This is a genomic window from Streptomyces sp. CBMA29, from assembly GCF_014596445.1.
In the GTDB taxonomy this organism is placed as follows: domain Bacteria; phylum Actinomycetota; class Actinomycetes; order Streptomycetales; family Streptomycetaceae; genus Actinacidiphila.
On record NZ_MECL01000198.1, the window covers coordinates 1 to 56,286 of the forward strand.

Annotated in this window: 50 protein-coding genes (1 of these 50 only partly in view); 19 read left to right on the top strand and 31 right to left on the bottom strand. The window is 72.8% G+C overall.

The features are described from left to right. Window positions 1–1,422: AMP-binding protein (locus tag BGM09_RS26470; RefSeq protein ID WP_188284214.1), on the top strand; the 1,422-nt coding region annotated here is incomplete at its 5' end. Between the two features lie 134 nt (window positions 1,423–1,556). Here BGM09_RS26470 and BGM09_RS26475 read toward each other — a convergent pair. From BGM09_RS26475 to BGM09_RS26505, 7 genes are all read right to left on the bottom strand, one after another. Continuing rightward, the gene (locus BGM09_RS26475) at window positions 1,557–5,381 is read right to left on the bottom strand and encodes an SDR family NAD(P)-dependent oxidoreductase (RefSeq protein WP_188284215.1); all 3,825 of its coding nucleotides are present in this window, start codon (window positions 5,379–5,381) and stop codon (window positions 1,557–1,559) included. Window positions 5,382–5,390: 9 nt separating this feature from the next. After that, on the bottom strand, window positions 5,391–6,146 hold the full coding sequence (locus BGM09_RS26480) for an ABC transporter permease (RefSeq protein WP_188284216.1): 756 nt from the start codon (window positions 6,144–6,146) through the stop codon (window positions 5,391–5,393). Then, complete coding sequence (locus BGM09_RS26485; protein ID WP_223187641.1) at window positions 6,136–7,074, bottom strand: ABC transporter ATP-binding protein; 939 nt, start codon at window positions 7,072–7,074, stop codon at window positions 6,136–6,138. Before BGM09_RS26485 ends, BGM09_RS26480 begins: the two co-directional genes overlap by 11 nt. 103 nt (window positions 7,075–7,177) lie before the next feature. Then, window positions 7,178–9,898, bottom strand: coding sequence for an AfsR/SARP family transcriptional regulator (locus tag BGM09_RS26490; protein ID WP_188284217.1), 2,721 nt, complete (start codon window positions 9,896–9,898; stop codon window positions 7,178–7,180). A gap of 62 nt (window positions 9,899–9,960) precedes the next feature. Next, window positions 9,961–11,232, bottom strand: a complete 1,272-nt coding sequence (locus BGM09_RS26495; protein WP_188284218.1) for a pyridoxal-dependent decarboxylase, exosortase A system-associated — start codon at window positions 11,230–11,232, stop codon at window positions 9,961–9,963. After that, window positions 11,229–12,971: an acyl-CoA ligase (AMP-forming), exosortase A system-associated gene (locus tag BGM09_RS26500; protein WP_188284219.1), complete on the bottom strand. Its 1,743-nt coding sequence runs from the start codon at window positions 12,969–12,971 to the stop codon at window positions 11,229–11,231. Before BGM09_RS26500 ends, BGM09_RS26495 begins: the two co-directional genes overlap by 4 nt. After that, complete coding sequence (locus tag BGM09_RS26505) at window positions 12,964–13,242, bottom strand: phosphopantetheine-binding protein (RefSeq protein ID WP_188284220.1); 279 nt, start codon at window positions 13,240–13,242, stop codon at window positions 12,964–12,966. The genes BGM09_RS26500 and BGM09_RS26505 overlap by 8 nt, the downstream gene beginning before the upstream one ends. Window positions 13,243–13,592: 350 nt before the next feature. On the opposite strand from BGM09_RS26505, the gene BGM09_RS26510 reads away from it, so the two are divergent. Next, entirely contained in the window at window positions 13,593–14,672 is a 1,080-nt protein-coding gene (locus BGM09_RS26510; protein ID WP_188284221.1) for a helix-turn-helix transcriptional regulator, read from the top strand. A gap of 208 nt (window positions 14,673–14,880) precedes the next feature. Here BGM09_RS26510 and BGM09_RS26515 read toward each other — a convergent pair whose 3' ends face one another. Continuing rightward, complete coding sequence (locus tag BGM09_RS26515; protein WP_188284222.1) at window positions 14,881–16,740, bottom strand: condensation domain-containing protein; 1,860 nt, start codon at window positions 16,738–16,740, stop codon at window positions 14,881–14,883. A 280-nt stretch (window positions 16,741–17,020) separates the two neighbouring features. On the opposite strand from BGM09_RS26515, the gene BGM09_RS26520 reads away from it, so the two are divergent. From BGM09_RS26520 to BGM09_RS26575, 12 genes are all read left to right on the top strand, one after another. After that, window positions 17,021–17,206, top strand: a complete 186-nt coding sequence (locus tag BGM09_RS26520; protein ID WP_188284223.1) for a hypothetical protein — start codon at window positions 17,021–17,023, stop codon at window positions 17,204–17,206. Window positions 17,207–17,371: 165 nt separating this feature from the next. Further along, window positions 17,372–17,638, top strand: coding sequence for an acyl carrier protein (locus BGM09_RS38595; protein ID WP_188284224.1), 267 nt, complete (start codon window positions 17,372–17,374; stop codon window positions 17,636–17,638). Window positions 17,639–17,669: 31 nt separating this feature from the next. Next, window positions 17,670–18,302, top strand: coding sequence for an acyl-CoA dehydrogenase family protein (locus tag BGM09_RS26530; protein WP_188284225.1), 633 nt, complete (start codon window positions 17,670–17,672; stop codon window positions 18,300–18,302). Beyond that, complete coding sequence (locus BGM09_RS26535; protein WP_188284226.1) at window positions 18,299–19,435, top strand: acyl-CoA dehydrogenase family protein; 1,137 nt, start codon at window positions 18,299–18,301, stop codon at window positions 19,433–19,435. Before BGM09_RS26530 ends, BGM09_RS26535 begins: the two co-directional genes overlap by 4 nt. Continuing rightward, window positions 19,432–20,031 (top strand): hypothetical protein, encoded by a 600-nt coding sequence (locus tag BGM09_RS26540; RefSeq protein WP_188284227.1) that lies wholly within the window; start codon window positions 19,432–19,434, stop codon window positions 20,029–20,031. Before BGM09_RS26535 ends, BGM09_RS26540 begins: the two co-directional genes overlap by 4 nt. Beyond that, window positions 20,028–20,528, top strand: a complete 501-nt coding sequence (locus tag BGM09_RS26545) for a GNAT family N-acetyltransferase (protein ID WP_188284228.1) — start codon at window positions 20,028–20,030, stop codon at window positions 20,526–20,528. The genes BGM09_RS26540 and BGM09_RS26545 overlap by 4 nt, the downstream gene beginning before the upstream one ends. Then, entirely contained in the window at window positions 20,521–20,958 is a 438-nt protein-coding gene (locus tag BGM09_RS26550) for a GNAT family N-acetyltransferase (RefSeq protein WP_188284229.1), read from the top strand. The genes BGM09_RS26545 and BGM09_RS26550 overlap by 8 nt, the downstream gene beginning before the upstream one ends. A 3-nt stretch (window positions 20,959–20,961) precedes the next feature. Then, on the top strand, window positions 20,962–21,546 hold the full coding sequence (locus BGM09_RS26555; protein ID WP_188284230.1) for a GNAT family N-acetyltransferase: 585 nt from the start codon (window positions 20,962–20,964) through the stop codon (window positions 21,544–21,546). Beyond that, window positions 21,543–24,830: a S41 family peptidase gene (locus tag BGM09_RS26560; protein ID WP_188284231.1), complete on the top strand. Its 3,288-nt coding sequence runs from the start codon at window positions 21,543–21,545 to the stop codon at window positions 24,828–24,830. Before BGM09_RS26555 ends, BGM09_RS26560 begins: the two co-directional genes overlap by 4 nt. Beyond that, window positions 24,827–25,564: a 4'-phosphopantetheinyl transferase family protein gene (locus BGM09_RS26565; RefSeq protein ID WP_188284232.1), complete on the top strand. Its 738-nt coding sequence runs from the start codon at window positions 24,827–24,829 to the stop codon at window positions 25,562–25,564. The genes BGM09_RS26560 and BGM09_RS26565 overlap by 4 nt, the downstream gene beginning before the upstream one ends. Before the next feature lie 414 nt (window positions 25,565–25,978). Then, window positions 25,979–27,211, top strand: coding sequence for a cytochrome P450 (locus tag BGM09_RS26570; RefSeq protein ID WP_188284233.1), 1,233 nt, complete (start codon window positions 25,979–25,981; stop codon window positions 27,209–27,211). Window positions 27,212–27,243: 32 nt separating this feature from the next. After that, on the top strand, window positions 27,244–27,441 hold the full coding sequence (locus BGM09_RS26575; RefSeq protein ID WP_188284234.1) for a ferredoxin: 198 nt from the start codon (window positions 27,244–27,246) through the stop codon (window positions 27,439–27,441). A 94-nt stretch (window positions 27,442–27,535) separates the two neighbouring features. Here BGM09_RS26575 and BGM09_RS26580 read toward each other — a convergent pair whose 3' ends face one another. From BGM09_RS26580 to BGM09_RS26610, 7 genes are all read right to left on the bottom strand, one after another. Then, window positions 27,536–29,032 (bottom strand): CoA transferase, encoded by a 1,497-nt coding sequence (locus BGM09_RS26580; protein WP_188284235.1) that lies wholly within the window; start codon window positions 29,030–29,032, stop codon window positions 27,536–27,538. A 10-nt stretch (window positions 29,033–29,042) separates the two neighbouring features. Continuing rightward, window positions 29,043–29,495 (bottom strand): MaoC family dehydratase, encoded by a 453-nt coding sequence (locus BGM09_RS26585; protein WP_188284236.1) that lies wholly within the window; start codon window positions 29,493–29,495, stop codon window positions 29,043–29,045. Next, a complete protein-coding gene (locus BGM09_RS26590; RefSeq protein ID WP_188284237.1) occupies window positions 29,474–29,998 on the bottom strand; it encodes a nuclear transport factor 2 family protein in 525 nt (174 codons plus the stop codon). The genes BGM09_RS26585 and BGM09_RS26590 overlap by 22 nt, the downstream gene beginning before the upstream one ends. Further along, a complete protein-coding gene (locus tag BGM09_RS26595; protein WP_188284238.1) occupies window positions 29,995–31,197 on the bottom strand; it encodes an ABC transporter substrate-binding protein in 1,203 nt (400 codons plus the stop codon). Before BGM09_RS26595 ends, BGM09_RS26590 begins: the two co-directional genes overlap by 4 nt. A gap of 175 nt (window positions 31,198–31,372) precedes the next feature. Then, entirely contained in the window at window positions 31,373–31,852 is a 480-nt protein-coding gene (locus BGM09_RS26600; RefSeq protein WP_188284239.1) for a Zn-ribbon domain-containing OB-fold protein, read from the bottom strand. Then, the gene (locus BGM09_RS26605) at window positions 31,849–33,018 is read right to left on the bottom strand and encodes an acetyl-CoA acetyltransferase (RefSeq protein ID WP_188284240.1); all 1,170 of its coding nucleotides are present in this window, start codon (window positions 33,016–33,018) and stop codon (window positions 31,849–31,851) included. The genes BGM09_RS26600 and BGM09_RS26605 overlap by 4 nt, the downstream gene beginning before the upstream one ends. A 3-nt stretch (window positions 33,019–33,021) precedes the next feature. Continuing rightward, window positions 33,022–34,656 carry a class I adenylate-forming enzyme family protein gene (locus BGM09_RS26610; protein WP_188284241.1) on the bottom strand — a complete coding sequence of 545 codons (1,635 nt, stop codon included), beginning with the start codon at window positions 34,654–34,656 and terminating at the stop codon, window positions 33,022–33,024. A gap of 229 nt (window positions 34,657–34,885) precedes the next feature. On the opposite strand from BGM09_RS26610, the gene BGM09_RS26615 reads away from it, so the two are divergent. Beyond that, on the top strand, window positions 34,886–35,809 hold the full coding sequence (locus BGM09_RS26615; RefSeq protein ID WP_188284242.1) for an SDR family NAD(P)-dependent oxidoreductase: 924 nt from the start codon (window positions 34,886–34,888) through the stop codon (window positions 35,807–35,809). Window positions 35,810–35,878: 69 nt separating this feature from the next. Here the strand turns inward: BGM09_RS26615 and BGM09_RS26620 are convergent, their stop codons facing one another. The 7 genes from BGM09_RS26620 to BGM09_RS26650 all read right to left on the bottom strand — a co-directional run bounded on the left by BGM09_RS26620 (window position 35,879) and on the right by BGM09_RS26650 (window position 42,382). Then, window positions 35,879–37,300, bottom strand: coding sequence for a cytochrome P450 (locus tag BGM09_RS26620; RefSeq protein ID WP_188284243.1), 1,422 nt, complete (start codon window positions 37,298–37,300; stop codon window positions 35,879–35,881). A 29-nt stretch (window positions 37,301–37,329) separates the two neighbouring features. After that, window positions 37,330–37,680: a ferredoxin gene (gene fdxA, locus BGM09_RS26625; RefSeq protein WP_188284244.1), complete on the bottom strand. Its 351-nt coding sequence runs from the start codon at window positions 37,678–37,680 to the stop codon at window positions 37,330–37,332. 138 nt (window positions 37,681–37,818) lie between these two features. Beyond that, a complete protein-coding gene (locus tag BGM09_RS26630) occupies window positions 37,819–39,174 on the bottom strand; it encodes an FAD-dependent oxidoreductase (protein WP_188284245.1) in 1,356 nt (451 codons plus the stop codon). 85 nt (window positions 39,175–39,259) lie between these two features. Further along, window positions 39,260–40,177 carry a sugar phosphate isomerase/epimerase family protein gene (locus BGM09_RS26635; RefSeq protein WP_188284246.1) on the bottom strand — a complete coding sequence of 306 codons (918 nt, stop codon included), beginning with the start codon at window positions 40,175–40,177 and terminating at the stop codon, window positions 39,260–39,262. Beyond that, window positions 40,174–41,283: an NAD-dependent epimerase/dehydratase family protein gene (locus BGM09_RS26640; RefSeq protein ID WP_188284247.1), complete on the bottom strand. Its 1,110-nt coding sequence runs from the start codon at window positions 41,281–41,283 to the stop codon at window positions 40,174–40,176. Before BGM09_RS26640 ends, BGM09_RS26635 begins: the two co-directional genes overlap by 4 nt. 42 nt (window positions 41,284–41,325) lie before the next feature. Further along, window positions 41,326–41,799, bottom strand: a complete 474-nt coding sequence (locus tag BGM09_RS26645; RefSeq protein WP_188284248.1) for a nuclear transport factor 2 family protein — start codon at window positions 41,797–41,799, stop codon at window positions 41,326–41,328. Between the two features lie 4 nt (window positions 41,800–41,803). Further along, a complete protein-coding gene (locus BGM09_RS26650; protein ID WP_188284249.1) occupies window positions 41,804–42,382 on the bottom strand; it encodes a hypothetical protein in 579 nt (192 codons plus the stop codon). Between the two features lie 257 nt (window positions 42,383–42,639). Here BGM09_RS26650 and BGM09_RS26655 point away from each other — a divergent pair, with 257 nt between their 5' ends. Then, window positions 42,640–43,122, top strand: coding sequence for a MarR family winged helix-turn-helix transcriptional regulator (locus tag BGM09_RS26655; RefSeq protein ID WP_188284250.1), 483 nt, complete (start codon window positions 42,640–42,642; stop codon window positions 43,120–43,122). 47 nt (window positions 43,123–43,169) lie between these two features. Here the strand turns inward: BGM09_RS26655 and BGM09_RS26660 are convergent, their stop codons facing one another. From BGM09_RS26660 to BGM09_RS26695, 8 genes are all read right to left on the bottom strand, one after another. Continuing rightward, complete coding sequence (locus tag BGM09_RS26660) at window positions 43,170–44,030, bottom strand: enoyl-CoA hydratase/isomerase family protein (protein WP_188284251.1); 861 nt, start codon at window positions 44,028–44,030, stop codon at window positions 43,170–43,172. Further along, window positions 44,027–44,758 carry an enoyl-CoA hydratase/isomerase family protein gene (locus BGM09_RS26665; protein WP_188284252.1) on the bottom strand — a complete coding sequence of 244 codons (732 nt, stop codon included), beginning with the start codon at window positions 44,756–44,758 and terminating at the stop codon, window positions 44,027–44,029. Before BGM09_RS26665 ends, BGM09_RS26660 begins: the two co-directional genes overlap by 4 nt. Further along, on the bottom strand, window positions 44,755–45,660 hold the full coding sequence (locus BGM09_RS26670; protein WP_188284253.1) for an enoyl-CoA hydratase/isomerase family protein: 906 nt from the start codon (window positions 45,658–45,660) through the stop codon (window positions 44,755–44,757). The genes BGM09_RS26665 and BGM09_RS26670 overlap by 4 nt, the downstream gene beginning before the upstream one ends. Continuing rightward, window positions 45,657–46,997 (bottom strand): CaiB/BaiF CoA transferase family protein, encoded by a 1,341-nt coding sequence (locus BGM09_RS26675; RefSeq protein ID WP_188284254.1) that lies wholly within the window; start codon window positions 46,995–46,997, stop codon window positions 45,657–45,659. The genes BGM09_RS26670 and BGM09_RS26675 overlap by 4 nt, the downstream gene beginning before the upstream one ends. Further along, entirely contained in the window at window positions 46,994–49,180 is a 2,187-nt protein-coding gene (locus tag BGM09_RS26680; RefSeq protein WP_188284255.1) for an acetate--CoA ligase family protein, read from the bottom strand. Before BGM09_RS26680 ends, BGM09_RS26675 begins: the two co-directional genes overlap by 4 nt. Before the next feature lie 161 nt (window positions 49,181–49,341). After that, on the bottom strand, window positions 49,342–50,064 hold the full coding sequence (locus tag BGM09_RS26685) for an ABC transporter ATP-binding protein (RefSeq protein ID WP_188284256.1): 723 nt from the start codon (window positions 50,062–50,064) through the stop codon (window positions 49,342–49,344). Next, window positions 50,061–51,968 (bottom strand): ABC transporter permease subunit, encoded by a 1,908-nt coding sequence (locus BGM09_RS26690; RefSeq protein ID WP_188284257.1) that lies wholly within the window; start codon window positions 51,966–51,968, stop codon window positions 50,061–50,063. The genes BGM09_RS26685 and BGM09_RS26690 overlap by 4 nt, the downstream gene beginning before the upstream one ends. Then, window positions 51,965–52,828, bottom strand: a complete 864-nt coding sequence (locus BGM09_RS26695; RefSeq protein WP_188284258.1) for a branched-chain amino acid ABC transporter permease — start codon at window positions 52,826–52,828, stop codon at window positions 51,965–51,967. Before BGM09_RS26695 ends, BGM09_RS26690 begins: the two co-directional genes overlap by 4 nt. A 191-nt stretch (window positions 52,829–53,019) precedes the next feature. On the opposite strand from BGM09_RS26695, the gene BGM09_RS26700 reads away from it, so the two are divergent. From BGM09_RS26700 to BGM09_RS26710, 3 genes are read left to right on the top strand one after another with little or no spacing between them, the layout of a single operon-like run. Continuing rightward, a complete protein-coding gene (locus BGM09_RS26700) occupies window positions 53,020–53,529 on the top strand; it encodes a VOC family protein (protein WP_188284259.1) in 510 nt (169 codons plus the stop codon). After that, window positions 53,526–54,764, top strand: a complete 1,239-nt coding sequence (locus BGM09_RS26705) for a CoA transferase (protein WP_188284260.1) — start codon at window positions 53,526–53,528, stop codon at window positions 54,762–54,764. Before BGM09_RS26700 ends, BGM09_RS26705 begins: the two co-directional genes overlap by 4 nt. Continuing rightward, complete coding sequence (locus BGM09_RS26710) at window positions 54,761–55,549, top strand: hypothetical protein (RefSeq protein ID WP_188284261.1); 789 nt, start codon at window positions 54,761–54,763, stop codon at window positions 55,547–55,549. The genes BGM09_RS26705 and BGM09_RS26710 overlap by 4 nt, the downstream gene beginning before the upstream one ends. Here BGM09_RS26710 and BGM09_RS26715 read toward each other — a convergent pair. Further along, window positions 55,496–56,286 carry the 3' portion of an MFS transporter gene (locus BGM09_RS26715; RefSeq protein WP_188284262.1) on the bottom strand. Its footprint extends 601 nt past the window's final position, so 791 of the gene's 1,392 nt are visible here — the last part of the coding sequence; the start codon falls outside the window, past its right edge; its stop codon occupies window positions 55,496–55,498. The genes BGM09_RS26710 and BGM09_RS26715 overlap by 54 nt on opposite strands.

The window sequence follows — 56,286 nt, forward strand, 5'->3', positions numbered from 1 at the left end:
GTCGGCTCCACCGCCGTCGACTACACGCGTCTTGACGCCGCCGCGCGGGCGCTCGCCGGGACCGTCGTCGCGGCGGTCCCCGGCGGGCGGCCCCGGCGGGTCGGCCTGCTGGCGTCCCGTACCGTGACCGCCTACGCCGGTCTGCTGGCCGCGCAGTTCGCGGGCGCGGCCGTCGTGCCGCTGCACCCGGGCTTCCCCGCCGACCGCACCGCCCGGATGATCACCGCGGCCGGTCTGGACGCGCTGATCGTGGACGAGCGCGGCGCCGCCGTGCTACCGGAGCTGGCCGGGGTCCTCGACGGCGTCCCCGTCGTCGGGGAGCCGGTCGGGGAGCCGGTCGGGGAGCCGCTGGAGCAGCCGCTGCCGACGACGCCCGACGACATCGCGTACATCCTGTTCACCTCGGGCTCCACGGGCACGCCCAAGGGGGTGCCCGTGCTGCACCGCAATGTCGACGCCTACTTGCGCTTCGTGCACGGCCGCTACGGCTTCCACAGCGGGGACGTGTTCTCGCAGACCTTCGACCTCACCTTCGACCTGGCGATGTTCGACCTGTTCACCGGCTGGGGCAGCGGCGGCACCGTGGTGAGCGTGCCGCCGACCGCGTACGCCTCGCTGGAGCGGTTCGTGGCCGAGCAGGGCATCACGGTGTGGTTCTCCGCGCCGAGCCTGGTGTCGCTGCTGCGGCGGCGGCCCCGGGGGCTGCCCGCGGGCAGCATGCCGAGCCTGCGCTGGAGCCTGTTCTGCGGGGAGCCGCTGCTGGCCCACGACGCGCGGGAGTGGGGCGCGGCGGCGCCCGGCTCGGTGGTCGAGAATCTGTACGGCCCGACCGAGCTGACCATCTCGTGCAGTGTGCACCGCTGGGACCCGGTCACCTCGCCCCAGTCGTGTGTCAACGACGTGGTGTCGATCGGCCGTCTGCACCCCGGTATGCGCGCGCTGCTGCACGAGCCCACCGAGGACGGTGACGGTGAACTGTGCGTCACCGGCGACCAGATGTTCCCCGGCTATCTCGACCCGGCCGACGACGAGGGCCGGTTCCTGGAGCACGGCGGCGAACGCTGGTACCGCACGGGCGACTTGGTACGGCCGCTGCCCGGCGACGCGTTCGCGTATCTGGGCCGCCGCGACCACCAGGTGAAGATCCACGGGGTACGCGTCGAACTGGCCGAGGTGGAGTGGGCGTTGCGCCGGGTCGAGGGTGTGAAGGAGGCCGTCGCGGTCGCCGTGGACGGCGAGTTGACCGCCTTCCTGCTCGGTGAGCGGCGGCCTCCCGCGGCCGTCGCCGAGGATCTGGCGGCCTTTCTGCCGCGCGCCCTGGTCCCGCGCCGCTTCGTCCAGGTCGAGGAGTTCCCGCTCAACGCCAACCGCAAGATCGACCGCAAGGCCCTCACGGCGCGCGCCGCGGCGGCCGACCGGTGACGGCACCCCGCCACCGGGTGGCGGAGCCGGGCGTGCCGCACGGGACCACCGCGCGGACAGCACGCGGAGGGCGGCCGACGCGGAAGGTCCGCGACGGCCGCCCCTGGCGGTACGGGTGCCGGTACCGGCCGGTGTCAGCCCTCCACGAAGGAGGCGAGACGGCGGACGGTGAAGTGCTCCAGCAGGTCGGTCGGGGCGAGGTCGCACGAGAGGGCCGCGCGGATGCGCGCCGAGAGCTCGACGGCGACGAGCGAGTGACCGCCCAGTTCGAAGAAACCGTCATCCGCGCCGATTCCCTCCACCGCGAGGACCTGGCCCCAGATCTCCGCCAGCGCCGCCTCCGTGCCCTCGGCGGGCTCGGCGTACGGGGTGCGCAGCTTCGGCCGCGAGTGGCGCTGCCCGTCGTCGGCCGCCCGCTGCGCCGCCGACGTGCCGTCGCCGGTGACCCACTGGGCGAGCCGCGGTGCGAGCGGCCCGGAGGAGATCACCACGTGGGCGAGCCGGTCGGCCGAGGCCAGCGCCCGCTCCAGCAGGGTCAGGCCCTCCCGCGGCGTCATCTCGTAGACCGGCACGGTCGGTTCGCGGTCCGCCTCACGGCGCTCCGTGTCGATCGCCCAGGTGTCCCAGTCGACGGTGATCCAGCGGCCCTCGCCGCGCAGCCGGGCCCTGCGGGCGTACGCGTCCAGCGCCGCGCCCGCCGCCGCGTGCGGGCCGAACGTGACGCCGCCGAGCACCGCGGACAGCGAGGACACGGTGATCCTGCGGTCCTTGGCGCGGTCGCCGAGGACCGCCTGGAGGGTGTGGAAGCCCGCCACCTTGGGGTGCAGGTGCGTGGCGCGGCTGTCCCGGTCGGACAGGTGGGCGATCTCGAACCGGCTCGGGTCCTGCGTACCGGCCGCGTGCACCACCGCGTCGATGCCGCCGAACCGCTCGTCGGCCGCTCGGACGACGGCCCGCATCGCCTCCTCGTCACCGACGTCCGCGCCCATGGCGATCACCTCGGCGCCGCGCGCTTCCAGATCCAGCACGTTCCTGAGGTGCCGGGCGACCCGGTCGTCGCCGGCCGACAGTTGCGACCAGCGCTCACGCGGCGGGAGTTCACCGCGCGAGGTCAGCACCAGACGGCAGCCGTAGCTCTCCGCGAGGTGCCGGGCCAGGGCCAGGCCGACATCGCCGAGACCGCCGGTGATCAGCACCGTCTCGCCGTCCCCGAACACCGGACGCGCGGGGTCGGTCTCCTCCAGCGGGTGCGGCTGATAGGTCCGCGCCCACAGGTCGCCGGCCCGGACGGCCGACGGTCCCTGGTGCGGGTGGACGATCGCGGCGAGCGCCTGGTCGACCGCCGACGGTGTGACGGCGCCCTGCGCCGGGTCCAGGTCGAGGTGACGGCACGACAGATGCGCGTTCTCCTGGCCGATGGTGGGGGCCAGCGCGGCGAGCGCCGCGTGCTCCGGATGCCGCAGATCGGCGCCCGTCACGGAGACGGCCCCGCCGGTCAGCAGGGTCAACTCGGCCTGTGCGGGCTCGGAGTCGGCGGCCAGCACGCCGACCAGGCCGAGCGCGGAGTGCGTTCCCCACTCCTGCTGCGCGGTGAAGTGCCCGGCGCCGTCGCCCTCGGGTGAGGCGAGCGAGAAGCCGTGCACGAGCGTGCGGGGCGCGACGAACTGCCGGGCCAGCAACTCCCCCAGATCCTCCGGGTGTTCGACGCGTACGGTGAAGTCCCCCGCCGCGTCCTGCCCGAACTCCCCGCCGGGCCGTGCCGTGACGACCTCGGCGCCGGCCACCGCCAGTCGGCGTACCAGCGCCTCGGCGCGCTCCTCTGCGGCCAGCACCAGCCAGGGCCCGGCCGCGCGCAGCCGCTCGTCCAGATCGCCGGTGGGCAGCGGGCGTTGCTGCCACGCGGGCAGATACGACCACTGCGCCAGGTCGTCGACCCGGCCCTCGACCGGCGGCTTCTCACCGCGGGCCCCGGGCCGTGCCTCCACCCAGTGGCGGGTGCGGCGGAAGGGGTAGGTGGGCAGCTCGGCCCGCCGTCCCTCGCCCTTGTGCAGTGCGGCCCAGTCGATCGCGGCGCCCGCCAGCCACAGTCGGCCGACGGTGGTCACGAGCCAGCGCGCCGCCGACCCGGAGGGAGCGTCGGCGTCGGGGGCGACGGTGACCGTCTCGAAGTGCCCGGTCCCGGTGTCGCCGGCGGCCCTGATCCGGACGCCGATCGCCCGCAGCCCCTGTTCCAGGACGGCGGAGACGGCCGGGCAGGCGCCGCCCTCGGTGGTTCCCGGCAGCAACGAGGCTGCCGCGGACGCCAGTTGGGACCGCCAGTCGGCCGGTCCCTCCTCCTGGGCCAGCACCACGGCCGGGTCGTGCCGGGTCGTCTCGCCGTCCACCCAGCGGCCGGGGTCGCCGAGCGCGGCGACCGCGTCCTGGAGGTCGTCGCAGACCACGAAGCGGCGCAGTGCGAAGTGCCCGCGCGAGACCTGGAGGGTGTAGGCGACGTCGGCCGGGTCCAGTTCGGAATGCGCGGCCAGGTGGGTGCGCAGCCGCTCGGTGACCTCGTCGAGCGCGGCCTGGTCGCCCGCGGAGAACGCCAGCAGGTGCGGTCCGGGGACGGCGGCGCGGGCGGCGCGCGGCGGGGCCTGCTCGATGACGACGTGCGCGTTGGTGCCGCCCATGCCGAAGGAGCTGACTCCGGCCCGGCGCGGCTCGGGTCCGGCCGGCCACGGCTGGTTCCGCGGCAGTACGGTGAAGCGGTCGGAGGCGGCGGCCAGCGCGGGGTTGGGCTTCTCGAAGCCGGGGATGGCCAGCCGTACGCCGTCGCGGACGCCGAGCGCGGCCCGGATCAGGCCGGTGACACCGGAGGCCCGGTCCAGGTGGCCGACGGCCGGTTTGGCCGAGCCCAGCACGATCGGGGTCTGCGGTGTGGTCTGGAACACCCGTGACAGCGCGGTCAGTTCGATGCCGTCGCCGAGCGCGGTGCCGGTGGCGTGGCACTCCACGTACCCGACGGACTCGGGCTTGACGTCGGCGACGTTCAGCGCGGTACGGATCACCGCGGCCTGTCCCTCGACGCCCGGCGCGGAGTAACCGACGCGCTCCTGACCGTCGTTGTTGACCGCGGAGCCCAGGATGACCGCGTGGATCACGTCGCCGTCGGCGAGCGCGTCGGTCATCCTGCGCAGCGCGACCACGCCGACGGCCGCGCCCATCACCGTTCCGTCGGCCGCCGCGTCGAAGCTGCGGACCGTGCCCCGCGGCGAGGTGATGCCGCCCGGGTAGTACATGTAGCCGGCCGGCTGCGGAAGCGGCAGGAAGGCGCCGCCGGCCAGTGCCAGATCGCTCTCGAAGGTCAGCAGGCTCTGGCAGGCCAGGTGCACCGCGACCAGCGACGTCGAGCAGAAGGTCTGCACGCTCAGGCTCGGACCGCGCAGGCCGAGTTTGTACGCCACCAGGCTGGTGAGCGAGTCCCGTTCGTTGCCGACCGCGACCAACTGACCGCCGCCGGGCTCGTCCATGACGTGCGCGACGTTGTCGAGCAGGTAGTCGGGGAAGGCGGAGCCGCCGAAGACACCGACCTGTCCCGGCGGGGCCACCGGCGGGTAACCGGCGTTCTCCAGCGCTTCCCAGGAGCACTCCAGGAAGAGCCGGTGCTGCGGGCCCATCGTCTCCGCCTCGCGCGGCGAGAAGCCGAACGCGGCGGCGTCGAAGTCGGCGATGCCGTCGACCGGCCCGCCCACCCGTACGTAGTGCGGGTTGGCGGCGGTCCGCGCGGAGACGCCCGCCGCGGCCAGCTCCTCGTCGGTGATCTCGCGCAGGCCGCTGACACCGGCCAGCGCGTTGCGCCACAGCGTGGCCACGTCCGGGGCGCCGGGGAAGCGGCCGGCCATGCCGACCAGGGCCACCGCGGAGTCGTAGGCGTCGTACGCCTCGTCGGTCTCGTCCGTCTCGTCGGGTATGTCAGACACGATGTCTCCTCACAGCAGGTGGCTGCGGCCCCAGCCGCGCGAGAGCCGGTAGGTGGCGAAGGCGCCGCAGGCCACGCCGATCGCCAGGCAGACCAGCGCCGGGCGCAGCATCCGCGAGGCGTCGCCGTCGATGGCGGCGTGCAGCAGGGACATCGCCCAGTAGCCGGGCGAGGCCGGGGCGATGTGCTGGGCCCAGGCGGGCATCAGGCTGACCGGCACCAGGGCGCCGCCGAGCGCGCTGACCAGCATCGCGCCCAGGTCGGAGACCATGCCGAGGTCGCCGCGGCTGCGCACGACCGTGGCGAGCGCCGTACCGAGGGCGAGCAGGGTGAAGCCCCACACCGCGACGGCCAGCATGATCCAGCCCAGGGTCGGCGGGACCGGCAGCCCGATCACCAGGCAGCCGAAGATCAGCAGCACACTCTGCTGGAGCAGCAGGATCACGAAGGCCGGTACGGCCTTGCCCAGCAGGAGCTGGGCCCGTGAGGCGCGGGTGACGCGCAGCCGGTCCCAGGTGCGCCACTCGCGCTCGACCATGATCGAGTTGCCGACGATGGAGAGCGCGAAGACGGAGAACATCACCAGCGGCCCGGTGACCGCCTGGAGTGTGCCGGTCTTGAGCGCGGTCACGTACAGCGGTTTGAAGACCAGCATCAGCAGCATCGGCATCGCGATGTAGCTGATGAGCTGTCCGGGGTCGCGCAACCGCAGCAGGGTGTTGTACTTGGCCATCAGGCCGGACCGGTAGAGGGATTCAGTCGACATCGAGCACCGCCAGGGATCGGTAGAGGTCGTCGAGGTCGGGCTTGCGGACGTCGACGGAGGTGACCGGCTGCCGCGCCTCGTGGAGCAGCCGCACCAGGGCGGCGGTCGGGTCGGTGGTGGACTCGTGGAGTTCGCTGCCGTCGGCCAGGACCACGCGGACCTCGCCGGGCAGGCCCTCCAGGAGCTGCGCGCTGGTGCCGCGGGCGACCACCCGGCCGCGCTTGGCGACGGCGATGGTCGCGGCCAGTTCGGTCAGTTCGGTCAGGTAGTGGGTGGTGTAGACGACGGCCGCGCCGTCGGCGGCGCGCAGCTTGACGGTGTCGAGCAGCGCCTGCCGGGTCTCCGGGTCGGCGCCCGCGGTGGGCTCGTCGAGCAGCAGCAGGTCGGGGCGGTGGATCATGGCGACGGCCGCCTGCGTACGGCGCTGCTGGCCGCCGGAGAGCACACCGGCCGGGCGGTCGAGGAATTCGGTCAGCCGCAGCGCGGCGGACAGTTCGTCGACGGCGGACGTGAGGGCGCCGCGGCGCAGGCCGGAAAGGCCGCCGAAGAACTTCATGTGCTCGCGGACGGACAGCGGCGGGTAGAGGGCGATGTTCTGCGGGGAGACCCCGATGCGGCCGCGCGCCTTGGTGGGCTCCTCGCCGCCGATGAGTACGCCGCCGGAGTCGGCCCTGATGAGCCCGGAGACGATCTCGACGAAGGTCGACTTGCCCGCGCCGTTGTGGCCGACCAGGCCGACGATCTCGCCGCGGTGCGCGGTCAGGTCGAAGCCGTCGAGCGCCTGGACCTCGCCGTAGCGCTTGCTGAGGCCGGTCACTTCGAGCATGGCCCGGTCGCTGTCCTTACCGCTCCTGGCGGCCCGCCGGTCCGGCTTCCGCGACGGTTCGTCCCGCACTCCCGCCGGCGGCGAGGGGGTCCTCAAGCTCATTGCTCCTCCTGGGAATCGGTGTGCTGCCAGTGCAGAACGCGGTGGTCAGGGCCGGTGGACGCGGTGGCCGGGCACCCGTACCGCACGGGGTACGGCGCCCGCGTCACTGCTCCTCCACCGATTCGGTACGCCGGCGGGTGGGGAAGGAGGCCGCCGGGCGGTGCCGGGGGGCCGAGGAGCGGGGGGCCGGGGTGGTACGGGCCGCGGGAGTGCCGGAGCCGCCGGTGCTGGCGGCCAGGCCGTAGCGGCGCTGGGTGGCCGGAACACCCCAGGCGGAGGTCTCGACCGGTGTCGCGGGCGCCGGTCCGGCGCCGCCGCGGCCGGGACGCGGGGTCCTGCCGTCGGCCGCTGCCCCGGTCTCGCGGGCCAGCCGCTCCAGGGCCTTGCCCGCCGCCGCGCGCCAGGAGTCGGCGCCGAGCCGTTCGAAGGCGCCGAGCGCGCCCCGCAGCCGGGCGGTGGCCTGCTCGTACCGGCGCTCGCGCAGGTCGAGCGTGCCGAGCGAGAAGAGGATGGCGGCCTCGCCGAGGGAGTCCCCGGCCCGCTGCGTGGCGCGCAGCGCGTCGGTGCCCGCGGCCCGCCAGTCGTCGTGGGCCCGCTGGACCGCGGCCAGCGCTCCGACCGCGACCGCCAGGTGCCAGCACGCCTCGGTCTCGTGGACGTCGGCGGCCTGCCGTACGGCGGCCAGCAGCGACTCGCGCTCGGTGCCGTACCACTCGCCGGGGTCGCTCAACACGGCCCGCAGCATGGGCAGTTCCATGGGCCAGCGGGTGGGGTGGTGGAGTTCGGCGGCCGGGGTGCCGCCCTGGCGCAACAGCGCCTCGTCGGCGAGCGTCAGCCACGCGCCGAGCAGCCGCCGCCGCGGGGCCGACTCGTCCTGGTCCTCGGCCAGTTCCGCCAGGCACTCGGCGGCGTGCAGCCGGGTCAGGCCGCGCAGCCGGTAGCGGGCGGTGACGCCGCTGCCGCCGACCGGATCGACCAGCCGGGCGTCGACCAGCGTCTCCAGCACGTCCACGGCCGACGCGGTCGCCACGTCGAGCAGCGGGGCCGCGGCCCACGCGGGGAACTCCGCCGTGGGCAGTCCGCCGAGCCGGGCGAAGAGCTGCCGTGCGGGCGCGGCCAGTTGCTCGTAGGCGCCGCGCAGCGCGGCCCGTACGTCCAGGCCCTGGTGGAACAGCTCGTCCAGCCGGCGGCGTTCGTCGCGCAGCCGCGCGGTGAGCTGGGCCAGGCTCCAGTGCGGGCGGGCGGACAGCCGGGCGGCGGCAGCCCGCAGCGCCAGCGGCAGCCCGTCGCACAGCTCGGCCAATTCGATCGCCTCGCTGGGCTCGGCCGCCACCCGCTCGCGGCCGGTCATCGCCGCGAGCAGCTCCACGGCCTCGGGGATCTGCGGCACTTCCAGTTCGACGGTGTACGTGTCGGCGGGCGCCGACAGCCGGGCCCGGCTGGTGACGAGCAGACCGCAGGTGGGGGCGCCGGGCACCAGGGGGCGCAGCAGTGTGACGTCGGCGGCGTCCTCGACGACCACCAGCATCCGCCGCTCGGCCAGCGCGCTGCGGTAGAGCGCGGAGCGGCCGTCCAGCGACTCCGGTACGGCGGCGGCCGTGAAGCCGAGCGCCCGCAGGAAGCGTTCCAGGACGTCGGAGACCTCGCGGGGACCGGCGCCGACCGGCAGCCGCGCGTACAACTGGCCGTCGGCGAAGGCCGGGGCCAGGGCGTGCGCGGCCTCGACGGCGAGCGCGGACTTGCCGACGCCCGCGCAGCCGGTGATCACGGCCATCGGCGCCGACGGCGCGGACAGCCGGTCGGTCAGTTCCGCCAGGACGTCGGCGTGGCCGGTGAAGTCGGTGATCCGGGCCGGGAGCATCCGCGGCAGCGGCAGCGGCGCGGTCGCGTTGACGGTGGCGGGCGCGGTGACCGCCGGAAGGTCAAGGTCGTTGGAGCCGTTGAGGATGGCCAGCTCCAGCCTGAGCAGCACCGGCCCCGGCTCGATGCCCAGTTCCTCGATGAAGGTACGCCGCACCTGGTGGTACGCGGCCAGCGCCTCGGCCTGCCGCCCGCAGCGGTACAGCGCGGTCATGAGCTGTACGGCGGGGCGCTCGCGCAGCGGGAATTCGGCGGCCAGCGCGCTGATCTCGCCCAGCACCTCGTGGTGCAGGCCGAGCCGCAGCTCGGCGTCCAGGCACTCCTCCAGCACCTCGAAGCGGCGCTCGGAGACCCGTACCAGCTTCGTCTGCACCACGGGGCTGTCGACCTCGGGCAGCGGGTCGCCGTTCCACAGGTCGAGCGCCTCGCGAAAGGCGGTACGGGCGGCGGCGGGCCGCCCGTCGGCCGCGGCGGCCCGGCCGCGGGCCGCCAGCTCGTCGAAGACGTGCAGGTCCAGCTCGCCGGGGGCGAGGTCGAGGGTATAACCGAGGCCGTGCATGCGGATGCGCTTGCCGAGCCCGGCGCGCTCCATCCGCTGGCGCAGTGCCGACACGGCGGTCTGCACCTGGGAGCGGGCGGTCGCGGGCGGGGTACCGCCCCAGACCGCGTTCACCATCGTCTCGAGTCCCACGCCGCGGCCGGTCTCCAGCAGCAGCAGCGCCAGCACGATCTGCTGCCGCCGCGCCGTGACCGCCACCTGCTGGGAGCCGCGCACCTCGAGGGAGCCGAGTACCCGGAAGCGGACCGCGGTGCCCACCGGGGCGGCGGGCGCCTGCCCGTCCACGGTGGGCTCACCCGTCAGGTCCGTTGTCGAGTCCGATGTCGAGTCCGCGGGCGGGTTCGCAGCCGGGTCCGGCGTGGGGTCCGCCGTGGCTCTGGCGGGGAGGGGTGATGCGATCGCCATGTCCGTCAGCCTTCCTTGCAACGTGAGGCTCGCGGGGCCCGGTGCCGCCGCGGCGGGTGGGTTCAGATCAGGACTTCGTGCGGTGCCGGATGGCCGAGGAAGCCGACCGGACTGGCCGTCAGGCCGTAGGCGCCCGCCTGGAACACCGCGATGAGGTCGCCGATCTCCGCGTGGGGCAGTGACACGTCCTTGCCGAGCAGGTCGAGCGGCGTGCAGAGGCAGCCGACCACGTCGACCGTCTCGGTGGCCGGGGCGACGGCGGAACCCACCACCGCGATGGGGTAGTTGCGCCGGATGGCGCGGCCCAGGTTGCCGGTGGCCGCGAGCTGGTGGTGCAGACCGCCGTCCACCACGAGGAAGGTGGTGCCGCGGGAGATCTTGCGGTCCACGACCCTGGTCAGATAGACACCGGCCTCGCCGACCAGATAGCGGCCGAGTTCGATGACGGTGCGCGCCTGCGGGAGCGCGGGACGGATGGCGGTGTCGAGGAGTTTGGCGAGGTTCTCGCCGATCGGCCCCAGGTCCAGGGCCCGGTCGCGGGCGGCGTAGGGGATGCCGAAGCCGCCGCCGAGGTTGAGGTAGCGCACCGGTCCCGGCGCGTGCTCGGCCAGTTCCGTGACCAGTTCCACGGTGCCGCGCTGGGCGGCGCAGATGCTCTCGGCGTCGAGATTCTGCGATCCGGCGAAGACGTGGAAGCCCTGGAAGTCCAGCCCGGCCGCGCCGATCCCGGCCAGCAGTTCCGGCGCCTGTTCGGCGTCCACCCCGAACTGCTGCGGTCCGCCGCCGAGCCGCATGCCGGAACCGCGCACCGAGAAGGGCGGGTTGACGCGCAGCGCGACGCGGGCGGTGATGCCGAGCTGTTCGCCCGCGAGCCGGACCCGGGCCAGTTCCGTGGCCGACTCCAGTTCCACGATGACGCCCGCGGCGACGGCCTGCCGGATCTCGATCGAGGTCTTGCCGGGTCCGGCGAAGCCGATCCGCTCGGCCGGGACCGTGGTGTCGAGCGCGGTGAGCATCTCACCGGCCGACGCCACGTCGAGGCCGTCGACCAGCGTGCTCATGTGGTGCAGCAGCGCGGGCATCGGATTGGCCTTGACGGCGTAGTTCAGCTCCACGCCGTCGGGCAGCGCCGCCCGCAGTTCCGCGACGCGGCGGCTGAGCAGGGAACGGTCGTAGGCGAAGAAGGGGGTGGAGCCGACGCGTTCGGCCAGCCGCCCCGCGGGCACCCCGCCGACGGCCAACTCGCCGTCCACGACGGTGAACCGGCCGTGCCGGCCGAAGCCGCCGAAAGCGTCGGGGCCGTCCGCGCCCTGACCCGGTGCCGCGCCGCTCATCGGTTGCCCTCCACGGTCCTGCGCAGCTCGACCCGGTCGAACTTGCCGTTCACCGAACGCGGCAGTTCGTCCAGGACGACCGTGCGGCGCGGCAGCATGTACGGCGGCAGCTCGCGGGCGAGCGCCTGGTGCAGCCGGGCGGTGTCGCAGGCCCCAGCGACGACCAGGACCACGTGCTGGCCGAGCCGTTCGTCGCCGACGCCGAGCGCGACGGCCTCGGTGACCAGGCCGCTGGCGTACACGGCCTCCTCGATCTCGGTGGGGCTGATCCGGTAGCCCGAGGACTTGATCATGTCGTCGGTGCGGCCGACGAAGTACAGGAAACCGGCCTCGTCGCTGTAGACGGTGTCGCCCGACCAGACCGCCAGCTCGGTGCCGCCGTAGGGGACGGCGCCCGGCACCGGACGGAAGCGCTCGGCGGTGCGCTCGGGGTCGTTCCAGTAGCCGAGGGCCACCAGCGCGCCGCGGTGCACCAGTTCGCCGTGCTCGCCGGGCACGCACGAGGTGCCGTCGGGACGGAGCACCAGGATCTCGGCGTTGGGGATGGCCTTGCCGATCGAGTCGGGACGGCGGTCGGACTCGTCCGGGTCGAGGTAGGTGGAGCGGAACGCCTCCGTGAGCCCGTACATCAGATACGGCCGGGCCTGCGGGAAGATCTCGCGGAGCCGGCCCAGGGTGGCGCGGGGCATCCGGCCGCCGGTGTTGGCGAAGTACCGAAGTCGCGCGGTCGCCTCCTGCGGCCACTGCTGGGCGGCCAGTTGCAGCCACAGCGGCGGTACGCAGGTGAGCGCGGTCACGCCGTGGCGGGCGCAGAGCCGTACCACCTCGCGCGGCAGCAGGTAGTTGGTGAGCACCAGGTGGGCCCCGGCGATCAGCGTGGTGGTGAGCTGGCTGAAACCGGCGTCGAAGCTGAACGGCAGCGCGGCCAGCACCACGTCGTCCTCGGTGTGCCCGAGGTAGGAGGCGACGCTCTCGGCCCCGGCGAGCAGATTGCGGTGCGAGAGCACCACGCCCTTGGGGCCGCCGGTGCTGCCCGAGGTGTAGAAGACGGCCGCGACGTCGCCGTCCACGACGGCGTCGGCGCCGGGCACCGGCAGCGGCCCGTGCTCGCGCAGCCGCTCCCACGGCACCGCGGTCCAGCGGTCGTCGGCCGGCAGTACGGTGCCGGTGTCGCCGATCAGCACCAGGTGGCGGACGGTGGTGTCCGGCGGCAGCGCCGCGCGTACGGTCTCCAGCCGCTCGGCGGTGGTGACCAGCGCGGTGACCGCGCAGTCGGTGGTGATACCGGCCAGGTGACGGCCCTTGAAGAGCGGATTGACCGGGACGAAGACGGCCCCGGCCGCGGAGACCGCCAGCATCGACACGACGGTCTCGACGCGCTTCTCCGCGTAGACCGCGACGCGGTCGCCGCGCCGCACGCCCAACCGGTGCAGGCCGTAGGCGACTTCGGCGACCTGCTCGGCGAGTTCGCCGTAGCTGACGGTGCGGTCCTTGAAGGTCAGCGCCGGGCGGTGGGTCGCGCCGCGCGCGATCAGCCGGTCCAGGCGGGTCAGCGGCGCGGCGACCCGGCGGGCGGCCACCGCCGTGCCGTTTTTCACGGTTCCGTTCGCCGTGCCGTTCTTCACCGTGCCGTTGGCCGCCGTGCCGTTCGCCGTGCCATTGGCCGCCGTGCCGTGTGCTGTCGTCCGGCCCGTCGTCGGGTCGCTCACCGCCGACGCGCTCACCGTCGGCTCACTCATGGCCGGCCGCGAGTTCCGGCGTGACGAAGTCGGCGACGGTCGCCCACAGCGAGCCGACCGTGGCGAAGGTCTCCTCGGTCAGCAGCTCGTCGTCCAGCTCCACCCCGAAGCGGTCCTCCAGGTCCGCGAGAAGCTGCACGACGCCCATCGAGTCCAGCCCCAGCGCGGCCAGATCGGCGTCCGCCGTCAGCTCGTCGCCCTCCGCGTACGGCAGGCGGGGCAGCAGGACGTCCTGAAAGGTGCGCGGTATCTCCCGCGTCGTCTCGGCCATGGTGATCGGTCCCCTTGTCTTCGTCCGGTCTTCGTCTTCGTCCGGGGCGCGGGACCCACCCGCGCACAGATGTCACTTGACCGCCGGCCGCTCTCGAACCGCCATCGCAGCGCTCTCGCCCGGCCCCCCGGACGAGGTGACGCGGGTTCCCGGGGCGATGGCGCGGCCCCCGGCGGCGGCCCCCGGACAGTGGGCCGATAGCGGATCGATAGCGCGCCGGGAGCCGGTATCCGGGGGCGGTGAGCGGAACGAGGGCGGCGTGATGGCGGCCCGACGCACCATGGGCGGAGCACGAACGGAACCTGACCCGCCGCGGCACCGCATTGATCCACGAAGGGGAGGCAACCTCCATGCTCACGGGGATATCCGACCTCGCGCAGACACCGGACCGCCCGCCGGAACACCCGCGTCCCGCGGGATACGACCGGCACCCGGCCGGCGGCCACGACAGCGGCGATCTCGTCGCGGTCTACCAGTACGCGACCCGCAGCGGCGCCGTCACCCCCGGCTCGATCGACCTGGTCGCGCTCGAACTCGGCCTGTCCGCCGGGGAGGTGTTCGCCGCCGCCGCCCGGCTGGTGGAACTGCGGCTGCTGCGCACCGACGAGACGACCGGCGCCGGTCTCGTACCGGTGGACCCGCACTCCGCCGCGACCCAGCTCACCTCGCCGATCGAGCGGGCCATCCTCCAACAGCGCGAGCTGGCCGACCGGTTGCGCGCCCGGATCGACTCCATCGCGGGCGGTCCCGGCGGTGCGGAAGGGCCGCTCGGCGTCATCGACACCGTCGAGGGCGAGGCCGAGATCCGCGGCCTGCTGCGGCTGGCGGCCGGTGACTGCGCCACGGAGGCGATCGTCCTGCGCCCCGGTCACGACGCGCGGATCGCGCCCGACGACCTCTTCGACGCCTGCTACGACACGCTCGGCACGGAGATCGACGTACGGGTGCTCTCGCCGCACCGCGACCGCGCCGACTTCGCCTCCCGCGCCCGCGCCAAGAAGCTGACGGAACGCGGCGCGTCGATCCGCACCATCCGCTCGGTGCCGCAGACGGCGGTGGTCTTCGACCGCGCGCTGGCCGTGGTGGTCACCGCGGGCGAGGCGGGCGGACCGCCCACCGCGCGGCAGGTCCGCGACGAGACGATGATCCGGTGCATGGTCGACATGTTCGACCTGCTGTGGGACGGCGCGGCGCCCTTCGCGATGGAGGAGGCGGGCTACGCGGAGGACATCAACGACGACCTCCAGCGCTCCATCGCCCGGCTGATGGCCCAGGGCCTCACCGACGAGGTCGTGGCCCGCCGCCTGGACATGTCCGTCCGCACCTGCCGCCGCCACATCGCGGCCCTGCTGCGCAGCCTGGGCTCGGTCAGCCGCTTCCAGGCCGGCGTCCAGATCGCCCAGCGCCTGTCCCTGGAGGAGGCCGCCTGAACCCGCCCCCCGCGCACCCGTCCCCGACCCGCACGGCGGCGGCCGACCCACACCGGGTCGGCCGCCGCCGTGGGTTGCGGGGACGGTGCGGCATGCGGCCGGTTGCGGTGGGGCGGACGCGAGCCGGTCCCGGCACGGCCGCGCCGCCCTCGCCGCGGGTGGTCCGTGGCGAGGGCGGCGCGGTCAGCAGGGGCCGGGCGGACGGGTGTCAGGCCGGGGTCAGCTCCGGGGTCAGCTCCGCCGGGACCGGGGTCAGGCCGTGGGCCAGGCCCGACAGGGGCCGGGTACCGCCGAGTTGGGTCAGATCGGCGCCCTCCCAGCCGCGGGCGCGCAGCTCGGTCAGGACCCGCGGCGCGCGCAGCATCCGGCCGCCCGCCACGGTGTAGGAGGCGTCGAGGTCCACGGCGGCCAGCCCGTTGACCTCGGCGACGACGGCGGCCAGCGCGTCCGCGGCCACCGCTTCCGTACGCGCCGCGCGGGCGCCCTCCCCGGCCGTCACCCGGAAGGTGTCGGGGCGGCGCGCACCGGGCAGCGCGTATCCGGTGTCCAGGCAATGCAGCCGCAACTCCCGCTCGTCCAGCGGCTGTTCCGTCGTGACCTCGGCGAGCAGCCGGCCGTCTTCCACGGACACCCGCGCGGACCGTACCGCCGGATGCGCCAGCAGCACGCGCTCGGTCGCGTCCAGGTCCACCGCGTCGGGTCCGAGCCGGGCCAGGCGGCGCGGGGCGGGGGCGGCGAAGTCGAAGAGCGCGGTGGCCTCGTCGAGCCGCAGGTCGACGGCCGCGTCACGGTGCGCCTCCAGCAGCCGCCCGTACCCGCGCAGGAAGTGCTCGACGGCCGCCGCGTCCATCACGTCAGCCCGCGCGTTGAGGCCGACGGTGACCCCGTCGTCCCACTCCCCGACCCGCAGATAGGTGTCGGTCTCGGACAGCGCCCACGCGGTCGGCTCCGCCGTCCGCAGAAAGCGTTCCTTGCGGGTGCCGCAGCTCTTCGTCCCGTGGTTGAGGAAGTTGACCTCGGAGGAGGTCCTGATCGGCGCGCCGCGTCGGAAACCGTCCCGGGCGACCAGCTCCACGATCTCGTCGTACGGCGCGTACGCGTGCTCCTGCGCCGTCTCCAGCGCTGCCGCGACCCGCGCGACCACCTCGGCGAATCCGGGGTCGCCGCCGAGGTCGACCGAGACGAGCGCCGGGGAGAACATGCACGTCAGCACGGACATCCGGGGCCCGTCCTGGCGGTGGCTGGTCAGCCACCGGTGGGTGACCGTCCGCTCGCCGGTGTACGTGGCCATGGCCACCGCGTACGCCGCCAGGTGCACCGCGGACGGCCACACCCGCAGCCGGGCCGCGATCTCGCGGACCGCGGTGAGCAGCGCGGGCGAGGTGAGCGTCGCCCCGAAGGCGGCGGCGCCGTCGGGCGCGGCCGGCTCACGGCGCCGTACGAACATGTCGGCGGGCAGTTCGGGCACCGCCTGCTGCCAATAGCGCAGCATCTGCGCCCGTTCAGGCGACGGCCGGGCCTCGATGGCCGCGAGGTCGGCGGGCTGGTACGCGACCGGCGCCAACTGCGCCCGGCGGCCGGTGGCGAGCGTGCCGAGCAGCGCCTCGAAGTCACGCGCGAAGAGCTGCATGCTCCAGTCGTCGAAGGCCGTGTGGTTCAGGACGAGCGCCAGCGTGCGCGGCACTCCGCCCGTGGTGACCGCGCAGGCCCTGATCGGCCATTCGCGTTCCGGGTCGAACTCGGTGGTGGACATCTCGGCGATGACCGCCGCGGGTCCCGGCGTACCGTCCTGCTCGGTGGCGGCCACCAGCAGCGGCATCGGCCCCGGCGGCTCGACCCGCTGTCGCGGGCCCGGCGTGGCGTGTGCGTCGAAGACCGTGCGCAGCCCCTCGTGCCTGCGCACCAGGCAGGCCAGCGCGGACCGCAGGCCGCTCAGGGAGAGCCCCTGCGGCAGCGGGTAGTTGGTGACGATGTGCGCGTCGTGACGAGCGCCCGCGGGCACCTGCTGGTACCTCAGCCAGTGGTACCGCTGCCCCCAGCAGAGGTCCGCGCTTCTCACCTCGGGCATCCCGCCCTCCTTCCAGACCGTGAGTGGGACCGGCCCGGCCGCATTCGCGCGGGCCCGTGAATCACCTCCCAGCATCGGGCCCGAACGGGAATAACGGCAGCGTTTCACGGTGGCCGCTTGTTGACGGCAAAAAGCTGCCATCGGGATTCGACTTGGCGCAACCCGGCAAGGGTTGACGGGAGTTGCGCCGTCCGGGAATCTCGTGGTGTCGGAGAAACCAGATCCGGCATCCGGGGCCCACTCGGGTCCCGAATTTCCTTACATGGAAGGTGTGGTTCCTTTGTCCAAGACCGCCGTGAAGGCCGCCGTCAAGGCCGCGTCCAAGGCCGCCAGCAAGGCTGCCGTCAAGGCCGCTGACAAGTCGGCGTCCAAGGCCGCGTCCAAGGCGGCCAGCAAGGCCGCGAGCAAGGCCGCGTCGAAGGCGGCCGTCAAGGCCGCGGTGAAGGCCGCGTCCAAGGCCGCCTGATCTCGGACCTGCAACATGTCTGAGCTCACGGCCGTGTGACGTCCGTCGCCGGCAAGGCGCCGCGTCCGCCATCAGGCGGCCGGCGCCCTGCCGGCGGGCAGCCCTGCCCCAGGGCCGGACGGCCGACCGCTCGGGCCCACTTCTCCCAGGGAAGGGGAAAGTCCGGTGGAACACGCCGAGATTATCGAGCACCTTCAGCATTCCCTCTCCGTGATCCTGGACCGACCGCTCCCCGAATTCAGCGCGGATACCAGGATTCTCGAAGACCTGGAGATCGACTCCATGCGTTTTGTCGAACTCCTCATGAGCCTTGAGGACACCATCGGCCTCGAAGTCGACCCCGACACCCTCGAACCCGAGGTATTCCAGTCCGCAGGCTCATTTGCCGACTACATCAAAATCCGGCTGGACCTCACGCGGGTCGCCGGTTAGCCGAACACGGCACGGCCCAACGGAGGATTCGATGAGGGACACGCTCGTGGCGTGTGAAGCGGCGGCCCATGACGGCGGGTTCACGCCCGGCCTGGAGCTGGCGCTGCGCACGGTGGAGGTCGGCGCTCCCGCGGGACGCGTCGCCGCGTTCCCGGCCGGCCGGGTGCCCGCGGGCGCCGAGGTCGTGCCGCACCGCCTCGCGGAAATGGAGGGCGTCGCCTTCGTGGCGTGGCCCCACCGGCCCGCCGAATCCGCCGAATCCGCCGCACCGGCCTCGTACGACGGGCCCGACGACCGCCGCACCGTATTCGCCGCGCTGCTCGGCGCGGTACGGGTGGGCGTGTCCCGCAGGCTCCTCGACGACGCGGTCGCCCACCTGTCCGGACGGGTGGGCGGCGGCGAGCCCCTGATCCGCAAACAACTCGTGCTCGGCACCGTCGCCGACGTCATGACCGCACTCGACGCCGTACGCCAACTCCTGCTCGTCGCCCACCGCGTCCCCGCGGCCGTGGCCGACGCGCACGACCGGATCACCGCGCTCGACTGGGACACCGCCAAGCTCTTCGGGGCCTCCGGTTACCTCGCCGACGGACCGGTGCGCGCCGCGTACGTCGGCCGGCTCGCGGCGGACTGCTGGACCGACCGGGAGGACGTACAGCCATGATCCCCCTCGACACCCCGCTGCGGGAGCTGCGCGAACAGTGCCGGGAAGCGGGCCGGGAACTGCGCGCCCACGCCCTGGCCGTCGACGCCGACCCGGCCGGCACCGCCCACCTCGACCTGCCCGTCATGGCGCTGGTCAGATCCGCCTCCACCCCCAAGGACTACCGCTCCGGCTCCGCCGTGGACGACGGCGGCTACTCCGACACCTGCCTGTCCCGCGTGGTCGCCAGTGTCGAACTGGCCCGCGGCGACGCGGGGGTGCTCAGCGCCAACACCGGTCCCTCCCTGGCCGGCGTCGCTGTCGACACCCTGGGCAACGAGGCACAGCGCGAACTGTTCTACGACACCATCGCCGACGGCCGCGCCTGGACCTTCTTCGGCATGACGGAACCGGAGCACGGCACCGACGCCACGGCGATGGAGAGCAGGTTCGACGCGGCGGGCGACCCCGCCGACGGTTACCTGCTCTCCGGCTCCAAGCGGTATGTCGGCAACGCCTCCCGGGGCGCGATCGGCGTGGTCTTCGCCAGGACCGGCCGCAGCCCGCTCTCCATCCGCGGCGCGCTGATCCGGCAGCCCGCGCCGGGCTTCCACGGCGAGCCGCTGGACATGATCGGTCTGCGCGGCGCGCGGATCTGCCGGCTGGACCTCGACGAGGTGCCCGTACCGCGCGAGATGCTGCTCGGCGCCCACCTGCCCGCCTCACGGCGCGGCCTGTGGGGGATCAGCAGGACCTTCAACGCGATGCGGCTCCAGATCGCCGCGCTGGCCCTGGGCACCGCGCTCGGCACCCGCGACTACGTGACCGAGCAGCGCCCCGGCTGGTCGGGGCACGAGGTGGTCTCCGCCCGGCTCGACGCGGCCACGGCGCTGCTGTACGAGTCCGCGGCGGCCGTCGACCTCCAGCCCGACGTCGTACGGCCGCCCTCCATGGCGAAGCTGCACACCACCGATCTGGCGGTGCGCACCACGCACTGGGCGGCCCGAGCGCTCGGCCCCGGCGCGCTGATCGAGCACCCGCTGCTGGAGAAGTGGAGCCGGGACGTGCTCGCCTTCGAGTTCATGGAGGGCACCAGCAACATCCAGCGGCTGCACATCACCCACGACCTGGCTGCGCGGAAGGGACGGACATGACCGCCACGGATCTGACGGCGCGCCCGGCCACGGCGTCCGTCCCCGCCTCCATGGCGGCTCCTACGACCGCCCCCGCGGCTGCCCCCTCGACCTCGACCGCCCCCGCCCCCGCGTCCTTCGCGTGGTCCGCCCGGCCAGTGACGGACGCCGACCACGACGCCGTGCTGGACTTCTTCACCGAATCCGACTTCTACTTCCGCACCGCCCGCCCCGCCACCCGCCCGCAGTGGGAGATCCTTTCGCTGCTCGACGAGGACACCCGGCTGCTGAGCGCCGACGGACGGCCCGTGGGCCTGTACGCCCTGGAGGCGATGGGCGCCGAGCACGCCTGCCACTACGTGCTGCACCTGCGGCTGACCTCACGGCTGCGCACGGACGCCTGGGCGTCGGCGTACCGCGAGCTGGTCCGGGCGCTGCGCTGGCAGCGCGAGGTGGTCCGGCTGGCCGTCGTCGTCCACGAGTTCGACGACCGGGGCCTGACCGCCGCCCGCCTGGCGGGCTTCACCGAGGAAGGCGTCCTGACCGGACACGTCGTCCACGACGGACACCGCCGCGGTTCCGTCTTCCTCTCCCGGATCTGGGAGCCCACGTCATGATGCTGCGCGGATACCGGGGCGCCGACCTGCCCCTGCTCACCGGCCACTGGCTGCCGGGCGAGCTGCTCGGCCTGTCCGTGCCCGGCAGGCCCGCCCTGGCGGAACCGGCCCGGGTACCGGCGCCGGAGGGGCCTGGCGAGGACGGAACGCCGGGCCGGGACGACGAGTTGTGCGTCGTGCCCGGCACCGGTTTCGTCCGGCTCGCCGCCGTGGACTGGGTGCACCGCAGGGCGCGGCTGGAGATCGGCCTGCGCCCCGGCGCGCAGACCAGTGCGGAGCCGCTGCTGAAGGCCGCCCTCGACCACGCCTTCCGGGTGCTCGGCCTGAGCCGGGTCTTCGGCTGGGTCACCCCGGCCGTGCCGCTGCCCGACGGGCTCCCGCGCGACGCGCTGCTGCGTGACGCGGGGCTGAGCCCGGAGGCCGACATCCCGCGGGCGCTCTGGCTGGACGGCCGCCCGGTGGCCCGACAGATCTGGGGAGCGACCCGCCATGGCTGACCTGACCCTGCTCGGCACCGCCGAGGCCGCCGCGCGGCTGAGCGCCGCGCCGGAGGCCGCCCGCGGCTTCCTCGGCCTCGACCCGGTCACCCAGAACGGCCCGCTGCTCGCCCGCGAGCTGGCCCGTACCGGAGCGCAGGTGCTCCGGGCCGGTGACGTGCTGCTCGGATACGCGCCCAACCCCGCGCAGCCGCGCCAGGGTTGGGTCGCCACCACGTCCGCCGACCCGGAGCCGCTGGCCGCCCTGCTCGCCTTCCTGCGCACCTACCGCCGGTGCACGTCGTATGTCGCCGAGGTCCCCGACGGCTCACCGGCCGTGCCCGCGCTCGAAGCCTGCGGCTTCACCGGCGCCGGCCGGCTGCCCGGCCATGTCTTCCACACCGGCGGCTACCACGACGTGCTGGTCTACTGCGCCACCGAGGAGGGCTGACCCATGCCGTTCGTGACCGTCCGGCATTTCACCGAGGACGACATCCCCACGCGTACCGCCCTGTTGCGCGAATCGCGCTTCCAGGCGAATCTCACCGACTTCGCGGTCGTCAGCGACGACGACGCGCTCACCGCCAACCAGCGCCGCACCCTCACGCGTGAGCACGACGTCAAGCGGATGTTCACCATGTGCGACTCCCGCGGCGCGACCGTCGGCTTCGCCTGGATCACCTCGATCGACTGGCCGGGCCAGACCTGTGAGCTGTCCTTCGGCGTGCTGCCGGAGTGCCGGGGCCCGTACGGCGCGACCGCCGTCACCGCCGCGCACGCGTACATCCGCGCGGAGCTGAACATGCGGGTGGTCGTCAACCAGGTCCTGGAGCACAACACGATGCTGGTGTCGTCCGGTGAACTCACCGAGCAGCGGCGGGTCCGCTGCGCGTACGACTCCTACACCGTCGGCGAGTGGCGCACCGCCTGCTACTGGACCGAGAGCGAGCAGGACGTGCACCGCCGGCGCGAGCAGGTCGCCGACCGGCGCCGTGCGGTCGCCGCCCGTATCCGCTCCACGTCGTCCCGGCCGTCATGAGCGCCCGCGCCGCGGAAGGCGGCTATCTGCACCACGCGACGATCGTGGGCGACACCGTGGTCTTCGTGTGCGAGGACGACCTGTGGACGGTGTCCGCCGAGGGCGGCACCGCCCGGCGGCTCACCGCGGGCACGACCGCGTGCGCGGGCCCCCGGCTCTCGCCCGACGGCCGTCAGGTCGCCTTCACCGGCTCCCCCGACGGCCTCACCGAGGTCTGCCTGACGTCGGTCTCCGGCGGTCCCGTACGCCGGCTGACCCATCAGGCGGGCCGGTGCACGGTCACCGGCTGGCACCCGCTGACCGGCGAGATCCTGTACGCGAGCACCGCGGGCCAGCCCGAGGGCTTCGGCTTCCGGCTGTTCGCCGTGCACCCCGACGGCGGCCCGCCCCGGCTGGTCGAGGCCGGCCCCGCCGCGTCCGTGTCGTACGGGCCCGGCGGCGGTTCGGTGATCGGCCGGAGCATCGCCGACCCGGCGCGCCGCAAGCGCTACCGCGGCGGCGCGGCCGGTGAACTCTGGGTGGACGACGACGGATCCGGCGCGTACCGGCGGCTCGCGCTGCCCGCGGGCAATCCGGCGGACCCCTGCTGGGTCGGCGACCGGATCTACTTCATCAGCGACCACGAGGGCACCGGCAACGTCTACTCCTGCCACTGCGACGGCACGGGTCTGACCCGGCACACCGACCACGACGAGTACTACGCGCGCGGTCTGTCCGGCGACGGCCGCCGGCTGGTCTACCACAGCGGCGCGGTCCTGCACGTGCTGGACCCGGCGCGCGGCGGCACCCGGCGGCTGCGGGTGGAGCTGGGCCCCTCGGGCGTCCAGCACCAGCGCCGTATCGTGTCGGCCACCGGTTTCCTGGACGGCGCGCGGATCGGCCCCGACGGGCAGACCCTCGCGGTCACCGCCCGCGGCAAGGCGTTCACGCTCGCGCCCTGGTCGGGTCCGGTACGGCGGCACGGGCGCCCGGACGGTGTCCGCTACCGGCTGCTGAACTGGCTCGCCGACGGCGAGCGGCTGGTCGCGGTCGCGGGCGACTCGGGGCCCGGTGAGCGGCTGGTGCTGCTGCCCGCGGAGGGCGGCGCGGAACTGCTCGGCGTGCCGCTGGCCGACCTGGGCTATGTCACCGCGCTGGCCGCCTCGCCCGCCACCGGGCAGGTCGCCTTCGCCACCAACCGGCAGGAGTTGTGGAGCGTCGACACCGACCGGCCGAAGCTGGAGCCGCGGCTGCTCGACACCAGTGCCCATGAACGGATCGAGGATCTGGCCTGGTCGCCCGACGGCCGCTGGCTCGCCTACACCTATCCGGACACGCCCAGGAGCACGGCCATCAAGGTCGCCGAGGTGGACACCGGACGCACCTCGCGGATCACCCGCCCGGTGCTGCGGGACGCGCTGCCGTCCTTCGACCCCGCGGGCCGCTATCTGTACTTCGTCGGACAGCGTGATCTGACGCCCGAGCACGACCAGGTCCAGTTCGAGATCGGCTTCCCCTTCGGCGCCCGGCCGTACGCGGTGCCGCTGACCGCCGACCGGCAGCCGCCGTTCGCTCCGCCGCAGCAGTCGGCGGGCGGCGCGTACTCCCCCGACGGGTACGACGAGGGCGATCCGGAAGGGCCGGTCGCCATCGACTTCACCGGTATCGAACGGCGCCTGGTCCCGCTGCCGGTCCCCGAGGGCCGGTACGCGGCGGTGCTGGGTCTGCCCGACTGCGTACTGCTGCTGTCGGTACCGCTCAGCGCGCCCGAGCCGGACGACCCGCAGCAGCAACAGGAGGGCAGCGTCACCCTGGTGGACCTGGCGACCGGCGACGTGACCGAGGACTATCTCGGGCCGGTCGACGAGATCAGCACCGACCGCACCGGCACGGCGCTGCTCTACCGGCACAACCACCGGCTGCGCGTGGTGCCCGCGGGCGCGCCCAAGGAGGCCGTAGAGGACTTCGACTCGCCCATCGCCCCGCCGGGGCGGCCCACCGGCTGGGTCGACCTGGACCGGGTCAAGATCCCGTTCGTACCCGCCGCGGAGTGGCGGCAGATGTTCCGGGAGGCGTGGCGGCTCCAGCGCGAGAGCTTCTGGAACGCCGACATGTCGGGGATCGACTGGGACGCGGTGCACCGCTGCTATCTGCCGCTGCTCGACCGGGTCGCGACCCGCGCCGAACTCTCGGACCTGGTCTGGGAGTTGCACGGCGAGCTGGCGACCTCGCACGCGTACGAGCGCGGCGGTGACTACGGCGCGCCGAGCGGTGAGGCGCAGGGCTTCCTCGGCGTCGACTGGGAACCCGCGCCGCAGGCCGAGGGCCGCTGGCGGATCGCGCACGTGCTGCGCGGCGACCCGTGGAACCCCGACGCCACCTCGCCCTGCGACCGGCCCGGCGTCGACATCCGGCCGGGTGACGAGATCGCCGCGGTCGACGGCCACCTCGTGGGGCCCGGCGGCCCGGCGGAACTGCTCACCGGTCTCGCGGGCCGCGAGGTCGAACTGACCGTGCTGCGCGGCGGCGCCGTCCCGCGCCGGGTGGTGGTCCGCGCCGCCCGCAGCGAGGCCCGCGCCCGCTACCTGGACTGGGTGGCCCGCAACAGCGCGTACGTGGACACCGTCTCCGACGGCAGGCTCGCGTATCTGCACGTGCCGGACATGTTCAGGACCGGATACGCGGACTTCGTACGGCAGTTCCTCGGCGGTCTGGACCGGGAGGGGCTGGTGGTCGACGTGCGGTTCAACGGCGGCGGCCATGTCTCGCCGCTGCTCCTCGACCGGCTCGCGCGCAGCCGCACGGGCACCGAGCACGGCCGGTGGAGCGGCGCGGTGCCGTATCCGCTGGAGTCGCCTCGCGGTCCGATGGCGGCGCTGATCAACGAACAGACCGGCTCCGACGGCGAGATCTTCGGCCATATGTTCCGCGAGCGCGGCCTGGGCACGCTGGTGGGCACGCGGACGTGGGGCGGCACGATCGCCACCTGGCCGCGGCACGGGCTGGTCGACGGCACGGTCACCACCCAGCCCGAATTCTGCTACTACTTCCGCGGGGTCGGGGCGGGGCTGGAGAACCGCGGGGTCGAGCCGGACATCACGGTCGCCGTGGTCCCGGCGGGGCCGCAGCCCGGCCTGGACGCCCAGTTGGCGACTGCGGTGACGCATCTGCTGACGGTGCTGCCGACACCGGCTTCGACGGACGGGGTCGGAACGGATCTCGCCCCGGCCGACGCCGGGGCCGTCGATGCCGGGGCCGTCGATGCCGGGGCCGTCGGCGCCGCGACGGGACGGAACGCCGGATGAGCGTGGCGGAGACGGCGGGGCGGATCGCGGCCGGACGGACCCTCGCTCCGCCCGTCGCCGGGACCTGCGAGGTGTGGCTGGTGCCGGTGCGGCGGCGCGCGGCGTGGGCCGGCCTGCTCGGCGCCGAGGAGCGGGAGCGGTGGCAGGCGCTCGGTGAGGGCGCGGCGGCCGATACGTTGCTGACCTCGCGGGCGGCCCAACGGCTCGTCGTGGGGCGCTACTTGGGCGTGCCACCGGCCGAGGTGGCCGTCGAGCGCGGTTGCGCGCTGTGCGGCGCGCCCCGGCACGGCCGCCCCCGGGTGGCGGACGCCGCCTTCGACTTCTCCGTCTCGCACACCCGCGAGTGGCTGCTGATCGCGGTCGTCGGCAGCGGTCTGATCGGCGCGGATCTCGACCAACTCGACGCGGACCGGGACGCGGACGGCCTCGCGGCGCTCACCCTGACCTCTGCCGAGCGGGCCGCGTACGACCGACTGCCGCACAGCGAGCGCCCGGAGGCGTTCCTCGATGCCTGGGTGCGCAAGGAGGCGGCGATGAAGCTGACCGGCCACGGCCTGTCGGCTCCTCCCGCGGCGATCGACGTCAGCACCGCGCTGGCCACGGCGCCGACCGTGCGGGACTGGCCCCGCGCCCCGCTCCACCTCACCCAACTCGCGGCCCCGCCCGCCCATCGCGCGGCCCTGGCCACGACCGTTCCGGTGACCCACGTCCGGCGGCGCGCGCTCCCGGAGTGACGGCGGCCACGCCCGGCAGGCACGCACGGCGGCCATATCCGACGCCCAGGCCCGACGGCCGTACCCGACGGCCGTACCCGACCGCGTACCGATGCGTTTCGGACGGCTCCGAGCGGCGGTCGGCGGGGCGCACGCGGGTGCGTGAGGGCACGACGCGGCGTCGCCGGTCGGGGCCACGGCGCCGACATCACGTGGCCGCCCGGTTCGGGGCGTGACGTCCCGTCACCGAAGGCGTGACCACCGGGTCGCATCGGCGTGAAACGGCCCGAAACCGCCCTACCGGCGAGTGCGGAGAGCGAACTAGCCTCGACACCAAGTTAGTTGCCTACGGCACTTAGTGCTACGGGCACCGACCTCTGCTGCCCCTGGCACCGCTCCGGCACCTTCCGCACCGCCAAGACAGGAGTGTCCGTCATGGCCACCGCCGCGCACCCGCCCGTTGCCGTCACCGCCCCCGCCGCCCGCGGGACCTGCCCCTTCGCCCCACCGCCCGCGTACGAACAGGCCCGAGGCGAGGAGGGGTTGAGCCGCGTCCGGCTGTGGGACGGTACGTCGTGCTGGATGGTGACCCGGCACGCGGACATCCGCTCCGTGCTGCGGGACCGGAGCTTCAGCTCGGACGCCAGGCGGCCCGGCTTCCCGTTCCTCTCGGCGGGCCTGCGGACGCTCGCCACCGACCGGCCGACCTTCATCCGGATGGACGACCCGGACCACGCCCGGCTGCGCCGCATGCTCACCGCCGACTTCATGATCCGCAAGGTCGCCGAGATGCGACCGGCCGTACGCCAGGTCACCGACGACCTGCTGGACCGGATGGCCGCCCGCACCGACCGCACCGCGGACCTGGTCGCGGACTTCGCGCTGCCGCTGCCCTCCGTGGTCATCTGCCTGCTGCTGGGCGTCCCCTACGCCGACCACGCCTTCTTCCAGCAGTGCAGCAGCACGATGCTGCGCACCGCCGCCCCGGCGCAGGAGGTCAGCGCGGCGCAGGACGAACTGCGCGACTACCTGGCCGGGTTGGCGCGCGCCAAGCGGGCCGCGCCGGACGACGGCATCATCAGCCGCCTCGCCGAGCAGGGCATCCTGGACGACGACGAGATCGCGTCCATGGGCCGGCTGCTGCTGGTGGCCGGGCACGAGACCACCGCCAACATGACCGCCCTGTCGGTCCTCGCCCTGCTGCGCGAGCCCGCCCAGGCGGAGCGGCTGCACGAGGCGGCCCGGCTCGACGAGGACGGCGACGGCTCCGCCCTCGACACCGCCGTCGAGGAACTGCTGCGCTACATGACGGTGGTCCACAACGGGATCGGCCGGGTCGCCGTCGAGGACGTGGAGGTCAGCGGCACGCGGATACGGGCGGGCGAAGGCGTCCTGTGCATGGTCGGCGCCGCCAACCGTGACGAGGACGCCTTCCCCGACGGCGGCCTGCTCGACCTCGGCCGCCCCGGCGCCCGCCGCCACCTGGCCTTCGGCTTCGGCGTCCACCAGTGCCTCGGCCAGCCGCTCGCCCGCCTCGAACTGCGCGTCGCGCTGCCCGCCGTACTCCAGAGGTTCCCCGGCCTGCGCCTGGCCGTCCCCTTCGAAGAGCTGCGCTTCCGCCACGAGATGGCCGTCTACGGGCTCCACGCGCTCCCCCTCGCCTGGTGAACCCCGCAGCTCCGCAACGAAAGGAACGCCTCATGCGTGTCCACGTCGACACCGACAAGTGCTGCGGCTCCGGCATGTGCGTCCTGACCGCGCCCGGCGTCTTCGACCAGCGCGACGAGGACGGCATCGTCCGGCTGCTGGCCGACGAACCGCCCGAGGCGACGTGGGACGACGTCCGCGAGGCCGAGGTGGGCTGCCCGGCGCAGGCGATCGAGACGGTCGAGCCGTAGGCCGGAGCCGGAGCCGTACAGCCGTACAGCCGTAGAGCCGTAGAGCCGTACAGCCGCAGTGGTCCGCGGGCGCTCCGCCGGGAGTGTCCGCGGGTCACCGGCCGCGCGGCAGCCAGGCCGGGGCGCAGGAGCCGCGGGCGACCAGGACCTCGCGGTAGCGGCCCGGCGTCCGGCTCATCCGCACCTGGTCGGTGACCCCTTGGTAGTGGCCGAGCGGGGTGGGAGCCGTGAACACCTCGGGGTCGAGGTAGGCGTGCGGGGTCCCGGCCCGTCCGGCGTGCTCGCGGGCGAAGGCGGGGTCGATCAGGCCGAGGCCCAGTATCCAGGCGGCGGTGCGCACCAGGGAGACGTGCACCCGCCAGCTTCCGCCCTCGGCCGCCCGCCGCCGCAGCGCCTGGACGACGCCGAGCGTGCCCAGCCAGGCCGCGATGTAGTCGTTCACCACGAGGACCGGCGACAGGGACGGCACGCCGCCGTCGCCTTCGAGGTCGGCCATTCCCGTCACCGCGCCCGCGCTCTGGTCGAAGCCGACGCGGCCCGCCCACGGCCCGCCGGTGCCCGGATACGAGATCGTGGCGTGCACGAGTCCCGGACGGGCCCGGACGGCGGAGGCGAGGTCCGCCCCGGTCGACTCCAGATAGCCGGGACGGCGGTTGGCGAAGAAGACGTCGGCGCCGCGCAGCAACCCGGCCACCCGCGAGCGCCCCTCGGGGACCCGCGGGTCGATCCGGCAGGATCTGACGCCGACGTTGGCGCTGGCGTACGCGCCGTCGTGCTCGAATTCGTCCGGCCGCCACACATTGAGCACGTCGGCGCCGTGCAGGGCCAAGGCCCGTCCCAGGCCCGCGCCCGCGATGACGTGGCCCATGCCGAGGGCGCGTACGCCGTCGAGCGGCTGCGCGCCGCCGTCGGGGAAGGGCTCCGGGTCGCTGTCGCCGACGCGTTCGATCTCGACCAGCGGCGCGTCGGCCACCGCCGAGGTGAAGTGGTCGCAGGCCAGGAACTCCTCGACCGTCCTGACCATCGGCAGCACGACTCCGGCCCGCTCCCCCGCGGCCTCCCACTGGGCCGCGGTCCGCTGTCGTACGGCGCGGGCGACCGCCTCCGGCACGTCCGCGCAGTCCAGGAGCCGCTGGGCGGCGACCTTCAGGCCCGGATACGGGTTGAGCGGCATCACCCACCGGTCGTCGGCCGTGCGGTGGAAGCTCAGTCCCAGCGCCTGGTTCCGGTTCACCGGTGACTCCACCGGATAGCCGTCGAGCAGTTCCCACCGCCGGTCGTAGAAGGGGCACAGCCGGTGCGGTGCGACGCGGAGGTCCATCGCGATGTCCTGTCCCGGTCCGCCGCGGTCGCGGTGGAGCGCGGCGATCGCCACCGACTTCCCCACGAGCGCGATGCCCGCGGCCCCGGCGAGCCGCAGCGGGCTGGGCACCACGGGGTCGGCCCCGGCGAAGTCGATACGTCCGCCGCTGTCCGCGCGGTGCAGGCCGACGCCTTCCAGGACGTCGTCCAGCGCGGCGTCGATGTCGTACGCGGCCGAGGTCGCGGGAGCGGCGAGGGTGTCGCGGACGCGTGCTTCGAGCGGTCGCATGCTGCCCGGCTCAGGCGAAGTAGCGGGCGAGTGAGGTGACGACCGCGGCCGGGCGCCGTGACCCTTCGATCTCGATGGTGCTCTCCAGCCTCACCTGAACAGCCGCGTCCAGGCGTGCGGCCCCCGCGAGCCGGGCCGTGGCGCGGATCCGGGAACCTTCGAGCACGGGGGTGACGAACCGGACGCGGTCCAGTCCGTAGTTGACCGCGAAGGACACGTTGTCGACGCGGTAGAGCCGGGTGGTGAGTTCGGCGAGCAACGACAAGGTGAGATAGCCGTGGGCAACCGTCCGCCCGAAGGGGCCGGAGGCGGCGCGGTCCGGGTCGACGTGGATCCACTGGTGGTCACCGGTCACGTCGGCGAAGGCGTCGATGCGCGGCTGGTCGACCGCGATCCAGTCGCTGGCCCCCAGATCCTCGCCTTGCGAGTCGGCCAGATCCGTCAGGCCGTCGAAGATCCGCACGTGCCTCGTCCCTTCTGGTTGTCGTCCCGGCCGTTCCCCCGGCGCCGGTGCCGGGAGTCGTCGCCGGGCTGCCGCCGCGTGATCGTCCGGGAGTCGAACCGCCACTGGCCGTCCACGCGGCGGAACCGGTCGGCGTAGGTGTTGCGGGTGACGAGCAGCGCCCGCTCACCGGGGAATCGCTGGGTGACCTCGATGCCGCAGGTCCCGTACGCCTCGTCCCGCGATCCGCCGGGGGTGAGGCTGATGTCGTGCACGCGGTGCCGGGTGTACGTGGCGCCGTCGTAGGTGAGGACGTTCTCCCGCATCCAGTCCTCGATGTCGGCGCCGGGCATTCCCCGCCAGGTGCCGTCGCGGAAAAGGCGGGCGAAGCGCGCGAAGTCACCGGTGTCCACGGTGTCGCAGTACGCGGTGAGCAGGGCGGTGATCCGCCGGATGTCCTGGGCGCCGAGCGCCGGGCCCCGGGGTGCCGGGCCCGGCGCGTCGACCGGGTCGTGCGGGGTCACGAGGGCTGCTTCGCCAGTTCCTTGGGCTTGCCGCCGACGAACTGGAAGGCCACGAGCGACTTGCTGAAGCCGTCGCGTCCGTCACCGAAGTTGATCAGCGAGCCGTCCTTGCCCGCGGCGCCCGCGAAGGGCGTGATCGCGTCGATCGCCTTGGCGAGCTTGTCCCCGTCGGTGTCGCCGTTCGTGGCGTCGAGCCCCTTCTTCAGGACGGTGAAGGCGTCCCAGGTGGCGCCCGCCTGCTCCGCGAGGCCCAGGGCGAGCGCGTCCGCGCTGCCGCCGTACTCGGTGGCGTACGCCTTGACGAAGTCCTGGTACTCCGGCTTGGACGGCTGCTGGTTGGCCAGCGTGTAGATCGCCGGGAGCTTGGTGTACGCGTCGCCGCCGATCTTCAGGGCGTCCGGCGCGATGAGCGAGCCGAAGCCGACGACGGGCACGTTGACACCGGCCTCCGCCATCGTCTTGAGCATCAGTCCGGCGTCGGCCGCCGCGGAGCCGATGTGGACGACGGCGTCCGGGTGCTCGCCCTTCAGCTTGGTCACGGCCGAGGTCAGGTCGGTCGCGCCCAGCGTGTAGTGCACGGTGTCGCCCGGGTCCATGCCCGCCTGCTTCGCCTGGTCCACGATCGGCTTCCACAGCGTCGATCCGGTCGGGCCGTCGTCCGCGGTCACCACGGGGTGCTTGTAACCGAGCGACTTGAGCAGGTCGATCATCTGGACCGGGTAGTCGCTCTGGTCGACGGTGGTGCGGAAGGTGTACTTCGCGCCGTCCATCAGGGCGGGCGAGATCGTCGAGGAGTTGATGAAGACGATCTTGCGCGGCTCGACGATCTTGCGGATCGCCAGTCCTTCGATGCTGGTGTAGCCGCCCATCATGACCCCGGCCTTGTCGACCGTGATGGCCCGCTGGGCGACCTTGGCCGACTCGTCGGCGGTGAGCTTGTCGTCGTAGACCTTGAGGGAGAGCTTCCGGCCGCCGGCGCCGCCGTCGGCGTTGATCGTCTTCACGGCCAGCTTGGCCGTGTTGACCATCTGCTCGGCCACTGCCGCGTTGCCGCTGGTGAGCGGGGCGGCGAAGCCGACGACCAGGGTCTTGCCGCCGCCACCGCTGGAGGTGCTGCCCCCGCCGTTGGAGCCGCAGGCGGCAAGCGACATCGTGGCGGCGAGCGCCAGGACGCCGGCGCCGAAGAGGGATCTGTGCACAACAGGCTCCTTAACGAGGTGAAATGATGGATCGCCGGCGACGGCGCGTACGCGCGTCACGGGGAGGGTGGGCGGGCTCAGCCGCGAGCGGGCTCAGCCGGATGTGCTCTCGGTCGGGGGCGGACTCGGCCGCGTGGCTCAGTCGCGTGGCGCGGCTCGGTCGCGTGGCGCGGGCTCAGTCGGAGGTGGCCTCGGGCCGCCACTGGGGCAGGCCGATCCCGTCGGCGATCCGCACCTGATACGCCTGGACGCGCTGGCCGATGCGGACCTCGTCCACGGGGCAGTCGGTGATGTTGCCCATCATGCGCGGCCCCTCGTCGAGGTCGACCAGCGCGATCACGTACGGCGCGTCCTCGTCGAATCCGGGCATGCCCGCCTGCCGGACGACGGTGTAGGTGTAGACGGTGCCCCGCCCGCTCGCCGCCTCCCACTCGGGCGTCGCCGCACAGCCGCGGCAGATCAGCCGCGGGTAGTGCTGCGTGGCGTGGCAGGACGGGCAGCGCTGGATCAGCAGCGTGCCCTCCTGCGCGGCGCGGAAGTAGGTGGCGCTGACGGGGTCGAGTTCGGGGACCGGCTTCGCCCAGGTGGCGGCCACGTCGATGACGTCGAGGGTCCCCTGTCGGCCGCGGATGTTCTCGGTTGCCATCTGCCTCATCTGCCTTTCCCGAGAATGGTGACGCCGATCGTGGAGAACCAGCCGCCGGAGCCGGCCGCGAGCGCCACCTCGCAGTCCGGCACCTGCACCTCACCGGCCTGGCCGCGCAGTTGCCTGACCGCCTCGATCAGCAGGAAGATCCCGCGCAGCCCCGGATGGCAGGCGGACAGGCCGCCGCCGTCGGTGTTGACGGGCAGCTTCCCGCCGAGCCGGAGGTTGCCCTCCTCGGCGAAGGGGCCGCCCTCGCCCGGCTTGCAGAAGCCCAGGCTCTCCAGCAGCAGGATGACCGTGATGGTGAAGCTGTCGTAGAGCATGGCCATGTCCACGTCGGCCGGGGTCAGTCCGGCGCGCGCGAAGGCGTCGGGGCCGGAGCGCGCCCCCGCCGTGGTGGTCACGTCCGGCGCCTGCGAGATGTTCCAGTGGTTCTGCCGGGCGGCCGTGCCCAGGATCGAGACGTACGGCTGCCTGAGGTCGCGGGCGCGCTCCTCGGTGGTGACGATGACGGCGCCGCCGCCGTCGGTGATCGCGCAGCAGTCGAACAGGTGCAGCGGGTCGGCGATCATCCGGGAGTCGAGGACGTCGTCCACGGTCAGCGGCTTGCGGTAGATGGCCTGCGGATTGTGGGCCGCGTGTTCGCGGACCGCGACGGCGACGCTGGCGAGCTGTTCCGGCGTGGTGCCGTACTCGTACATGTGGCGCTGCGCGGCCATCGCGTACGCGGCGACCGTCGTCTTGCCGTACGGCTCCTCGTACGCCGCGCCGCCGACGGGCCTGCGGCCGTACGCCGTGCCGAGGCTCCGTCCCATCCGGGTCAGCAGGTCGCTGCCGTAGGTGAGGAGGATCGTGTCCGCCATGCCGGACCGGATCGCGGCCTCGGCGTGCTGGATCTGGAACTCGTAGGCGGAGCCGCCGGTGTACGTGCCCTCGATCCAGCGCGGGTCGAGGCCCAGGTACTCCGCGGTCTCGGGGAGGTCGACGCCGGGGACGCCCGGGATCCACGCCTCGGCGCAGCCGAAGCCGTCGATGTCGTCCTTGCGGAGGCCGGAGTCGGCCAGCGCGCGTTGCATCGCCTGGGCCTGGTGGCCGAGCGCGTCGAGATGGGGCGCCTTGGGACCGTCGGACAGTCCGACGGCGGCGATGACCGGGGTGCGGTCGGGGCGGGTCACGGCTCAGCTCCTCCTGTTCGTCGTGGAGTTCGTGGTGCGCAGTTCGTGTTTCTGGATCTTGCCCGAGGCGGTTCTGGGCAGCTCGGGGAGCACCTGCCACGAGGTGGGGATCTTCTGCTTGGCGAGCTTGGCCCGGTCCAGGTACGCCGTCATCTCGCCGTCGCCCGGCCACTCCTGGCCCGCGGCCAGGGTGACGAAGGCGCCGACGACCTCGCCGAGCCGCGGGTCGGGCAGTCCGACCACGGCCGCCATGTCGACGGCCGGGTGCCGCTGGATGAGTTCCTCGATGTCGCGGGCGGAGAACTTCTCGCCCGCGCGGTTGATGATGTCCTTGGTACGGCCGGTGATGCGGACCAGCCCGCGCGCGTCGACCCGGCCGAGGTCGCCGGTGTAGAACCAGCCCTCCTCGTCGAGCTGTTCGCGGGTGAGGGCCGGGTCGGTGTAGCCGATGAGCGCCTGCGGACCCCTGATCCGCAGTTCGCCCTCCGCGCCGGGCGGGACCGGCCGGCCCTCGGAGTCGACGGCCTGGATCTCGCTGCCGGGGACGACCGCGCCGTCGTACTCGGCCCGGATGTCGAGCGGCTCGGTGGGGGCGACCCAGGAGACTCCCCCGCCGGTCTCCGTCATGCCGTAGCCGCGCAGCGCGGTGATCCCGACCTCGCCCGCCTCCCTGATCAGGTCGGGTACGGTCGCGGCGCCGCCGGACATGAACACCGAGATCGGGTGGCCGGTGCCGATGCCGCCGCGATGGGCCGCGACCAGGTCGTGGAGGAACACCGAGGCGGCGGTGGTGAAGGTGCACCGTTCGCGTTCGATGATCCGGGCCGCCTCCGCGCCGTTCCAGACCGGCATCACGACGATCTTGGCGCCCATGGACGCGGGCCAGACGACCCCGGCGTTGAAACCGGCCAGGTGGGACAGGGGCGAGGCGCAGAAGAAGACGTCCTTGGCGCTCAGCGACATGGTGTGCCGGATGCTGCGCGCGTTGGACACGAACCCCTGGCCCGTCAGCTCGACGCCCTTGGGCGCCGAGGTCGTCCCCGAGGTGTAGAGCATCAGGCAGCAGCGGTCGGGTTCGAGCGGGTCGGGGAGCGAGACGGCGGGCCGCCGGTCGTCCCGGCCGGGGAAGGCGCGCCAGCCGGGCCGCGGCTCCTCCAGGTCCACGCAGAAGCGGGCGACCGGTCCCCAGGTGGCGCCCTCCAGGATGCCGTCCAGCTCCTCGGCGGGGCGCCTGCCGCGGTTCTCGGCGATCGAGATCACCGCGCGCGGCTTGCAGTCGTTGACGATGTGCGCCATCTCGTGCTCGCGGTAGATCGGCACCACCGGGACGTTGACCGCGCCGATCCGGAAGGCGGCGACCTGGCCCAGCAGCGCCTCCGCCAGATTCGGCAGTTGGATCATGACGCGGTCTCCGCGTACGACCCCCGCCTCGACCAGATGGGCGGCGAGCACATCGGCCCACGCGGCGAATTCGCCGTACGTCAGCCGAAGGTCGCCGATCACCAGGAATTCGCGGTCCGGCGTGCGCTCCGCGACGTCGAACACCCACCATCCGAGACGCTCGGAGGTCCAGTATCCGTGCTCGCGGTAGTACGCCTCGCGGTCGGTCTTCGTCGTCGGCGCGGGAGCAGCGGCCATGCTCTTTCCTCTCGTCGCGAACTGTGCGGACGGCGAAGCGGAGGCCGTTCACGGGAAGTGGTTAGCCATGTGTAACATCGTCTTAAACCGAGCGCAATGGATCGCGTCAATCTCTTTACCTGGCTAAGCAAATGTGTTTCAGTGCCTCCTGATCACGCTGTTCACGCTGATCACCCGGGGGCACATCTCGCGGACCGAGCCGCACGAGCACGGAGGAGAAGGGCGAGAAATGGACGAGCTGAAGGGGAAGGTCGCCGTCGTCACGGGGGCCGGCCAGGGCATCGGGCGCGCCGAGGCGAGGGCGCTCGCACGGGCGGGCGCGCATGTGGTCGTCAACGACGTGGGCCGTACGCCGCAAGGCCGGCCGGCCGCCGACGAGGCCGTCGAGGAGATCCGCGCGGCCGGGGGCGGCGCCGAGGCCAACGGGGACGACATCTCGACGTGGGACGGCGCGGAGCGGCTGATCGCCCAGGCGGTCGGCGTCCGGGGAAAGCTCGACTTCCTCGTCTGCAACGCGGGCATCATCCGGGACCGGACCATCGTCAACCTCTCCGAGGCCGAGTGGGACGCGGTGATGGCCGTCCACCTCAAGGGGCACGCCGGTCCCCTGCACTTCGCCGCCGCCCACTGGAAGGCGCTGCACCAGGCGTCCGGCGAGCCGGTCGACGCCGCCGTGGTGACCACGTCCTCGGAGGCCGGGCTCTACGGCAATTTCGGGCAGGTCAACTACTCGGCCGCCAAGGCGGGCATCGTCGCCCTCACCCAGGTCGCGGCGCGCGAGCTGGCACGCTACGGCGTACGCGCCAACTCCATCTGCCCGCGCGCGCGGACCGGCATGACCGAAGGCGTCGTCGAGGGCATGGCGCCCGCCGAGGGCGCGGCCGACGAGTGGGACCCCGAGAGCGTCGCCGCGCTCACGGCCTTCCTCGGCTCCGCGCACTCCCGGGGGATCACCGGCCAGGTCTTCGTCGTCCACGGCCCGACCGTGTCCCGCATGCGGGAGTGGACGCCGGCGGACGAGATCACCGGGAGCACGGCGCTGCGGCTGGACGACATCATCGCCCAGCGGGACCGTCTCGGCTCGGCCCGGGACACGACGGTCGTGGACTTCGCCGAGGCTTCCGCGCGATCCGGCCGCGTGGCCGCGATCTGACCGTACGTCAGCCGCGCACGACGGTGGCCGGGCCCTCGGGGCCCGGCCACCTTTGCGCTGTCCGCGTCGTCAGTCCTCCACGATGATCGCGGCGGCCGGACACCCGGCCGCCGCCGCGTCCGCGGCGGCGCGGTCGGCCGCGCCGATCCGCTCCCGCAGCACGGCCACGGCGCCGTCGTCGTCCAGGCCGAAGACCGAGGGCGCCACCAGGACGCAGTTCCCCGCGCCCACGCAGGCGTCCGCGTCCGCGCTGACGGTGGCCGTGGCGGTGGCCGTATCCGGGTCTGTGGCGGCCTCTTCGGCCGGGGCCACCACGACGTTGAGCGGGCTGAACGAGCGCGGCATGTAGCCGCGGTAGCGCGCCGGTTCCGCGTCGCGGTCCCAGCTCAGCGTCCCGTAGCGGTCGAGCAACTGCGAGATCACCTCGACCTCCTCGCCGCGCGAGAGGGCGGCGCCCACGCAGTAGCGCGGACCGACGTTGAACGCGACGTGCGTCTTGAGATTGCCGCGGTCCAGGTCGACGGTCTCGGGGTGGTGGAACTGCCGGGGGTCACGGTTCGCGGCGCCGTTGACCGGGTGCACCCGGTCGCCCTTGGCGATCAGCCGGCCCGCCACCTCGACGTCACGGGTCGCCACGCGCACCCGGAACTGCACGGGCGCCAGGTAGCGCAGCACCTCCTCGCCGAAGGCCACGATCTGCCGCTCGTCCCCGCGGATCCGGTCCTGCAACTCGGGGTGGTTCAGCAGCGTGTAGATCGCGTTCTTCAGGAAGTGCGCGGTGGTGTCGGTACCGGCGAAGAACAGCACCCGCGCCTGCGCCAGGATCTCCTCCTCCCCCCACCGCTCCAGCACGCCCTGCCCCTGCTCCCACAGCACCGAGATCAGGTCGTCGCGCGGCTCGTCCCTGCGCGCCCTGATGACCGGGAGCAGCACCTCGTTGAGGGCCGCCGCCGCGGCGGCGGCCTCCGCGTACGCCTCCTCGTCCTCGCCGAAGGTCTCGGTCCAGCGGAACATCGTGGAGTTCCAGCGACGGCACTTGGCCATCAACTCCTCGTCGCGCCAGTCGAGTCCGAGCAGCGCGGCGATGACGTCACTGGGCACCACCGAGGCGAACTCGGCGGCGAGGTCGACATGGGTGCGCCCCTCGATCGCGTCGAGCCGGGTGCTCACCAGCTCCGCGATGAAGGCGGTCCGGTACGAGCGGACCGTGGTCGGCGTGAAGTGCTGGAGGAGGAAATTGTGGACGGAGTGGTGCTGCTCGCCCTGGAGGAGCAGCACTCCCTTGGGCCCCCCGTAGACGTCCGCCGCGCCCTTGAGTTCGAAGTACGGGTGGGCGAAGAGATCCTCGTTGAGCTGGATGAACCGGCACTCCTCGTAGCCGACGACGATCCAGGCGTTCATGCCCTCGTCCCAGTGGACGGGACCGTGGGCGAGTCGGTCGGCGAAGAAGGGGTACGGGTCTTGGTCGCGTGCTTCCTTCAGGCTCTCCATGGCGGGTTGGTCCTCCGAGGTGGATGTGGTCAGCCGCCGCCCGACGACGCCGGGCGGCGGGACACCAGAGCGGTGTCGACACCGGTGGGTCCGAGGTCGGCCGAGCCGCCGGGGTGGCCCAGCGGCTCGTCGCGCCCCGGAAGGGGTTCGAGGAAGAAGCGGGCGTTGTCGTCCACGAAGTCGGCCTGGCCCTCGGGTATGTCGTCGCGGTACTTGATGGCCGTGACGGGACAGACCGGTTCGCAGGCACCGCAGTCCACGCACTCGTCGGGGTGGATGTACGCCTTGCGCGAGCCCTCGTAGATGCAGTCGACCGGGCACACCTCGACGCAGCTCCGGTCGAGGACGTCGATGCAGGCGCCGTGGATGACGTAGGCCATGGGAATGCCGACTTCCTGTTTGAGGGGGACAGTTGAGAGGGACGGTGGTGAATGCCCGCCGGTGCGGGCGGTCGTGGACGCCCGAGGTGCGGGCGGTCGTGGACACCCGAGGTGCGGGCGGTCGTGAACGCCCGCGCGTCAGGCGGCGCCCCGGCCGGGCCGGTCGGCGTGCGCGGCGGCGACGTGCCGCAGGGTCTCCCAGTCGGGGATCTTGGTACGCGCACGGCCGAGTCCCTGGCCGCGGCTCTCCTCCTCCGCGTCGATCGACAGCCAGCCGTCGTACGTGACGGGCCTGACGCCCCGCCCGGCGAGCACCCGGTCGACCTCGTCGGGCCCGGCGCCGCGGGGCGGCCGGGCCGCGAGGTCCGTGACGAGACCGGCCACCGTGCCGGCGGCGCAGGCCCGGTTCGTGCCGACGACCCCGGACGGTCCGCGCTTGGCCCAACCGGCGACGTAGTGACCGTCGAGCGCCCGGCCGTCGGGGCCGATGACCCGGCCCGCGTCGTGCGGGACGCGGCCCAGGTCCTCGTCGAACGGCAGGGCGCCGACTGGTGTGCTGTGGTAACCGACCGATCGCAGGACCATGCCGGCCCTGAGATCGGTGACCTCGCCGGTCGCCACGACCGCGCCGCCGGCCTCCCGCGTCCTTTCCAGGCGCACGGCGCTGACGGCGCCGCCCTCGCCCAGCAACTCCACGGGGCGGGACCAGAAGTGGAAGTGCAGGGTGCGCCGGCCGGCGGGCACCTCACGGGAAGCGAGGTCGGCGAAGACCTTGAGGTTGGCCGCGGTCAGCGGGTCCTGCGACCCGGCGGGCAGCAGCCCGGCGTCCAACTCGGTCCCGACATCGTGGAGTTCGAGCAGTTCACGCAGTTCCTTCGCGGTGAACTTCGCGTGCTGCGGCCCGCGGCGGCAGACGAGATGGACGTCGCGGACGCCGCTGTGCGCGAGCCGGTCGAGGACGTGCGGCGGCATGTCGGTCCGCGCCAGGTCCGCCGCCGACTTCACCAGCAGGCGCGCCACGTCCAGCGCCACGTTGCCCGCGCCGACGACGACCACCGACTCCGCCTCCAGCGGGAAGGACTCCCCCGCGTGGGCGTGGTCGGGATGGCCGCTGTACCAGGCGACGAAGTCGGTGGCCGAGCAGACCCCGGCCAGCTCCTCCCCCGGCACGGCGAGCCTGCGGCCGACGGAGGCGCCGGTCGCGAACACCACCGCGTCGTACAGCTCCGCGAGTTCCCGCGTCGTCACGTCGCGGCCGACGTGGACGTCACCGAGGAAGCGGACCCCGTCGCGCTCCAGCACCTTCCGCAGGGCGACCACGATGGACTTGATCCTCGGGTGGTCGGGCGCGACGCCGTACCGCACCAGGCCGTACGGCGTGGGCAGCCGGTCGTAGACGTCGACCGACACATCGAGGGCGCTGCGCACGAGAGCGTCGGTCGTGTAGACGCCCGCCGGTCCCGAACCGACGACGGCGACGCGGTAAGGGTTCATCTGCTCCTCATCCCCACCATTACTTAGCCATGTGTACTTAACCAGGCGAAACAATACGTGTCAACGGTCACACCACGGGTCGTGTTCAGAGGGTTCGCGCCGCGGACGCGACGAGCGCGCGCGTGGCGTCCGCCGCCCGCCGCGCAACCTCCGACGTCGGCCGCGACCGCAGCGCGTCGGAGTAGACCTCGACCGAGAACGGCGCCTCGACGCCCGGCCGTTCGAGGGCCGCCACGAACGCGCGCAGGTCGAAGTCGCCCTCGCCGGGCAGGACCCGGTGGTGGACGGCGTCGACCATGCGGTCGGGGTCGACCGGCGGCACCGGGCCGTCGTTGAACTGCACCATGAAGACGCGCTCCGGCGGCGCCGTACGCAGCAGCTCCAGATCCGGGTCACCGCGGAAGAAGTGCCAACTGTCCACGCACAGACCGCCGTTGTCGCGGTCCGCCGCGGCCGTGACGGCCAGCCCCGATGCCAGGTCGGGGATGCTGCTGTACGGCACGAATTCCAGCGCCACCCTCAGCCCGTGCGCCGCCGCCCGGTCGCACAGCTCCCCGAAGGCGTCCACCACTTCGGGTCCGACCGGCCGGGCGTCCGCGACCGGCCCGGGGTCCGCGACCGGCCGGGCGTCGAAGGTGCCGACGGTCTGCGCGAAGGGCACCCCGAAGGTGTCGGCCAGATGGAAGGCGGTCCGCTCCAGCTCCGGGTCGGCGTAGACCAGGCCCGGACGACTGGGGACGCCCGCCGGTCGTCCCGGCGCGCCGTGGAAGCCGAAGAGCACCTCGACCTCGTTGATCCGCACGTCCCACTCGGCGAGCACCGCAGCGAGGTCGCGGTCCTTCCACCCTTGCGCGAGCAGGTCCCGGTAGTACGGGATCGCGAGTCCGATCCCCTCGTACCCGGCCCGGCGGGCCGCGGCGACACGGTCGGGGAACGACGCGTCGCGCACGGTGCCCCAGGCCAGGACCAGCCGGGGCTCGCGGGCCGCGGGCGGCGCGTTCACCCGGCCGCTCCCGTCAGGTCGGGCAGCACACGGCGCTCGACCAGCGTCCGCAGCGCGTCGCGGAAGGTCGCCTCGGTGTCGTGGACCCGGGTGTAGCCGGCCTGTTTGACCTTGACCGTGCTGACCAGCGCGGGCGGCGGCATCGTCGTCAGGCCGTATCCGAAGGTGTAGTCGGCGTACTGGTGCGACCGGCCGAGGACGTCGAGCAGGGAGAGCGGCCGGAGCCGGTGCCTGGTCACGATGTCCCGCCAGACCCCGGCCAGCCGGGGAAGCTCCTCGGTCAGGCTCATCGGACGGGGCGGCGCGCACGGTACGCCCATCGCGTCGGCCAGGGACGGCCAGAGTTCCTGCCAGGAGAACACCTCCCCGTTCGTCAGGTTGAAGTGTTCGCCCCGGGCCGCGGGCGAGGTCGCCGCCCACACCAGGGCGCCCGCCACCAGCCGCGCGTCCACCACCTGGCGGACCGGGTGGACCGTGCCGCCGGGGAAGCCGAACGGGATGCCCGTCGCGGCACTGAGCGCGGCGAAGGCGCCGATCACCGGCGGTGTGCAGTAGGAGACGCCGTACGCCGGTCCCACGACCTGGACCGGCCGCAGAACGGTCCAGTCGAACGCGTGGCGGTCGGCCAGCTCCCTGAGCAGGTCCTCCTGGCGCCAGTAGAAGTTCTCGTGGTCGTCGCGCGGCGCCCGCTCCCGCGCCGGGATCGGGATCGGATGCAGGTGGGCGCCGTACGCCTTCGTCCCCTGCATGACGGTGGCGTGCCGCAGCGCGCCCCCCGCGGCCAGCGGCCCGAGGACGTTGCCGAGCATCGCCTCGTTGGTCGCCATCTGCCGCGGGTCGGACCACCCGGCGACCAGATCCGGTTTCTCGTACGCCGCCGCGTAGACCAGGTGGGTCGGCCGCGGTGCCAGCGCGGCGACGGCCTCACGGGTCGCGGACCCGTCCGTGAGGTCCACCGGCACATGCCGGCACCGTACGGATGCCTCCACCTCGGGTGGGCGTCGCGAGAAGGCGACCACGTCCCACCCCTCGGCGGCGAAGGCGGTGATCGCCGCGGCCCCTATGAGCCCGCTGGCTCCGGCCACCAGCACTCGTCCAGCACTCATCTCGTCTCCTTGACGATGGGGCCCGTGTCGGCGATCCGGCGGTCAGAAGGGCGGAAGCAGTTCGACGTCCTGCGGCGCGCTCACGAAGTAGCGCTCGACCAGCCGCCGGGCGAGCTTCCAGGCGCCCGCGCGGCGCTCGTAGACGTCGTGGTAGGTGCAGCTCACCCAACTGATCCTGCCGTCCGGGTGGACGCAGACGGCGATGGCGTCACTGCGGCCGGTCGCGCGCTCGGGGGTCTCGAAGCGGGCCGTGTGGTTGGTGGTCCAGTGGTAGGTCTCCTTCCACACCTTCCCGATGACCTCCTGCGAGCGGCGGATCTCGTCCGTGCCGTGGAAGTCGCCGCGCCCGCCGGGAATCAGGTACTCGGCGTCGTCGTGCCAGATGCTCATGAAGCGGTCGATGTCGCGGCGGTCGGTGCCCTCGCAGTAGCCCGCGACGATGTCGGCGAACTCCGCCCGGCCCTCCAGCTCGTCGATCCGCTGCTCAAGGGACCGGCCCTCGGTGTGTGTCGTCATGTGCTCAGACCTCGGCCTTCGGCGCGGTGCGGAACTTGTCGGGGTAGTCGTCCGGCAGGTCTTCCTCGGCCAGCGGGACGATGTGGTGGTCCAGGACGTAGCGGTCCTCGCCCTTGGCCTTGTCGTTCTCGTCGAACTCCCAGAAGACGACGGTCCTGGCCGACAGCACGTAGAAGGGGCTCGCGGGCGAGGTGTCGTCCACGAAGCGCATCTTGCGGGCGACCGCGGCAGTCAGGATCTGCCGGAAGGTGCCCTCGGTGACGATGTCGTAGTCGCCGACCACCACCCGGGTCTTCTTCGACTCGATGACGTACGAGCCGTTGTTCACCATCTCGGTGTAGTTGGCTCGAACCTGGTCGATGCCCTTCGGCCCGGTGTCCCCCTTGACGTCCCCCAGGACGCCGTACTCGTGGTACTGCGGGTCGTCCGACAGCGTCGGCAGGACCATGTCGAGGTCCGCCAGCACCTCGCCCTTCGAGTGGTGGACAACCGTCTTGAGATGCTTGAGCTGCAGAGGTGTTTTGGCCTTGTGCATGTGCGCCTCGAAGCTGGTGTAAGTCAGCTCCGGCCTGAAGTCCTTCATTTTCCCTCCTCAGGGATACGGGATCTCCGCGTGACGGTCGCCACAATTTATCTAACCATGTAAACTAATGGCTGAATCCGACGCCCGCAAGGGTGTTCGGCGAATCAGCGCAGATGTACGCAAACCCCCGATGAAACGGGGTTTCTGGACATGGCCCTGACAGATCTACGACGTGGGCACGTGGCGTCGGGAAGCCCGCCGGGCGCATACTTAGCAGCGCGAACTTGATGAGGCGAACGCCCAGATTCGGGGTAAGGATGACCACGACCACTAGCGGCTCTGTCGACCGCGTCAAGCACGAGCACGCCATCCGGCGCGAGGATCTGACGCGCCTGCGGATGACGCTCGGTCGCCTCGGACGGGTATTGCGGCAGCAGAATGACGACGGTCTGAGCTACGCCCTCATTTCGCTGCTCTTCAACATCGGCCGCAACCAGCCGGTCTCCGCGGGCGAGCTCGCGGCGTCGGAAAGGGTCTCCCCGCCGTCGGTGACCAGGTCGCTCAACCGCCTCATCGAACTCGGCTACGTCTCCCGTACCGCGGACCCCGCCGACCGCAGGGCGGCGCTGATCGAGCTGACGCCCAGCGGCGCCGACGAGCGCGAGCAGGTGCTCAAGAGCCGCGAGGTCTGGCTGGAGGAGCACCTGGGACGACTGGACGACACGGAGCTGGAGAGCCTGCTCACCGCGCTGCCCGCCCTGGAGCGGCTCTGCGACCCCGAGCTGCCGCGCCGCCCCTGACGTCCCCCGGCCCGCGGCGGTCAGCGGGCACCGGCCGTGAGTGCCGGTCAGCGGATCTCGACCTCCTCGCGTGAGCGCGCCAGGGCCGCCTCCGCGCCCTCGCGACGCACCTCCCGCAGGAAGTTGAACTCGCCCGGCTGGAAGTGGATGTTGCTCAGCGAAGCGCCGACGACGGTGGTCGCGGCGAACGAGAGCCCGACGCCCAGCTTCTCCAGCGAGGCGAAGACGGCGTACTTCTCGGTGACGATGCCGTCCCGCATGATCGACGCGCACACGGCGGCCAGCTCCGCCGCCCCCCGGGGCGCGTCCTCGGCGACGCGGTCGACCAGACCGTAGTCGAGCGCGGTCGGCGCCGACCAGGCGACGTTGCAGTACATCAACTCCTTGGCCCGCTTCAGCCCGACCGTCGCGAACAGCAGCGACATGTCGCCGTCCACCCCGACGTTGTGCCACCGGGGGGAGCCGAAGGTCGCGTCCTCGCCCGCGACCACCAGGTCCGCGCAGAGCACCAGGTAGAGGCCGGTGTCCCAGCAGCGGCCACGCGCCTCGACGACCGTCACCTTCCGGCAGTGCAGCAGCCGTTGGTACAGGCCCGTACTCCCCCACCACGCCTCGTCCAGCGCGATCAGCCGTGCCCGCTGGCTCGGGTGCTTGCGCACCGATCCGCCGGGCGCCTGCGCGTACTGGTCCCAGGCGTCGGCCGGGTCCCAGCCCGCGCACAGGTCGTCGCCCTCGCCGCGGATCAGGACGGCCTTCACGTCGTCGTCCCGGTCGATGTCCGCGAGGTGGGCCGCGAACTGCTCGGCCATGGCACGGGTCATGAGGTTGCCCGTCGCGGGGCGCCGTACGGTGATGGTCGCGATGTGGTTCTCGTGGTCCTTGCCCAGTTCAACCCGGCCCTCGCTCATGCGCTCTCCTCCGTGAGACCGGACCCGACCGCCGCGCGGTGGATCGCGTAGTGGTCGGCCAGGTCGAACTCCCGGCCCACGCCGTGCGCGTCGTAGACGGCCTGCTGGAGCATCTTCGACATCGTCATGCCGTCCAGCGGCATGCCGATGACGGCGGCGGTCATCGACACGACCTCCGCGCGGAGTTGGCCGTCCGGGACGACCCGGTTGACCAGCCCGATCCGCCCGGCGGTGGCCGCGTCGTGGACGGTCCCCCTGAGCAGCCACGACTTGGCGCGGTTGAGCCGGACCGTCAGCGCGGCCAGGACGAAATTCGCCTCGGGCACGTCGAGGAAGGGCGAGCCGAACACGGCGTCCTCGCTCGCGACGGCCAGGTCGGCGCAGAGCAGAAGCGCGGTGCCCGCCCCGTGACACGCCCCGCGGACCTCGGCGATCACGACCTTCTTCGCGAAGCAGGTGGCCTGGTAGACCGCGGTCGACGCGGCGAAGGCGCGGTGCCAGGTGGTCGGCGCCTCGGCCGCGGACGGGAATCCGGTGGCCGCCTGCGGCGCGAAGTCGGGCCCCGTGGTGCGCAGGACGATCGCCTTGACATGGTCGTCGTCCGACGCCTCGACGACGGCCGCGGCCAACTCGTCGGCGAAGGCGGGGTCGTGGGCCGTCAGCGGGGCGAAGCTCTCCACCTCGATGTACGCGCGGCCGTCGGCCACGCGGAGGTCGACGGCCCTCATCCCTTCACCCCCAGGCGGGGGTCGGCCGCGCCTTTGCGTTTCTTGTCGGCGTCCAGCGCGCCACCGACGCCGACGTCCCTCGCGGTCTTCCAGAAGTCCATCTCGTCCGGGCCCGACTGGAGGAAGTGCGAGACCAACAGCCCGGTGATCGAGGGGACGCTGGTGTCCATCGCGCCCTCGGCGGCGCGCAGCCGCGACTTCAGGTACAGCAGGTGGCCGGGGGGCCGGGCGGCGAGGCCGGCCGCGATCGTCCCGGTGGCCGCGGCGAGTTCGGCGGCCGGGGTGACGGTGTCGACGAGGCCGAGGTGGTGCGCCTCGGTCCCGCTCATCGGCATCGCGGTGAACCCGGTGCGGCGGGCGGCCTTCATGCCCAGGATGCGGTTGATGTGCACGCTGGCGACCGCGCCCGCCGGACCCAGGAAGCGCGCTTCGAGCGCGCCGATCCTGGTGTCCTCGGCGGCCGTCACCACGTCGGCCTTGCACGCGATCATGAAGTACGCCGCCGCCGCGCAGTAGCCGTGCAGTTGGGCGACGGTGACCTTCGGCGAGCGGGAGATCGCCTGGCTGAAGCCCAGCCGGCCCCACGCCATGTCCGCGCCGTACCGGTAGCCGACCGTCAGGGTGCGGCGCCGCTCGTGCGGCCGCTTCTGGCCCCACTGCTCGTTGATCTCGTTGCCGCTGCAGAACGACTTCCCGTTGCCCCGGATCACGATGACCCGCACCGTCGGGTCGTCCCCGGCCCGCGCCATCAGCTCGATGACGCGGTCGCGCATGGGCACGCTCATGGCGTTGTGCTTCTCCGGCCGGTTCAGCGTCAGATACGCGATGCCGGACGCCGGGTCGGCGTCGTACAGCACCTGTTCCGCCGCGGCGGCGATGCTCTCCGGGGTTCCGTACTTCACGCCTTGCCCACCTCTTCCGTTGCTCGGGGCGATTCCGTTGCTCGGGGCGATTCCGATAGCGCGTGCGCCGGCCGTGCCTGCTCGACCACGCCGTCCGCGACGAGCGCGTCGATACGGTCCTGCGGGACGCCGAGGCGCGCGAGGACGTCGCGGGTGTCGGCGCCCAGTTCAGGTGTCCAGTCGCCGACCCGTGCGGGGGTGGCGCTGAGCAGGAACGGGTTGCCGACGGTGCGCACGGTCCCCCAGGTCGCGTCCCGCTGCTCGACGACGAAGCCGTTCGCGAGGACGTCGGGGTCGCGGGCGGCCTCGACGAAGGTGTTGACGGGAGCGACCGGCACGCCGTTGTCCCGCATCCGCTCGACCCAGGTGTCCCGGTCGGCGGTCAGGAAGATCTCCTCCAGGACCGGCTCCAGGACGTCGCGGTGCCGCTCTCGGATCCTGCTCTTCTCGAACCGCGGATCGTCACGCAGACCGGGCCGGCCCAGGGCCTCGGTCAGCCCGTGCCACACCTTCTGGTCGGTGGCGCCGATGACGATCCAGCGGTCGTCCCCGCAGCGGAACGCGCCCGAGGTCGACGTCACGCGGCCCTGTGTGCGCCGCACCTCGTCGCCGTGCAGCGCGATGGTGACCTCGGCGGTGTGCATGGCCAGGCAGGAGCCGACGAGCGAGCCGTCCACGCGCTGGCCGCGCCCGGTGCGTTCCTTGGCCAGGAGCGCGGTCAGGATGCCCATCGCGAGGAAGACGGCACCGGCCGAGTCGGCCATGCCGCGGCTGGCGAGCCGGGGCGCCCCGTCCGGGGTGCGGACGAAGTCCGAGAGGCCGGAGACGGCCTGCGCGACCATGTCGAACATCGGCTCCTTGGCGCGCGGGCCCAGCGGGCCGTAGCCGGACGCGGCGGCGTAGACGATGCCCGGGTTCTCCTGGCGCAGGGTGTCGTAGCCCAGGCCCAGTTTCTCCATGACGCCGAGCCGGAAGTTCTCCACGACGACGTCGCACTCGCGGGCCAGGGCCTTGACGATGTCCCGGCCCTCGGGGGTGGTGATGTCGACGGCGACCGACTTCTTGCCGCGGTTGAGGCCGGTGAAGAACCCGGCGTATCCGTCCGGGGCCTGGCGCAGCCGCCGGTCCCACTCGCCGCCCGGCCGCTCCACCTTGACGACCTCCGCGCCGAGGTCGGCGAGGATGCGGGTCGCGTAGGGGCCCTGGAGGAAGCGGGTGAGGTCGAGGACCTTGATCCCGTCGAGGGCTCCTGCGGGGAGTTCGGGCGCGGCGGGCGCGGGCGCGGTGTCCGGCGTGACCGCAGGCGCGGCCCCGCGCTCCATGTCCGGGGCGGTCATGCGTCCTCCCCCACCGTGGCCGTGACGAGTACGTCGAGCGCTTCGACCCGACTGCCGTTGACGCGCAGGGGGTTGACCTCCAGGGTGTCCAGGCTCGGTCCGACCGACAGGGCGGCCCGGCTGATCGCCACGATCGCCTCGCTCAGCGCGTCGAGGTCGGCGGCGGTGCTGCCGCGCGCGCCGTGCAGCAGGGCGGCGCCCTTCAACTCCTCCAGCATCCGGCGCACTTCGCGGGCGTCGACGGGCAGTACGCGCAGGCTGGTGTCCTTCATGACCTCCACCCAGATGCCGCCGAGGCCCACCGCGAGCACCGGTCCGAAGGTCGGGTCGACCGTGACGCCGACGAGGAGTTCCTGTCCCGGCTCCCGCATCGGTGAGACGAGCACACCGCGCAGGTCGGCGCCGGGGACGTTCCGCGCCACCGTCGCCATGATCGCGTCGTAGGCCGTCGCCGCGGCTCCGGCGCCCTCGACGCCGAGGACGACTCCGCCGACGTCGGACTTGTGCGCGACGGCCCGCGAGCAGATCTTCATCGCCACCGGGCCGCCGGCCTTGGCCGCCGCGCCCGCCGCCTCGGCCGCCGAGTGGACGAGCACGGCGGGGACGATCGGCACACCGGCCGCCTCCAGCAGGGCCCGCCCCTCGTCCTCCGCCCAGGTGCGGGCCGTCGGCCCGCACCCGACCGCGGCGGCCGGCACTTCCCCCGTCCCGCTCGCCGTGGCCCGGAGCGCGTCGCGCTGCTCGACCCACCGGGCCACATGCCCGAGGGACGTGATCGCGAGGTCGACGCCGGGCAGCAGGAAGAGGTTGTTCTCGGAGAGCAGCGACAGGGCGTACGGCGAGATGTCCAGGCAGGTGTTGGACGAGAGGAAGACCGGTACGGGCGAGGCGGCCACGATCTCGCCGATGATCTTCATCCGGCTCTCGATGAACGTCGGGTCCTCGGGGCGCTCGTCCGGCAGCGGCGTCATCATCGAGAACATGAAGTCGATGCCGGAGTCCTCGACCGCGATCTCCATGAGGTCGTCCTCGGCCTTCGTCGGCCGGGGTCTGGCGCGGGCGTGGCCGAAGCCGGTGGTGTCGAGGGGGTTGAGGATCGAGGCGAACTCCGGCAGGTGCGCGGCCAGTTTGGCGCCGGTGTCCTCCTGCCAGCCGGGCAGGGCCAGGTCGTTGACCGAGGCGAGGTCGGCGATGATGTTGCAGCCGCCGCCCGACGAGGTCACGACGCCCATGCGGCGGCCGTCCGGGAGCCGCGGGCTGTAGCCGAACACCCCGGCGGTCGCGACCAGTTCCTCGACGCTCTCGACGCGGACCATGCCCGCCTGCCGGAACGCCGCGTCCGCGACGGCGTCGTCGGTGGCCACGGCGCCGGTGTGCGCCATGGCGGAGCGCATGCCCTCCTCGCTCCGCCCGGCCTTGTAGACCACGATCGGCTTGCCCGCCCGCAGCGCCTTCGTGCCGAGTTCGAAGAGCCGGTCCGGCTCGCGCACGGTCTCCAGGAACAGGGCGATGGCGCGGGTGCTCTCGTCCTCTATCAGGTAGTCGAGGACGTCCAGGCTGGTCAGTACGGCCGAGTTGCCCACCGACGCCCACAGCGTCGAGCCCACTCCGTGCGCCTGCGCGAACTGATACGTCGCCCGCGCCATCGAACCGCTCTCGAAGACGGCGCCGACCGGACCGGCCACGGGTGCGGACTCGGTGGCGACGGCCCAGGGCACCACCCCGTCCACCGCGTTGATGAACCCGATGGTGTTGGGCCCCATGAGCGTCAGGTCGAGATCCACCGCGCTCTGCGCCAGCCGCCGCTGCCGGTCGCGTCCGTCGGCTCCGGACTCCCCGTATCCGGAGGCGAGGATGACCGCGTTCTTGATACCCGCCGCGGCGGCGTCCTCCAAGATGGCGTCGACCCGGCTCGGGCCGACCATGATGTAGGCCATGTCGACGGGCTTTTCGAGGTCCCGCAGCGTCGAGACGGTGGGTTTGCCGAACACCTCGTCGTACTTGGGATGGACGAAGCGCACGTCCCGCACCCCGCCGCCGAGTTCGAGGGCGTTGAGGAGATTGCGCGCCCAACTGGAGCTCGGCGATGCTCCCACGACCGCGATACTGCGGGCGCCGAAGAAGCGGCGCAGCCTGTCCGGCTCGACGATCGAGCGTCGTGCCGCGTAGTCAACGGTGAGCATGGGGCGTAACTCCTCGGGAGTCGGGCGATGGGAATCGGACCGTGGTATTCGGGCGGGGGCGTCGGGCGAGGGGTGTCGGGAGAGGGAAGCCGGGCAATTTATTTAGCCACGTAAAGTATCGTACATGGCCCTGCGGCCTGACACCTGGGCGATCCGGCCGCTCAGCCGAAATAGGCGGCGTTGAGCTCGGCTCCCCGGAGGGAGGACGGCGTGCCGGTGGCGGCGATCCGGCCGTCGCGCAGGACGATCAGCCGTTCGCTGGCCCTGGCCAGGCGGTCGCTGTTCTGCTCGACGACCAGCATCGAGATGCCCTCGGCCTGGAGCGCCCGCAGGGACGCGTAGATCTTCTCGATCACGACCGGGGCGAGACCCAGCGACGGCTCGTCCAGGAGCAGCAGTCTGGGCCGCTGGATGACGGCGCGGGCCAGGGAGAGCATCTGCTGCTCCCCGCCGGAGAGCAGGCCCGCGAGCTGCGTGCGGCGTTCCGCCAGGATCGGGAACAACTCGTAGACCAGGGCCTGCTTTTCGGCGATGGCGCGCCGCACGGCGCGCCTGCTCAGCCGCATCGCGGAGATCTGGAGATTCTCCTCGACCGTGAGCGGGCGCAGAACGCGGTGCCCCTCCGGCACGATGACGATCCCCTTGCGGACGCTGGCGGCCGTCGAGGACCCGTTCATCCGCTCGCCCTGGAACGAGACCTCACCCGACCGGGGCTTGAGGCCGCCGCTGAGAGCGCGCATCAGGGTCGTCTTGCCGGCGCCGTTCATCCCGACCAGGCCGAGCAGTTCGCCCTCGGCGAGGGTGAAGGAGACGTCGTGGAGTACGGGTTGGTGGTCGCCGTAGCCGGCCGTCAGGCCGGTCACGTCGAGAAGCGGCGTGCTCATCCGGGAACCCCCAGGTAGGCGGAGATGACCTCTTGCTGTGCGAAGACCTCGTCGGGCGGGCCCTCCGCGATGACCTGGCCGTGGTCCAGGACATAGACGCGGTCGCAGGCGCTGGTGATCAGCGGCAGATTGTGGTCGACCAGGACCACCCCGAGGTCGCGGGCGCCGAGGGCGCGTACGGTCGCGGCGATCTCCTGGCGTTCGAACTCGGTGAGTCCCGCGCCGGGTTCGTCCAGCAGCAGGAACGCCGGGTCGAGCATCAGATTGCGGGCGATCTCGACCAGGCGGAGCACGCCGTACGGCTGGTCCGCTGCCAGGCTCCGGGCGCGGTCGGCGAGGGCGAGGTCGGTGAGCAGGGTCATCGCCCGGTCGCGTCCGGCCAGCGCCTGCTTGCGGGCGGCCGGGCTCAGCAGCGACTGGCGGAGCCAGCCGACCTTGCCGATGCCGTCCCCGGCGAGCATGACGTTCTCCAGCAGGGTCAGTTCGGGGATGACCTTCGGGCTCTGGAACGTCCTGCCGATGCCCGCCCGTACGAGGTTCTGCGCGGGCGTGCCGAGGATCTCGTCGTCGCCGAGGCGGACCGAGCCGGTCGCCCGGACGTCCCCGGTGATCGCGTTCAGGAGCGTGGTCTTGCCCGCGCCGTTGGGGCCGATGAGCCCGATGACCTCACCGGTCGCGAAGGAGAGCGAGACGTCGTTGACCGCGGTGTTGCCGCCGAAGGCGACCGACACTCCGCGCACCTCGACCCGTGCGTCCCGGTGCACGGCCCTGACCGAGTCCGCGAGGCGGTGGGTCACCTGGATCACCGTCTCAGTGACGGCGACACCCGGGTCCTGCGGCTCCAACTCACCGGTGGGTTCGGCCGCTTCGTCCGGCCGTCGGCGTCCGCGCAGCCACTTCACGAGGTTGTCCAGGCCGCCCGCGATGCCGCCGCGGGTGAGCACGACGAGCACCAGGATGCCCACGCCGTAGACCAGGTCCTGGGCCTGGCTGGTGGCCAGCGACAGCTCGTCCATCACCAGGATGGCGACGACGCCGAACACCGGGCCGAGGAAGTAGCCGCTACCGCCGAGGATCGCGGCGAGCAGCAGCGCGACCAGGCGGGTGAAGCTGAAGGTCTCCAGGTCGATCACGAGCTGGAAGTGGGCGAAGAGCACCCCGGCGAGTCCGGCGAGGCCGCCGGAGATCGCGAAGGCGACCAGCCGCGTCGAGTCGGGCGAGACCCCCACCGAGGCGAGGACGCGCGGCCCCTCGCGCAGCGCGGTCAGTTTGCGCCGCATCGCCGACAGGTGGATGCGCAGGACGAGTTCGTACGTGAGCCACGCGAAGAACGCGGCGAGCCAGTAGTACGAGAGATAGCCGCTGATGAGCTGGTGACCGAAGAACGTGGGCAGCGGAATCGAGTAGATGCCGATCGTGCCGCCGCTGAACTCGTGCCAGTTCACCATGACTTCGGCGAGCGCGAGCGCGAAGGCGAGCGTCTGGATGGCGAGGAACAGCTCGTTGAGCCCCCGGGTGGGAACCGCCACGAGAACGGAGAGCACGGTGGTGACCGCCACGGAGATCACCAGCGCGGGCCAGAACGGCATTCCGAACCGGACTTCGAGATAGACGCTGGTGAAGGCGCCGACGCCATAGGTGATGACGACCGAGAGATTGAAGATGCCCGCGTAGCCGTAGACGATGTTGAAAGCCGTCGTGAGGATGTACGCGATGACTCCGGCCGACGCCAGGTGGACGTAGTAGTCGTTGCCGCTGGCGATGAGTCCGACGAGCACCAGGACCAGTGGGCCCGCGACGTGTTTGGCCCAGACCGAGGTCAGTGCCCCGCGGATTCCTTCGGGTTTCTTCGGGGCGCCGCTCACCTCGCGCCGTGCGGCCTTGTCCAGTCCGATGGTGCTCATACGCGCTCAGCCGTTCCGCGGAAGGTGAACAGCCCTGTCGGCCGCACGAGCAGCACCAGGGACAGGATCACGAAGAGTGAGGTCAGGTGGTAACTGGCGGCGATGTGCTGGTCGGTGAAGGTCATCACGAAGCCGGCCACGACGGCGCCGCCCACCGCGCCGAAGAGACTTCCGAGGCCGCCGATGACGGCGCCGACCAGGCTCAGCACGAGGAGGGTGGGCGCGACGTCGACCGAGACGCTGCCGAGCGATGCCTGGAAGATGCCGCCGATGACCAGGCAGGCACCCGAGACCACCCAGGCGAGCAGTTCGAACCGCATCGTGCGGACGCCGTAGACCTGCGCCAGTTCGTGGTCGAAGGAGACGGCGGACAGGTGGTGCCCGATGAGCGTCCGGTCGAACAGGAACCACATCACGAGCAGCAGGAGGAGCGACAGGCCGATGACCAGCAGCCGTTGCTTGGAGGTCTCGTAGCTGCCGATCGCGACGGACCCGTGGATCCAGGGCTGCACGATGGAGGGCTCGCCGCCGAACCACGTGCGGGTCAGGAAGTTGAGCAGGAGTCCGAAGCCGAGGGTGGCGAGGGTGAGGCCGATGACCGGCACCTTCTTGCGCTGCGCGGGCACGATCGCGATCGCGTAGCAGGCGGCGCCCAGGACACCGCCGACCACGATCGTCAGGCCGACGCCGAGGCCGCTGTTGCCCGCTCCCCAGGACGCGCACGCGGCGCCGGCGAAGACGCAGAAGTTGCCCGCGCCGAAGTTGACGACGCCGCTCACACGGAACACCAGACTCACCGCCAGGACCAGCGGAATCAGCACCGCCGCCTGCGAGAGGCCGGTCACGACCAGCGAGATCATTGCGCACTCCCTTGTGCCCAGGAACGGTCCGCACCAGAATCTTTCACATGGCTAACTGGTATGAGACTGAGGTCGCGGATCACCCCTGTCAAGGGGTCGTCGGAAACCTTCCGCGTCGGCCGCGGTCGGCACTGCCGGATTTACTTAGCATGATGTAACGTTCGTCGCCCGACCACAGAGAGGGGCCTTTCATGAGCACCGAGCCGCTGCTCCGGCTCTACCACACCGGCATGATCGTGGACAGCCTCGACAAGGCGATGGCGGCCATGGGCGACGCCCTGCGCCTGGACTGGGCACCGCCGCTGACCTCGACGGTTCCGCTGGAGTGCCCCGACGGCGTCGTCGGGCGCGAGGTCCGCTTCACCTACTCGCTCCAGGGCCCGCACTTCATCGAACTGCTGGAGCAGATCGACCCGGCGCCGTACCTCAACGTGACGGGCGGGCGCAGGGTCCACCACCTCGGCTACTACACCGACGACCTGCGCGCGGCGGCGGCGGCGCTGGAGGCCAGGGGATACCGGCGCGAGCTGAACGGCGTCGCCGAGGACGGCGGCATCGGCCGCGCCACCTTCCACTACAACCCCGAGTCCCCCGGCATGTGGATCGAGTTGGTCTCGCACGAGGTGGCCGAGCAGATCGACGGCTGGATCGCCGAGGCCGCCGCCGCCAAGAACATCCCGTACGTCTCCCCGTTCGCATGAGCGGGCCGCTGACCGGACTCCACGTCCTCGACCTGTCGACGTACGTCGCGGGCCCCTCGGCGACGATGACGCTCGCCCAACTCGGCGCGGACGTCGTACGGGTGGACCCAGTCGGCGGCGCCACGGACACCCGGCGGCTGCCGCGCGGCGCGGACGGCACCAGCCTGTACTGGGCAGGACTGAACAAGGGCAAGCGCTCGGTCGAGGTCGATCTGCGGTCGGAGTCCGGGCGCGACGTGGTCCGCTCACTGCTGGCCGCCCCCGGCGGCGGCCACGGGCTGCTGGTCACCAACGCGGTCGGCCAGTCGTGGCTCGACTACGAGGAACTGCGCCGCGTCAGGCCCGATGTCATCGTCGCCCATATCGGGGGCCGCGGCGACGGGCGGCCGGCCGTCGACTACACGATCAACTCCGAGGTGGGCCTGCCCTGGCTCACCGGGCCGGTGGACTCCTCGCTCCCGGTCAACCACGTCCTGCCCGCCTGGGACCTGCTCACCGGTCTGCACGTGGCGCTGGCCCTGCTGGCGGCGCACACCGAACGCGCCGCCACCGGCCGCGGCCGGCTCGTCGAGGTCGGCCTCGCCGACGTGGCCGCCGCGACCATGGCCCACCTCGGCTTCGTCGCCGACGCGGTGGTGAACGGCGCGGGGCGGCTGCGCGACGGCAACTACCTCTACGGCAGCTACGGTTGCGACTTCGCGACCGGCGACGGCCGCCGGGTGATGGTCGTCGCCCTGACCGCCAGGCACTGGGACAAGCTCGTCGCACTGACCGGCACACGTACCGTCCTCGACAGCCTTCAGCGCACGCTCGGCGCGGACTTCGGCGACGAGGCGGCGCGGTACGAGCACCGGGACCTGATCTCGGCGATCCTCGCGCCGTGGTTCTCCGCGCACACCCACGCCGAGGCCGTGGCCGCGCTCGACGCCGGGCACGTCCTGTGGGGCGACTACCGGACCGTCGGCGAATTCGTCCGCGATCCGCTCGTGACCGCCAACAGCCTGTTCCACCAGGTGGATCAGCCGGGCGTCGGCTCCTTCCCCGTACCGGGTCCGGTCACGCGGTCGGCCGGGTGGGGGCAGGACACACCCGCCCCCGCGCCCCGGCTCGGCGCCGACAACGACGCGGTCCTGCGCGAGTGGTCGCGGACGCCTGCCGAAAACCCGACCGCCGAAGACCCGACCGCCGAAGACCCGACCGCCGAAGACCCGCGAGCCGAAAGCCGCCCGATATGAGCACCGACCGGCTCTTCCTCACCTTCACGCACCTCAGCGACGCCGCCCGGCACGCCGAGTACAACGCGTGGCACCAGCTCGACCACCTGCCGGAGAACGCGCTGCTCCCCGGCGTCGCCTGGGGGGACCGCTGGGTCCGCACCCCGCGGTGCGCGGCGGCCGGTCATGTCGGCGACGGCGCCTACGCACCCGTCCAGTACGCGGTCGCCTACGGGTTCCGCGCCCCGCTGGAGTCCGCGCTGCGGGAGTGGACCGACCTCAACCAGCGCGCGCTGTGGTGGGGCCGGCGCCCCGAACTGACCTGGACCGAACGACGGCCGGTCGGCTTCTTCCACCCGGTCAAGCAGTACGCGGCCCCGCGCGTCCTCGTCGCGGCGGCGGCGCTCCCGCACCGCCCGCACCGGGGCGTTCACCTCACGCTGTCCAGGACGGCCGCTCCCACCGAGCCCGCGGGCGCCGCCCGTTTCGCCGCGCTGGACCGGGAGTCGATCCCGGCGGTGCTCGCGGTGCCCGGCGTCGCGGGCGCGGCGACGTACCGGTTCGCCGAGAGCGCGGGCGGGTTCGGGTCACCGGCCGGGAGCGCCGACGACGGCCTGACGGTGCGCGTGCTGTATCTCGACGGCGACGTCCTGGAGACAAGCGCCCGGGTCGAGGACGCGCGGCCCGACTGGATCGGGCGGAGCAGCGCGCCCGGCGACGCGGAGCACGTCCTGCTGAGCACCCCGATGCTGTCAATCCGCCCGTGGGAGTGGGACTGGTTCGACGGCGGCCGGCCGCGGCCGTGACCCGCGCGCGCGGCGGCTCGGCACACAGCAACTGACCACGACCGAGGCCGCGCAGGTGGCGGCGCAGGCGAGCGCGGCCCAGGTCAGCCCGGTCGTCGTCGCCTCACCCGCCGGTCCGTGGGCCGCGCCGATCAGCGCCGCGGTGACCGCGCTGCCCACCGCCCCGCCGACCGCCCGCAGCAGGATGTTGACGCTGGTGGCGCTGCCGGTCTCGCCCGGTTCGACCGAGTCGACGATGAGGCCGGGCAGTGTCCCGAAGGTCGCCCCCGCTCCCCAGGACGTCAGGACGACCGCCGCCACCAGCAGCGCCAGATGCCCGTCGACCTCGATCAGCATCAGCGGCCCGAGCGCGCCGACGACGCCTCCCGACGCCAGTGCGACCCGTCGGCCCCTGGCCCGCGCCAGCGCCGTCGCGGTGCGGCTGCTCAGGTAGTTGCACAGCGCGATGGGGACCATCACCACACCGATCGCGCTGAGGCTGAGCCCCACGCCGTACCGGGTGTCGCGGGAGGCGAGACCGATCCGGGTGATGAGGACGGGGGTGTTGTACAGGCTCACGCCCATCAGCAGGCCGGTGAGGTGCGCCGCGAGCACGTCGCGCCGGGCGAAGAGCCGCAGTTGCACCAAGGGGTGGGCGGCGCGCAGTTCGAGCCGGATCCACCACAGCGACAGGCCGAGGGCGGCACCTCCGAGGAGGAGCACCCCGGCGCTCGTCCAGCCCCAGGAGTTGCCCTGGC

What these genes read in the sequence shown, in the direction of transcription:
- BGM09_RS26705 (WP_188284260.1), top strand. Translation starts at nt 53,526, where the DNA reads ATGAGCGGGCCGCTGACCGGACTCCACGTCCTCGACCTGTCGACGTAC.
- BGM09_RS26645 (WP_188284248.1), bottom strand. Translation starts at nt 41,799, where the DNA reads ATGACGACACACACCGAGGGCCGGTCCCTTGAGCAGCGGATCGACGAG.
- BGM09_RS26700 (WP_188284259.1), top strand. Translation starts at nt 53,020, where the DNA reads ATGAGCACCGAGCCGCTGCTCCGGCTCTACCACACCGGCATGATCGTG.
- BGM09_RS26540 (WP_188284227.1), top strand. Translation starts at nt 19,432, where the DNA reads ATGACCGCCACGGATCTGACGGCGCGCCCGGCCACGGCGTCCGTCCCC.
- BGM09_RS26630 (WP_188284245.1), bottom strand. Translation starts at nt 39,174, where the DNA reads ATGAACCCTTACCGCGTCGCCGTCGTCGGTTCGGGACCGGCGGGCGTC.
- BGM09_RS26560 (WP_188284231.1), top strand. Translation starts at nt 21,543, where the DNA reads ATGAGCGCCCGCGCCGCGGAAGGCGGCTATCTGCACCACGCGACGATC.
- BGM09_RS26550 (WP_188284229.1), top strand. Translation starts at nt 20,521, where the DNA reads ATGGCTGACCTGACCCTGCTCGGCACCGCCGAGGCCGCCGCGCGGCTG.
- BGM09_RS26495 (WP_188284218.1), bottom strand. Translation starts at nt 11,232, where the DNA reads ATGAGCGGCGCGGCACCGGGTCAGGGCGCGGACGGCCCCGACGCTTTC.
- BGM09_RS26515 (WP_188284222.1), bottom strand. Translation starts at nt 16,740, where the DNA reads ATGCCCGAGGTGAGAAGCGCGGACCTCTGCTGGGGGCAGCGGTACCAC.
- BGM09_RS26545 (WP_188284228.1), top strand. Translation starts at nt 20,028, where the DNA reads ATGATGCTGCGCGGATACCGGGGCGCCGACCTGCCCCTGCTCACCGGC.
- BGM09_RS26690 (WP_188284257.1), bottom strand. Translation starts at nt 51,968, where the DNA reads ATGAGCACCATCGGACTGGACAAGGCCGCACGGCGCGAGGTGAGCGGC.
- BGM09_RS26640 (WP_188284247.1), bottom strand. Translation starts at nt 41,283, where the DNA reads ATGAGTGCTGGACGAGTGCTGGTGGCCGGAGCCAGCGGGCTCATAGGG.
- BGM09_RS26580 (WP_188284235.1), bottom strand. Translation starts at nt 29,032, where the DNA reads ATGCGACCGCTCGAAGCACGCGTCCGCGACACCCTCGCCGCTCCCGCG.
- BGM09_RS26565 (WP_188284232.1), top strand. Translation starts at nt 24,827, where the DNA reads ATGAGCGTGGCGGAGACGGCGGGGCGGATCGCGGCCGGACGGACCCTC.
- BGM09_RS26510 (WP_188284221.1), top strand. Translation starts at nt 13,593, where the DNA reads ATGCTCACGGGGATATCCGACCTCGCGCAGACACCGGACCGCCCGCCG.
- BGM09_RS26655 (WP_188284250.1), top strand. Translation starts at nt 42,640, where the DNA reads ATGACCACGACCACTAGCGGCTCTGTCGACCGCGTCAAGCACGAGCAC.
- BGM09_RS26575 (WP_188284234.1), top strand. Translation starts at nt 27,244, where the DNA reads ATGCGTGTCCACGTCGACACCGACAAGTGCTGCGGCTCCGGCATGTGC.
- BGM09_RS26685 (WP_188284256.1), bottom strand. Translation starts at nt 50,064, where the DNA reads ATGAGCACGCCGCTTCTCGACGTGACCGGCCTGACGGCCGGCTACGGC.
- BGM09_RS26500 (WP_188284219.1), bottom strand. Translation starts at nt 12,971, where the DNA reads ATGAGTGAGCCGACGGTGAGCGCGTCGGCGGTGAGCGACCCGACGACG.
- BGM09_RS26710 (WP_188284261.1), top strand. Translation starts at nt 54,761, where the DNA reads ATGAGCACCGACCGGCTCTTCCTCACCTTCACGCACCTCAGCGACGCC.
- BGM09_RS26610 (WP_188284241.1), bottom strand. Translation starts at nt 34,656, where the DNA reads ATGGCCGCTGCTCCCGCGCCGACGACGAAGACCGACCGCGAGGCGTAC.
- BGM09_RS26665 (WP_188284252.1), bottom strand. Translation starts at nt 44,758, where the DNA reads ATGAGGGCCGTCGACCTCCGCGTGGCCGACGGCCGCGCGTACATCGAG.
- BGM09_RS26660 (WP_188284251.1), bottom strand. Translation starts at nt 44,030, where the DNA reads ATGAGCGAGGGCCGGGTTGAACTGGGCAAGGACCACGAGAACCACATC.
- BGM09_RS26555 (WP_188284230.1), top strand. Translation starts at nt 20,962, where the DNA reads ATGCCGTTCGTGACCGTCCGGCATTTCACCGAGGACGACATCCCCACG.
- BGM09_RS26505 (WP_188284220.1), bottom strand. Translation starts at nt 13,242, where the DNA reads ATGGCCGAGACGACGCGGGAGATACCGCGCACCTTTCAGGACGTCCTG.
- BGM09_RS26530 (WP_188284225.1), top strand. Translation starts at nt 17,670, where the DNA reads ATGAGGGACACGCTCGTGGCGTGTGAAGCGGCGGCCCATGACGGCGGG.
- BGM09_RS26535 (WP_188284226.1), top strand. Translation starts at nt 18,299, where the DNA reads ATGATCCCCCTCGACACCCCGCTGCGGGAGCTGCGCGAACAGTGCCGG.
- BGM09_RS26620 (WP_188284243.1), bottom strand. Translation starts at nt 37,300, where the DNA reads ATGGAGAGCCTGAAGGAAGCACGCGACCAAGACCCGTACCCCTTCTTC.
- BGM09_RS26570 (WP_188284233.1), top strand. Translation starts at nt 25,979, where the DNA reads ATGGCCACCGCCGCGCACCCGCCCGTTGCCGTCACCGCCCCCGCCGCC.
- BGM09_RS26650 (WP_188284249.1), bottom strand. Translation starts at nt 42,382, where the DNA reads ATGAAGGACTTCAGGCCGGAGCTGACTTACACCAGCTTCGAGGCGCAC.
- BGM09_RS26615 (WP_188284242.1), top strand. Translation starts at nt 34,886, where the DNA reads ATGGACGAGCTGAAGGGGAAGGTCGCCGTCGTCACGGGGGCCGGCCAG.
- BGM09_RS26480 (WP_188284216.1), bottom strand. Translation starts at nt 6,146, where the DNA reads ATGTCGACTGAATCCCTCTACCGGTCCGGCCTGATGGCCAAGTACAAC.
- BGM09_RS26695 (WP_188284258.1), bottom strand. Translation starts at nt 52,828, where the DNA reads ATGATCTCGCTGGTCGTGACCGGCCTCTCGCAGGCGGCGGTGCTGATT.
- BGM09_RS26680 (WP_188284255.1), bottom strand. Translation starts at nt 49,180, where the DNA reads ATGCTCACCGTTGACTACGCGGCACGACGCTCGATCGTCGAGCCGGAC.
- BGM09_RS26490 (WP_188284217.1), bottom strand. Translation starts at nt 9,898, where the DNA reads ATGGCGATCGCATCACCCCTCCCCGCCAGAGCCACGGCGGACCCCACG.
- BGM09_RS26485 (WP_223187641.1), bottom strand. Translation starts at nt 7,074, where the DNA reads ATGAGCTTGAGGACCCCCTCGCCGCCGGCGGGAGTGCGGGACGAACCG.
- fdxA (WP_188284244.1), bottom strand. Translation starts at nt 37,680, where the DNA reads ATGGCCTACGTCATCCACGGCGCCTGCATCGACGTCCTCGACCGGAGC.
- BGM09_RS26600 (WP_188284239.1), bottom strand. Translation starts at nt 31,852, where the DNA reads ATGAGGCAGATGGCAACCGAGAACATCCGCGGCCGACAGGGGACCCTC.
- BGM09_RS26675 (WP_188284254.1), bottom strand. Translation starts at nt 46,997, where the DNA reads ATGACCGCCCCGGACATGGAGCGCGGGGCCGCGCCTGCGGTCACGCCG.